The following is a 57,671-nucleotide window of genomic DNA, read 5'->3' on the forward strand; positions in this document are numbered from 1 at the left end:
GCCGCGCGCGTCGACGGCGCCACCGCCGGCGTGGCCCGACTCGATGCGCCCGATCCCCGCCAACAGGTTCCAGCTGATGCCGCACCCCGGGGCCTCGACGGCCATCTTCTGTTCGGCACTGCGGTAGGCCGTCAGCGCGATCATCGGGATGCCAAGTGCGCCGGGCGCGTTCACGATCCTCGGCGGCGGCGGTGCCGAGGCGGCTCCCGCGGCGACGTGGAAGGCGGTCGGCGCGTGGTCGATCGCGATGACGGCCGGGCCGGACAGGTCGGGCACGGCGGGGGAAACCGCAGCTACCGGGCTGATGACGGCGTGCACGGACGGGATCGGGCCTTTTCCGTGTAGCGGCGGAGCCGCCGCGCCAACCGCCCCGGCTAATACCAGCGGAGTGATCACCGCTACCCCGAATGCCGGTGTCCGCGTTACGCCGGCTGCCCGATTCGCGGCCGCCGCGGCGGCCGGGCGTGCACCCCAGCGTCCCCCTATGCGCACTCGACCGTCCTAAGTATGTGAGCTGTCGGATGAGTATGTGAGCTGCCGGAAACCTCTTCTTAGCCTCGTGAACTTGTCACCCTACATAACTCCCGTTACGGGAGTGGCGCAATGGTTGATTTGCGATTCATCTTGATTTCTTGGCGGCCCGCTCCAGGTCGTCGCGCGCCTGCGCGGTCTGTTCGTCCGGGGTTTCCCGCTGCAGATCGGTCAGCAAAGCGCGGAGATCCTCGAGCTCGTGACGCAAGTACTCGCGGGTCACCACCTCGCCGACGGCCAGGCGCAGCGCGGCCAGCTCCCGGGCCAGATACTCGGTATCGGCCTTGGTTTGCGCGGCGCGTCGGCGATCCTCTTCGAGCGCGACCCGGTCGCGGTTCTCCTGACGGTTCTGCGCAAGCAGAATCAGCGGTGCCGCGTAGGCAGCCTGCGTGGAGAAGGCCAGGTTGAGCAGGATGAACGGATACGGGTCCCAGCGCAGGGAGGCGGCGAATACGTTCAGCACGATCCACCCGATCACGATGATGGTCTGAATCAGCAGGTAGCGGCCGGTGCCGAAGAACCGCGCGATGGACTCGGTGATCTGGCCGACGGTCTCGGGGTCCAGCCGCGGCGAATACCTGCGCGACGTCCGCGGGGTATACAGCCTTCGCGGTGCCGTGGATCTGCTCACGCGGATCCTCCCAGTCGTTGTTCGATACGGCCGGCGGTGTCCAGCTGCTGCACGTCGACGCGCCAGTCGTGCGGCAGCAGGTGATCGAGCAGGTCGTCCACGGTTACCGCGCCCAACAGATGGTTCTGGTCGTCGAGCACCGGTCCGCATACCAGGTTGTAGGCGGCGAGGTAGCGGGTCACCGCGCCCAGGGGGGTCTCCGGTGTCAGGGTGAGCAGATCGCTGTCGACGATCCCCCCGACCAACTCCGCCGGCGCCTCACGGAGCAGTCGCTGCAACGAAATGCAGCCCAGGTAGCGCCCGGTCGGGGTGGCCGTCGGCGGACGCGCCACGAACACCATGGACGACAGCGCGGCGGTGAGGTCGGGGTCGCGGACCCGGGCCAGCGCCTCGGCGACCGACGTGTCCGGTGTCAGCACGACGGGGTCCGAGGTCATCAGGCCGCCCGCGGTGTCGGGGGAGTGCGTCAGCAGCCGACGCACCGGTTCGGATTCGTCGGGGTCCATCCGGGTCAGTAACATCTCGGCGTCGGTTGGATTCAGCACGCCGAGCAGGTCAGCGGCGTCGTCCGGGTCCATCTCCTCCAGCACATCGGCCGATCGGTCGGTGCCCAGCTGCGACAGCACGTCGGCCTGATCCAGTTCGGGAAGCTCCTGCAGCACGTCGGCCAGCCGGTCGTCGTCGAGTGCCCGCAGCACCTCGTAGCGCCGCTTGGGCGGCAGCCCGCGGATCGTGTCGGCGACATCGACCGGTTTTCGCCCGTCGAATTGCTCGAGCAGCTGGGCCACTCCCTGACCCGGCAACGCCAGCGCAGACGGTGTCAGTCCCTGCACGCTCTGCCAGTCCACGACGTGCACGGGGCCGCGCCGCCCCAGCCGTCGTTGGCCGCGGACGGCCACCCGGTGCACCATCCAGTCCCGGGTTCGCGTCTGCTCGATTCCCAGGTCGGTGACCACGACGTCGACGCCGGCCAGCTCCGGCAGTTCCGGGTCGTTGACCTTGACCGGGGTGTCGAGCACCTGGCCTATCACCAGGACCTCGCCCGGCCGCTGTTCGAAGTGACGCAGGGACACGTTGCCGGTGTTGAGGGTCACCGCGTTGGGCTCGATCGCGGCGACCCGCAGAATCGGAATGAAGATGCTCCGGCGGGTGGCCAGGTCGACGACCAGCCCCAGCACCCGCGGTTGCTGACGCACGATGCTGATGCTGATCACGACATCGCGCACGCGCCCGAAGTTCTCACCGAGTGGACCCAGCACCAACATTCGCGCGAGCCGCGCGGCGTACACCCGGTTGACCGATCCCATGCAACAGAGCCTAGGCAGCCGCTGGCCGCACGGCAGCCGCGGTGTCAGCGACCCGCGCCGCTAACGATGCATCGCGAAGATCGCGACGATCAAGACGACGATCAATGTGGCGACGCCGATCACTATGCCCGCGACCGCCAGGGCGTAGCCGTCTTGGTGAGTCCGCTTGATCTGGCCGAGTGCGATCGCGCCCAGCACGATGGCGAGGATCCCGCCGATGCAGCAGAACACGCCGGTGAACGACGAGATCAGGGAGGCGATCGCCAGCCCGTTCATCCCAGGCTGCATCTCCGGCGGCGGCCCATAACCCTGATAGCCCGGTGGGGGATAGCCAGGTTGGGGATAGCCCGGTGGGGGATAGCCAGGTTGGGGGTAGCCCGGCGCGGGATAGCCAGGTTGAGGGTAGCCCGGCGCGGGATAGCCCGGCGGCGGATAGTCCAGCGGCGGGTATTCCGGGGGCGGCCCGTAGGCGGGGGGCGGATACCCAGCTGGATAGCCGGGCGGGTAGCTCGGCGGTGGATAGGGCGGTGGGTAGTCCGCCGCGGGCGGCGGAGCCGGCGCATCCCAGGGAGGTTGCCAAGGCGGTTGCTCGCCGCCCGGCTCCGCCGCCGGAGGCGGACGCGCCGCGTCGTCGTGGGCGTTCTCGCCGCCGCCGGGAGCCGTCATGCCGATCAATCTAACCGCCACGCTGGTGGAGGGCGCGGCCGCAAGCCATCGATAGGGTGGGAGGGTCAGGGATGCAGCCGTTTCCAGGCCGGAGGAGAATGAGCGGCGATGACTAATCCATTCCAGCCCGGGCAGGTTCCCGGCGCGACGCCCACCGGCCCGGGCGCCGGGCGGCGCGGTGTGCCCGGATTGCCGACTCCCCCCAAGGGCTGGCCGGTCGGGTCCTATCCCACCTACGCCGAGGCGCAGCGGGCCGTCGACTACCTATCCGACCAGCAATTCCCGGTCCAGCAGGTGACCATCGTCGGCGTCGATCTCATGCAGGTCGAGCGGGTCACCGGCCGGCTTACCTGGCCCAAGGTGCTCGGCGGCGGGGTGCTCAGCGGCGCCTGGCTCGGACTGTTCATCGGGTTGGTGCTCGGCTTCTTCAGCCCGAACCCGTGGGCCGCGCTGGCCACCGGCCTAGTCGCCGGCGTGTTCTTCGGGTTGATCACCTCGGCGGTTCCGTACTCAATGGCCCGCGGCACAAGGGATTTCAGCTCAACGATGCAATTGGTGGCTGGCCGCTACGACGTGCTCTGCGATCCCCAAAACGCAGAGAAAGCGCGGGATCTGTTGGCGCGCCTGGCCATCTGACGCGCGGAGGCAGATCCAGTGAGTCGTCGCGGGCGCGCATTGGGCGCAATCCTGCTGGCGGCGTTGACGATCGCATCGATGTCGGCCTGCGGCTCGACCGGCCATCAGCTGGTGATCAGCTTCTACACGCCGGCCACAGACGGCGGGACGTTCGCCGAGGTGGCCCATCGCTGTACCGAAGAACTCGGCGGCCGGTTCGCCATCGCACAGATCAGCCTCGCCCGCGCGCCCGGCGAGCAGCGATTGCAGCTGGCCCGCCGGCTGACCAGTCGCGACCGCAGCCTCGACGTGATGGCGCTGGACGTCATCTGGACCGCGGAGTTCGCCGAGGCGGGCTGGGCGCTGCCGCTCTCCGACGACCCCGCCGGGCGGGCCGAGACCGACGCGACCGTCGATACCCTGCCCGGGCCGCTGGCGACGGCCCGGTGGAAGCACAAGCTGTATGCCGCGCCGATGGCTACCAACACCCAATTACTTTGGTACAGGCCGGATCTGGTCAATCAGCCGCCGAGCGATTGGAACGGTATGGTGGCCGAGGCGGCCCGGTTGCACGCGGCGGGGCTGCCCAGCTGGATCGCGGTGCAGGCCAACGAGGCCGAGGGGCTGGTGGTGTGGTTCAACACGCTGCTGGTGAGCGGCGGCGGTCAGGTGCTCTCCGAGGACGGCCGACAGGTCACCCTGACCGACACGCCCACCCACCGCGCCGCCACGGTCAACGCGCTGCGCATTCTCAAATCGGTGGCCACCTTGCCCGGCGCCGATCCGTCGATCACCCGCACCGACGAGGCCGCGGCGCGGTTGGCGGTCGAACAGGGTAGGGCCGCACTGGAAGTCAACTGGCCATTCGTGCTGCCGTCCATGCTGGAGAACGCGGTGAAGGGGGGCGTGGACTTCCTTCCGCTCAACCGGAATCCCGAACTGGCCGGCACGGTCAACGGCGTCGGCGCGTTCGTACCCAATGACCAGCAATTCCGCATCGCCTACGACGCCAGCAAGCAGGTGTTCGGTTTCGCGCCCTACCCCGGCATCGCGCCCGGCAGGCCGGCCCGGGTGACGATTGGCGGGCTCAACCTGGCGGTGGCCAGCACCACCCGTCACCGCGCCGAGGCGTTCGAAGCAGTCCGCTGCCTGCGCAGCCTGCAGAGCCAGAAGTACGTCGCGATCGCGGGCGGCCTGCCCGCCGTGCGGAGCTCGCTGTATTCCGATTCGCAATTCCAAGCCAAGTACCCGATGTACACCGTCATTCGCCAGCAGCTCACCGACGCCGCGGTCCGCCCCGCCACGCCGGCCTATCAGGCGGTGGCCATCCGGCTCGCGTCGACGCTGAGCCCCATCACCGAGATCGACCCGGACTTCACTGCCGACCGGCTCACCGCCCAGGTGCAGAAGGCCATCGACGGGAAGGGGCTGCTGCCGTGACCCGCGCCGGCGAGACCTCCGAACGGCGACTCGCATTCATGCTCGTCGCACCCGCGACGGTGCTCATGGTTGCGGTGACCGCCTATCCGATCGGCTACGCGATCTGGCTGAGCCTGCAGCGCAACAACCTGGCCACTCCCAACGACACCGCTTTCATCGGCCTGGGCAACTACCAAACGATCTTGAGCGATCGCTACTGGTGGACGGCGCTGGCCGTGACGCTGGCGATCACGGTGGTGTCCGTGTCTATCGAGTTCGTGCTGGGCCTGGCGCTGGCGCTGGTGATGCATCGCACGCTGGTCGGCAAGGGCGTGGTGCGCACCGCGGTGCTCATCCCGTACGGCATCGTCACGGTGGTCGCGTCGTACAGCTGGTACTACGCCTGGACGCCGAGCACCGGATATCTGGCCAACCTGCTGCCGCAGGGTAGTGCGCCGCTGACCGAGCGCATCCCGTCGCTGGGCATCGTCGTCATTGCCGAGGTCTGGAAGACCACGCCGTTCCTGGCGCTGCTGTTGCTGGCCGGTCTGGCCTTGGTGCCCGAGGATCTGCTGAAGGCTGCCCAGGTCGACGGCGCGGGCGCGTGGCGGCGACTGACCAGGATCATCCTGCCGATCATCAAGCCCGCGGTGGTGGTAGCGCTGCTCTTCCGCACGCTGGACGCATTCCGCATTTTCGACAACATCTACGTGCTGACCAACGGCGCCAACAACACGGGATCGGTGTCAATCTTGGGCTACGACAACCTGTTCAAGGGCTTCAACGTCGGCATCGGCTCGGCGATCAGCGTGCTGATCTTCATTTGCGTGGGTGTGATCGCGCTCGTCTACATCAAAGTCTTCGGCGCCGCGGCACCGGGCGGTGGCGTCGATGGATAGGCGCCGCACCGCCGTGTGGGCGGTCGTCGACACGGCCGTGGTGGTGTACGCGCTGCTTCCGGTGCTGTGGATTCTCGGCCTGTCGCTCAAACCGACGTCAACGGTCAAGGACGGCAAGCTGATTCCGTCGTCGGTGACGTTGGCCAACTATCGCGGCATCTTCCGGGGCGACATCTTCAGTTCGGCGCTGATCAACTCCATCGGGATCGGATTGATCACCACCCTGATCGCGGTCGTGCTGGGTGCGATGGCGGCCTACGCGATAGCCCGGTTGAACTTTCCCGGCAAGCGCGCGCTCGTCGGCGCCGCGCTGTTGATCACCATGTTCCCGGCGATCTCCTTGGTCACGCCGTTGTTCAACATCGAGCGGTTCCTCGGCTTGTTCGACACCTGGCCGGGCTTGATCCTGCCCTACATCACTTTCGCGTTGCCCCTTGCCATTTACACGCTATCGGCGTTCTTCCGGGAGGTGCCCTGGGATCTGGAGAAGGCGGCCAAGATGGACGGCGCGACGCCGGGGCAGGCTTTCCGCAAGGTCATCGTCCCGCTCGCGGCGCCCGGACTGGTGACCGCGGCGATCCTGGTGTTCATCTTCGCGTGGAACGACCTGCTGCTGGCGCTATCGCTGACCGCCACCAGGGCCGCGATCACCGCGCCGGTGGCGATCGTGAACTTCGGTGGCAGTTCGCAGTTCGAGGAGCCGACCGGATCGATCGCGGCAGGTGCCGTCGTGATCACGATCCCGATCATCGTCTTTGTTCTAATCTTCCAACGACGGATTGTCGCCGGGTTGACTTCTGGCGCTGTGAAGGGGTAGCGCGATGGCCGAGATTGTGCTGGAGCACGTGAACAAGACGTACGCCGACGGGGCAATAGCGGTGCAGGACCTGAATGTCACCATCGCCGACGGCGAGTTCCTGATTCTGGTCGGGCCTTCGGGCTGCGGCAAGACGACGACGCTGAATATGATTGCCGGGCTTGAGGATATCTCGTCGGGCGAGTTGCGTATCGACGGCGAGCGGGTCAACGAGAAGGCGCCCAAGGACCGCGACATCGCAATGGTGTTCCAGTCCTACGCGCTTTATCCGCACATGACCGTGCGGCAGAACATCGCCTTCCCGCTGACACTGGCGAAGATGAAGAAGCCCGACATCGCGCAGAAGGTCTCCGAGACCGCCAAAATTCTTGACCTGACCGAGCTCCTGGACCGCAAGCCGTCCCAGTTGTCGGGTGGGCAACGGCAGCGCGTCGCGATGGGCCGGGCAATTGTGCGCCATCCCAAGGCTTTCCTGATGGACGAACCGCTGTCCAACCTGGACGCCAAGCTGCGGGTTCAGATGCGCGGCGAGATCGCCCGACTGCAGCGCAAGCTGGGCACCACCACCGTCTACGTCACCCACGACCAGACCGAGGCGATGACGCTGGGAGACCGCGTGGTGGTGATGCACGGCGGTGTCGCCCAGCAGATCGGCACCCCCGACGAGCTCTACGAGCGCCCGGCCAATCTGTTCGTCGCGGGTTTCATCGGCTCGCCCGCGATGAATTTCTTCCCCGCCACCCTGACACCGACGGGACTCACCCTGCCCGTCGGGGAGGTGACGCTGACGCCGGACGTCCAGGAGACCATCGCGGCGCACCCCGAACCGGAAAACGTCATTGTCGGGGTGCGACCCGAGCATCTGGCCGATGCCGCGCTGATCGATGCCTACCAACGCATCCGGGCGCTGACCTTCGAGGTCAAGGTCGACTTGGTCGAATCGCTGGGCGCCGACAAGTACCTGTACTTCACCACCGCGGGCCCGGCCGTGCACGCGGCTCAGCTGGACGAGCTGGAGGCGCAGGGCGAAGTGCACGAAAATCAGTTCGTGGCAAGGGTTCCCGCAGAGTCGAAGGCCGCGATCGGAGGCTCGATCGAGTTGGCGTTCGACACCACCAAACTCGCTGTCTTCGATGCGGACTCCGGGGTCAACCTGACCGTGCCACTACCCGAGTGACACAGCAGCTGGATCAGGTGCGCGCGCATCTGCGCCGCTACTTCGCCGACGCCGGGATCGAGTCCGAGCCCGATTCGGCGAGCGTGACATTTCTGGGCACCGAGACCATCGAGGTGTTGCGGTTCCGGGGCGACGGATTGACGCACTATGTGTCGCTGGGCTGTTCGCGCCATCCGATGGGCGACCCGACCGAAATCGTCGTCGACCATTTGCGCGGCCCACGCGCCGAGGTCGTGCTGCGGCTGCGAGATCCCGGTCCGGTCACCGGCATCGCTCGCAGCCTTGCCATCCTGGCGGCCACGCCCGCCGTCGACGGCGTGATACTGGCCGCCGACGCGCTGATCGACCTCGGCTCGCCGTTGTGGGCGCGGCCCTCGGGGCGCGTGCCGTTCACCGCGGTGTTGTTGGGCCGCAGCGACATTCCGGATCTGCCGCTGGAGCCGCCGCGCGACCCGGTCGAGTTTTTATCGGCGACCCCCATCACCGCGACCGAAGCGGCCTGGGTGCGGCTCAAGGGCGCCGAGGCCATGCGTCAGGCGTGGCAGAACGACGGCGTGGACGTGCTGGATCCGAATCGCCCTGCGGCGCAACCCAACTGATGTGCTTCATCGAGTGTGTGCCCACGGCGACCTGGACGCACACTCGCAGCCCTGTAAGCACACTCGACGCATTGGTGCGGGGCACTTCGCGCTACAGCCAGTTGTTCCTGCGGAATTGGAAGTACAGGACCAGGCAGGAAACGATCATCAAGGCCATGATGGCTGGATAACCCCACGTCCAGTTCAGCTCGGGCATGAAATGGAAGTTCATCCCGTAGATGGCCGCGACCATGGTGGGGACCGCCAAAATACCGGCCCAGGCCGCCATCTTGCGCATGTCGTTGTTCTGTTGCATGCCGACTCGGGCCAACGCGGCCTGCACCAGCGAGTTGAGCATGTCGTCATAGCTGGCGATCTGATCCGCGGCCGCGGTTTGGTGGTCGATGACATCGCGCATGTAGCGCCGGACTTCCTTGCTGATCAGGTCCTTGCCCTCGGTCTGCATGCGCTGGAACGCGGCCGACAGCGGGTTCACGGACCGGCGCAGCTCGACGACCTCCCGTTTGAGCAGATAGATCGGCTCGACATCGAGCTTGCTGCCCGGCGCGAACGCGACGACCTCGATGCCGTCGATGTCGGTCTCCATCAGCGCGGTCACCTCGAGATAGTGATCCACGACGTGGTCGGCGATGGCGTGCATCACCGCGAACGGACCCAACTGCAAATGCTCGGGCTCGGCGTCCAACCGCTTGCGCACGTCCGACAGGCCGCCGTGCTCGCCGTGGCGGACGGTGATCACGAAGTTCTTGCCGACGAAGATCATCACCTCGCCGGTTTCGACGATCTCGTGAGCCAGCACCACGGACTCGTGCGGCACGTAGTTGACCGTCTTCAAGACGAGGAACATCGTGTCGTCGTAACGCTCCAGCTTTGGTCGCTGCTGGGCACACACCGCGTCCTCGACCGCCAACGGGTGCAGCCCGAAAACGTCCGCGATCTCCTGCATGTGGGTCTGGTCGGGCTCGTACAGCCCGATCCACACGAACGCCGACTGGCCGGTGACTTCGATTTCGCGGACCTTGTCCAGCGCGGCCGTATAGCTGTACTTGCCCGCTATCCGGTGCCCTTCGACGTAGACACCGCAGTCGACCAGCGGCTCGGCGGGCCGCGGCTCGGGGTGCGCATGCTGATGTGTGGGCTGCGGCTTCGCGATCGGTCTCAGCGCTTCCGGCAACGCGTCGAATCCCTGGAACACCTCAACCTCCAATCACTGCGCAGGCCTGGGCGAGCGGTGGTCAATGCTACGCGTCCGGGCACGACAAGGCAGGAGACAAGGCCGAAAAGTGCCTGGCAGCCGCGGGTGCATGACTGCCGCCGCGTGGGGGTGCGCTAGTTTCGACGCGGACCGAAATACCCATGAACCGACTTTCTCCATAGGAGTACCAGAAGTGAGTGCAAGTCCTCTGAAGGTCGCCGTCACCGGCGCCGCCGGCCAGATCGGCTACAGCCTGTTGTTCCGCCTGGCCAGCGGTTCGCTGCTGGGGCCCGAGCGCCCGATCGAGCTGCGGCTGCTCGAGATCGAGCCGGCGCTCAAGGCGCTCGAGGGTGTCGTGATGGAGCTCGACGACTGCGCGTTCCCACTGCTGGCGGGTGTCGAAATCGGCGCGGACCCCAACAAGATCTTCGACGGCGTGAACCTGGCGCTGCTCGTCGGCGCACGTCCGCGCGGGCCGGGCATGGAGCGCAGCGACCTGCTGGAGGCCAACGGCGCGATCTTCACCGCGCAGGGCAAGGCGCTCAACTCGGTTGCCGCCGACGACATCCGCATCGGCGTCACCGGCAACCCGGCCAACACCAACGCACTGATCGCGCTGAGCAACGCGCCGGACATCCCGAAGGAGCGCTTCTCCGCGCTGACCCGCCTCGACCACAACAGGGCGATCTCGCAGCTGGCCAAGAAGACCGGTGCGGCCGTCACGGACATCAAGAAGATGACGATCTGGGGCAACCACTCGGCCACCCAGTACCCCGACATCTTCCACGCCGAGGTCAAGGGGAAGAACGCGGCCGAGGTCGTCGGCGACCAGAGCTGGATCGAGGACGACTTCATCCCGACCGTCGCCAAGCGCGGCGCGGCGATCATCGACGCGCGCGGCGCCTCGTCGGCCGCCTCGGCCGCTTCGGCCACCACCGATGCGGCCCGGGATTGGCTGCTGGGCAGTCCGGACGGCGACTGGGTCTCGATGGCCGTCGTGTCCGACGGCTCGTACGGCGTGCCGGAGGGCCTGATCTCGTCGTTCCCGGTGACGACCAAGGACGGCAACTGGAGCATCGTCACCGGTCTGGAGATCGACGACTTCTCCCGCGGCCGCATTGACAAGTCGACCGCCGAACTGGCCGACGAGCGCAAAGCGGTCACCGAGCTTGGCCTGATCTGACCCAGGTCCCAAATTAGGCCTACTAACGGGTAGTCAGTACCCTGGGCCCGTGTCCGAATTGCTTGAATCGATACAGACTCGCTCCGAGGACGGCGTCATCACCGACGCGGACATCTTCGAGGCACATGTAGGCGGCAAGCTTTCCCTAGGCCTGACGACCCCGTTGGACACGCAGCGCGCGCTGTCGATCGCCTACACCCCGGGCGTGGCGCAAGTCAGTCGTGCGATCGCCGCCGACCACACCCTGGCGTCGCGCTACACGTGGGCGAGCCGACTGGTGGCCGTGGTCAGCGACGGCAGCGCGGTACTGGGCCTCGGTGACATCGGACCGGCCGCGTCGCTGCCGGTGATGGAAGGCAAATGCGGGCTGTTCAAAGAGTTCGCCGGGCTGGACGCGATCCCGATCGTGCTGGACACCAAGGACCCCGACGAGATCATCGACACCTTGGTGCGCCTGCGCCCGACGTTCGGTGCGGTGAACCTGGAGGACATCTCCGCGCCGCGCTGCTTCGAGATCGAACGCCGCGCCGTGGAAGCGCTGGACTGCCCCGTGATGCACGACGACCAACACGGCACGGCGATCGTCGTGCTTGCGGCACTGATGGGCGCCAGCAAGGTCCTGGGCCGTGACATGTCGAGCCTGCGCGTGGTGGTATCGGGCGCGGGCGCGGCCGGCGTGGCCTGCTCGAAACTTCTTCTCGCAACGGGCGTTTCGGATATCACCGTGCTCGACTCGCGTGGCATCCTGCACACCGGCCGCGACGACATGAACGTCGTCAAGGCCGACCTGGCGCGATGCACCAATCCCGACGGTCTCACCGGCGGCATGGTTGAAGCGCTCGCCGGGGCCGACGTGTTCCTCGGGCTGTCGGCGGGTGTGGTTCCCGAAGAATTGATCGCCACCATGGCACCCGGCGGAATCGTGTTCGCGCTGTCGAATCCCGACCCGGAAATTCACCCCGACGTCGCCGCCAGGTACGCGGCGGTGGTGGCCACCGGCCGCAGCGACTTCCCCAACCAGATCAACAACGTGCTCGCGTTCCCCGGGCTCTTCCGCGGCGCGCTGGACGCCGGCGCTCGCCGAATCACCGAGAGCATGAAGATCGCCGCGGCCGAGGCGATCTTCTCGGTCGTCAGCGACGACCTGGCGCCCGACCGGATCGTCCCGAGTCCGCTGGATCTGCGTGTCGGGGAGGCGGTTTCGGCCGCGGTGGCCACCGCCGCTGACAGTCCGGGGTGAAAACCCGCCGGCCGGTAGCGCCGCTGATCGCCGCCGCACTCGCTGTGCTTCTCTGGGCGGCCGGCTGCGCGACCCACACCCAGGACCACCGCCCGGCGCCCGAGTTGGTGGTCGGATCCGGCCGCGACTCGCAGTCGATACTGCTGGCCGCCGTCTACGCCGCCGCCCTGCATTCCTACGGCTTCGGTGCGCGAACCGAGGCGGCCGACGACCCGATGGCGCGACTGGACTCCGGCGCGGTCACCATCGTCCCCGCGTTGACCGGTGAGGTGCTGCGGACCCTGCAGCCCGGCGCGGCGGCGCTCTCCGACGCGGCCGTCTACCGCGCGATGATCGCGGCGTTGCCCGAGGGCGTCTTGGCGGGCGACTACACCACCGCCGCCGAGGACAAACCCGTGCTGCTGGTGAGTCAATCCACCGCGAAGGCCTGGGCCGGAACCGATCTCAGCGCGGACCTCAGCGCACTGCCGAAACACTGCGACGGGCTGACTCTCGGCATCGTCGCCGGCCGCCATGCGCCCGCGTCGGTCGGCACCTGCCGGCTCCCCACGCCACGCGAATTCCCGGATGGCACAACGATGTTCGCCGCCGTGCGGGCCGGACAGCTGACCGCGGGATGGACCACCACCGCCGATCCGGCCATTCCCGGCGACCTCGTCGCGCTGGCCGACGGGAAGCCGGCATTGATCCAGGCCGAAAACGTGGTGCCGCTGTATCGCCGGAATGCGCTCAAAGACCGGCAATTGCTGGCGATCAACGAAGTGGCCGGCGTGCTGGACACCGCGGCCCTGGCCGACATGCGCCGGCAGGTGGACGGCGGCGCCGACCCGCGTGCGGTGGCCGGCGGGTGGTTGGCCGAACACCCGCTGGGCCGCTGAGGGTCAGGGCTTGGGCATCAAGCGGCCCATCACCGGGCCGAACAGCTGCTGGTAATACGGGCCCGCCACCCGCACCATGACGTCCAACAGCTTGGCGTCCGTGCCGACCAGCACCCGGGCCTTCTTCTTGCGGACCGCCTCGAGGATGATCTTGGCTGCCCGCTCGGGGCTGGTCCGGGCCAGTCGCTTGTCGAACAGCTTGGCCAGGTCGTCGCGGTCGAGGCCCTCGGCGGCGGTGGCGTTGCGCGCGATCGCGGTCTTGATGCCGCCGGGGTGCACCGTCGTCACCGCCACCGGGTGGCGGGCCAGGTTCATCTCCTGTCGCAGCGCCTCGGTGAAGCCGCGGACGGCGAACTTCGCCGCGTTGTACGCCGCCTGGCCCGGCACCGAGAACAGCCCGAACACGCTCGAGATGTTGACGACGTGGCCGTCGCCGGAGGCGATCACGTACGGGAGAAATGCCTTGGTGCCGTTGACGACTCCCCAGAAGTCGACGTCCATCACCCGTTCGATGTCCTTGAACTGGCTGATTTCGATGTCACCGGTGAAGGCGATGCCGGCGTTGTTGTAGATCTGGTTCACCTTGCCGAAATGCTCGTTGACCGCCTCGGCGTAGGCCAGGAAGGCCTCGCGCTCGGTCACGTCGAGCCGGTCGGATTTGACCGGCGCGCCGATCGCCTTCAGCTGCTCCTCGGTCTGCGCCAGTCCTTCGGTGTCGACGTCGCTGATCGCCAGCTTGGCCCCCGAACGTCCCAGCTCGATGGCCAGCGCCTGCCCAATACCCGAACCCGCGCCGGTCACCACCGCGACCTTGCCGGCGAATCCCTGCATGAGCACCCTCCTCGTGTCGGCTCCCGTTGAGGTTAACCGGTACCCGGGGTATCGGCCGCACCGGGCCGAAGAGCTCAGCCGAACGCGGTGTCGATGATCTCCTGCTGCTCGACGGCATGCACCTTCGACGACCCGGACGAGGGTGCCGACATCGCCCGGCGGGAGATGCGCTTGAGGCCGGTCAGCTTGTCCGGGAGCAACTCGGGCAGTTCCAGGCCGAACCGCGGCCAGGCGCCCTGGTTGGCCGGCTCCTCCTGCACCCAGAAGAATTCGCCGGCGTTCGGATAGCGGTCGAGGGTTTCGTTCAGCCGGCGTTTCGGCAGGGGCGCGAGCTGCTCGATGCGCACGATCGCGACGTCGTCCCGGTTGTCCTTGGCCTTGCGTGCGACCAGCTCGTAGTAGATCTTTCCGCTGGTCAGCAGGATCCGCCGGACCTTGCCGCGATCGCCGATGCCGTCCTCGTAGGTGGGTTCCTCCAGCACCGAGCGGAACTTGATCTCGGTGAAGTCCTTGATGTCGCTGACCGCGGCCTTGTTGCGCAGCATCGACTTCGGCGTGAACACGATCAGCGGACGCTGGATTCCGTCGAGCGCGTGCCGGCGCAACAGGTGGAAGTAATTCGACGGCGTCGACGGCACCGCGATCGTCATCGAACCCTCCGCCCACAGTTGCAGGAAGCGTTCGATCCGGGCGGAGGTGTGGTCGGGTCCCTGCCCCTCATGGCCGTGCGGCAGCAGCAGGACCACGTTGGACAACTGGCCCCACTTGGCCTCACCGGAGCTGATGAACTCGTCGATGATCGACTGCGCGCCGTTGACGAAGTCGCCGAACTGCGCCTCCCACAGCACCACCGCGTCCGGGTTGCCCACGGTGTAGCCGTACTCGAAGCCCACGGCGGCGTACTCGGACAGGGGGGAGTCGTAGACCAGGAACTTGCCGCCGGTCGGGCTGCCGTCGAGGTTGGTCGCCAGCAGCTGCAACGGCGTGAATTCCTTGCCGGTGTAGCGATCGATGATCACCGAATGCCGCTGGGAGAAGGTGCCCCGCCGGGTGTCCTGTCCGGACAGCCGCACCAGCTTGCCCTCGGCCACCAGCGACCCCAAGGCCAGCAGCTCGCCGAAGGCCCAGTCGATCTTGCCCTCGTAGGCCATCTCCCGGCGCTTCTCGAGCACGGGCTGCACGCGCGGGTGCACGGAGAAACCCTCCGGCACCGCCAGGAACGCGTCGCCGATGCGGGCCAGCAGCGACTTGTCCACCGCGGTGGACAGCCCCGCGGGCACGATCTGGTCGGCCTCGACCGAGGCGCTCGGCTGCACGCCGTGCTTCTCTAGGTCGCGGACCTCGTTGAAGACCCGCTCCAGTTGGCCCTGGTAGTCGCGCAGCGCGTCCTCGGCCTCCTTCATCGAGATGTCGCCGCGGCCGATCAGGGCCTCGGTGTAGCTCTTGCGGGCGCCGCGCCTGGTGTCGACGACGTCGTACATGATCGGGTTGGTCATCGACGGGTCGTCGCCCTCGTTGTGGCCACGCCGCCGGTAGCACAGCATGTCGATGACGACGTCCTTCTTGAACTTCTGCCGGAAGTCCACGGCCAGCCGCGCCACCCACGCGCACGCCTCCGGGTCGTCGCCGTTGACGTGGAAGATCGGCGCCCCGATCATCTTGGCGACGTCGGTGCAGTACTCGCTGGACCTGGAGTACTCCGGCGCGGTCGTGAAGCCGATCTGGTTGTTGACGATGATGTGGATGGTGCCGCCCACGCGATAACCGGGCAGCAGGGCCATGTTCAGTGTCTCGGCGACCACACCCTGGCCGGCGAAGGCGGCGTCCCCGTGCAGCATCATCGGCACCACCGAGAAACCGTCTTCGCTGTCGCCCTTGTCCAGCAGGTCCTCCTTGGCGCGGACCAGGCCTTCCAGCACCGGGTCGACGGCCTCCAGGTGCGACGGGTTGGCGGTCAGCGATACCTGAATGTCGTTGTCGCCGAACATCTGTAGGTACACGCCGGTGGCGCCGAGGTGGTACTTGACGTCGCCGGAGCCGTGCGCCTGCGACGGGTTCAGGTTGCCTTCGAATTCGGAAAAGATCTGCGAGTACGGCTTGCCGACGATGTTGGCCAGCACGTTGAGCCGGCCGCGGTGCGGCATTCCGATGACCACTTCGTCCAGGCCGTGCTCGGCGCACTGGTCGATGGCCGCGTCCATCATCGGGATCACGCTTTCGGCGCCCTCCAGCGAGAACCGCTTCTGCCCGACGTACTTGGTCTGCAAGAAGGTTTCGAAGGCCTCGGCCGCGTTGAGCTTGCTCAGGATGTATTTCTGTTCGGCCACAGTCGGTTTGACGTGTTTGGTCTCGACCCGCTCTTCCAGCCACGCCTGCTGCTCGGGCTCGAGGATGTGGGTGTACTCCACGCCGATGTGCCGGCAGTAGGCGTCGCGCAGCAGGCCCAGGATGTCGCGCAGCTTCTTGTACTCGGCCCCGGCGAAGCCGTTGACCTTGAACACCCGGTCGAGGTCCCACAGCGTCAGGTCGTGGGTCAGCACCTCGAGGTCGGGGTGGCTGCGGAAGCGACTGCCGTCCAACCGCAGTGGGTCGATGTCGGCCATCAGATGCCCGCGGTTGCGGTAGGCCGCGATCAACTCCATGACGCGGGCGTTCTTGTCGACGATCGAGTCGGGGTTGTCGGTGCTCCACCGGATCGGCAGATACGGGATGCTCAGCTCGCGAAAGATCTCGTCCCAGAAGGCATCCGAGAGCAGCATCTCGTGAATGGTGCGCAAGAAGTCGCCGGATTCCGCGCCCTGGATGATGCGGTGGTCATACGTCGAAGTCAGCGTGATCAGCTTGCCGATACCCAGCTCGGCGATGCGTTCCTCGCTGGCGCCCTGAAACTCGGCGGGGTATTCCATCGCGCCGACGCCGATGATGGCGCCCTGCCCGGACATCAGCCGCGGCACCGAGTGCACGGTGCCGATGGTGCCGGGGTTGGTCAGCGAAATCGTCACTCCCGCAAAGTCTTCGGCGGTCAGCTTGCCGTCGCGGGCGCGCCGCACGATGTCCTCGTAGGCGGAGACGAACTCCGCGAACCGCATGTTTTCGCAGCCCTTGATGCCCGCGACCACCAACGAGCGCTTGCCGTCCTTGCCCTGCAGGTCGATCGCCAGGCCCAGGTTGGTGTGGGCGGGTGTGACCGCGGTGGGCTTGCCGTCGACCTCGGCGTAGTGGCGATTCATGTTCGGGAAACTCTTGATCGCCTGCACCAGCGCATAGCCCAGCAGGTGGGTGAAGGAGATCTTGCCGCCGCGGTTGCGCTTGAGCTGGTTGTTGATGACGATCCGGTTGTCGATCATCAGCTTGGCCGGAACGGCCCGCACGCTGGTCGCCGTTGGCACGTCCAACGAGGCGGACATGTTCTTGACGACGGCCGCGGCGGCGCCACGCAGTACCTGCAACTCGTCGCCCTCGGCCGGCGGGGGAGTAGGGGCTTTGGCCGGTGCCGCGGGCACCGCGGCGCCATTGCCCGCGGGTGGTGTGGGCTTGGCTTCTGGCACAGCCGGCTTGGCTTCTGGCGCAGCGGTCTTTGCTTCGGCCTGTCCGTCGGCCGGCGCGCTCGGGGGTGTGTCGGAGGCGGGCTCGGGGTTGTAGTCGACCAGGAACTCATGCCAGCTCGGGTCCACCGACGACGGGTCGTCGCGGAACTTGCGGTACATTTCCTCGACCAGCCATTCGTTTTGCCCGAATGGTGAACTTATGTTGCTCACGGCCGCTGTTCGCCTCAATTCCTTTGTTTTGCAAGCGCATTGCGCGGCGCCTGCGACTTGTCGCACCCCGGTTGACCCGTCACTTCACACCCGCGGCGCTCCTCGACGTTTCCGACCCATAAAGGCTATCGCTTCCCCCGCAATTCGCTAGACGGACCATTCACGCTCGGCGGCTAGCCGGCTTCGTGGACGGGCGGCAGCACGCGCAGGGGGGCCGGCCAGCGCGCCGGCGGGACACCGAATGCCTGGCGGGCGTTGCGAACGATCTTCTTGCCCACCATGCGATTGCCGGCGCCGCCGACCGCGGCGCCGATGCCGACCGGCAGCATCTTGCCGAACATCAGCGCGCCACGTCGCACGGTGTACCGCTTGACGAAGTATCCGAGCATCCGCGTGTTCAACCGCGACAACGTCGGCAGCGGCAGCGTGGCCATGCCCTCCGCCAGCCAGCCACCGTTGGTGCGCCCGGGTCCGATCAACTCGCCGATCGCGCGCCTGCTGTCGTCCCCGACCAAAACGGAAAGCACCAGGGCGCGGCGCCGTTCGCGGTGGTCGGCCGGAATGCCATACACCACGGCGTTCGCCAGCACGAACACCGCGGTGGCCTCGAGGAAGAACACCGTTTCCCCGGCGCCGGCGGTCATCGCCGTCAACGTCCCGACCCCGGGGAATGTGGCCGCGGAACCCACCGCGGCGCCGCTGGCCGTCAGCGCGGCCAGGTAGCGCTTTTCCAGCTTGGCGACGATTTCGGCCGGGCTGGCACCGGGGTGGGCCCGCCGCAGCCGGGCCACGTAGGCCGCCGCGGCCGGGCCCTGGAGCCGGGAGCTACGCTCGATGACCTGCGCCAATGCGCGCGCGGATGCCTTGGGCCGACCGCCCTCCGCGGCCGGCAGCGCATCGGGCGCAAACCCGCGTTCGGACCTTCTCTCGGATCTTTTCAAGACCAACTCCCTGACCTATTGCGTCCTTTCAGGCTAACGCGCATTTTGCTGCACACGAGCGGGGCCGGAAAGCGCGCCTTTCGCCTGGCATTCGATCCGCGGCTGCCGCTAATTGCCTCGCGCGGAATAATGCACGCTGGATACAGGGTGTAGCACCCCGCTCATGGGGCACGCCGGTCGACCAGTTCGGGGGATGCGGCGCCCGAATGGACCGGAGAGCATCGTCGGGGAGCTGAAGCGAGGTGAGGGCATGACCACGGCGTCGCCCAGGTGGGCCGGGGAAACCCGGCGCGCAGGGCCTCGTCGTGCCGAGCCCACCGGGCGCTGGAGTTTCACGCTCCCGTCAAACGCCAACCCGTGGAACGCGCTCTGGGCGATGATGATCGGCTTTTTCATGATCATGGTCGACTCGACCATCGTCGCGGTCGCCAACCCGACCATCATGGCCGACTTACACACCGGGTACGCCTCCGTGGTCTGGGTGACCAGCGCCTATCTGCTGGGCTATGCGGTGGTGTTGCTGGTCGCCGGCCGGCTCGGGGACCGGTTCGGCACCAAAAACCTCTACCTGGCCGGTCTTGCGTTGTTCACGGCGGCGTCGCTGTGGTGTGGGCTGTCCGGCAGTGTCGCCGTGCTGATCACCGCCCGCGTGGTGCAGGGCATCGGCGCCGGGGTGCTCACCCCACAGACCCTGTCGACGATCACCCGCATCTTCCCGCCGGAGCGGCGCGGTGTCGCGGTCAGCCTGTGGGGCGCCACCGCGGGCGTCGCCACCCTGGTCGGGCCGCTGGCCGGCGGAGCGCTGGTCGGCGGCCTGGGGTGGCAGTGGATTTTCTTCGTCAACGTCCCCATTGGCGTCATCGGGCTGGGGATTGCGCTGTGGCTGGTGCCCGCGTTGCCGACCGAGGCGCACCGATTCGACCTGATCGGTGTCGCGCTGTCCGGGATCGGCATGTTCCTGATCGTCTTCGGCCTGCAGGAGGGCCAGGCCGCGGAATGGCAACCGTGGATCTGGGCGACCATCGTCGCCGGTGTCGGATGCATGTCGTTGTTCGTCTACTGGCAGGCCGTCAACACGCGCGAGCCGCTGATACCGCTGGACATCTTCGCCGACCGCGACTTCAGCCTCTGCAACGCCGGGGCGGCCGTCATCGCGTTCGCGTCAACGGCCACGATGCTGCCGCTGATGTTCTACACGCAGGCGGTGTGCGGGCTCTCGCCCACGCGCTCGGCGTTGGTGATCGCGCCGGTGGCGCTCGCCAACGGCGTGCTGGCGCCATTCGCCGGCGTGATGGTCGACCGATATCACCCGCGGCCCGTGCTCGGCTTCGGCTTTTCGATGGTGGCGATCGGGCTGACGTGGCTGGTGTTCGAGATGACCCCGGACACGCCGATCTGGCGGCTGCTGTTGCCGTTCGGCGTCATCGGCATCGGCAGCGCGTTCGTGTGGTCGCCGTTGACCGCCACCGCGACGCGCAACCTGCCGGGGCATCTGGCCGGCGCGGGCTCCGCCGTATACAACTCGGTGCGCCAGCTCGGCGCCGTGCTCGGCAGCGCGGCGATGGCCGCGTTCATGACGTGGCGGATCAGTGCCCAGATGCCGGCGCGGGCAACCACCAGCGACGCTGCCGAGGGTGCTGTCACGCTGCAGCTGCCCGGCTTCCTCCGCGAGCCGTTCTCCGCCGCGATGTCACAATCGCTGCTGCTGCCCGCGTTCATCGTGCTGTTCGGGATCGTTGCCGCGCTCTTCGTGGTCGGTGTCGCGTCGTCGGCATCGGCCGATGAGGACCTCGTCGACCACGACTACGACGACGATGACGACGACTACGTCGAGTTCATCCTGCATCGCGAGCCGGACATCGCGCCCCCACCGGAGGCGCCGATAGCTGCGCCGCGAGCGCAACCTATCGGCTTCGCGCACAACGGCTCTGACATCGGGCGCAGCTTCCGCCCCGTCGCCGAGTTTGCGCCCTTCGAGTCCGCGCCGTTCGAGTCCGCCGGCGAGGCGCCGCGAGGACAGCACTACCGACCCGATCCCGACGACGAGCCCACCGGCTACGGTCGGCATTCGTCCGGTCGCTAGCCCGTCGCCGTCAGCGCCAGGAAAGCGCCCAAGTCGATCAGGCCCGCGGGCGTGCCGGGCAGGTACTCGGTCAGCTGCTCCGAGCGCACGATCACGGCCGCGTACTGCGCCCGGCTGACCGCGACGTTGAGCCGATTCCTGTTGAGCAGGAACGAGATCCCGCGCGGCACTTCGTCGACGGATGAGGCAGTCATCGAGATGAAGACCACCGGCGCCTGCCCGCCCTGGAACTTGTCAACAGTTCCGACCCGGACCGCTCCCATACCGGCCGACGCGAGCCGCCGGCGCACCAGCGCCACCTGGGCGTTGTACGGTGCGAGCACCAGCACGTCGGCGGCGGTCAGCGGCCTGGTGCCGCGCTCGTCGGTCCACGCGGCCCCGAGCAGACGCTGGATCTCGGCGACGATCGCGTCGGCTTCCTCGCGGCTTTCGATCGAGTTTCCTTGGTGGGCAACGGGAAGCACATGGACGCCGGGCTGACATCCGTCCAGCTGCCGCGCGGCGGTTTGCTTGTCATGGGAATGCAATCGGCCCTCATAGGACAGCGCCGAGACCGCGGCGCAGACCGCCGGGTGCATCCGGTACGAGCGGTCCAGGAAGTATCCGCGTTCGTCGGGCAACGTGCGGTGGCCGTCGACCAGCCAATCGAGCGCCGAAGTGTCGACCGGCTCCGGATGGGTGCCCTGACTGACCTGTGGCAGCTGCTGCGGGTCGCCGAGCAGCAGCAAGTTGGTGGCCGCCGGTGCCACGGCGATCGTGTTGGCCAAGCAGAACTGGCCCGCCTCGTCGATGACCAGCAGATCCAGGCTGCCGTGCGGGACCCGGGCGGGATTGGCGAAATCCCATGCGGTGCCGCCGATCACGCATCCCGCGGAGCTGGCGATGAAGGCCGCATAGTCGCCGCTGTCGATCTCCTGCCAGCGCGGGGCGTGGCGATCATAGCGCTTCTTGGCGACCCGGGTGGGTTCCAGCCCGGCGTCGATCACGGCGTCCAGCAGGTTCTCCACCGTGGCGTGCGATTGCGCCACCACGCCGATGCGCCAGGAATGTTGCGTCACCAGGTGGTTGATCACCTGGGCGGCGGTGTATGTCTTGCCGGTTCCCGGCGGCCCGTGCACCGCGAGGTACGACGCGTCCAGGTCCAGCACCGCCGCGGTGATGTCGGTGGCCGTGTCGGTGCCGCGTGGAAGCGGAGCGCCGCTGCGGGTTCGGGGCGCGCGGCGCAGCAGGACGTCGATCATCGCGGCGCGCGGCAGGTGCGGCAGCCCGGCGGCCACCGCGGCGGCGCTCGATTCGATCGATTCCCGCAGCGCCAGGGTGGGAACGGGTGGGCCGGGAGTCAGCGCGAAGGGCAGCTGGTGAAAGGTGTTGCCGTCATTGCCCACTCGCTCGACGATGACCACTTCGGTGGGCAACGCGGGATCGTCGGCCTCGACGACCTCGGCCCGCCCGGCCGCCCGTCGGTCGGGGTTGTCGGTCATGGCCGTCGGGGCTGGGGCGTCATAGAGGGCGAAGACGTTGGTCATCAGGTCGCCGCGTGCGAGCTCGCCACGCAGCCGGACTCGTCGTTGCTGTTTTCGCGCGCGGGGCGGCAGGTGCCAGTCGACGTCCACCGCCGCGTGGTCCGCGACGAAGACGTCGGTATTGTCCGCCCACTCTTCGACCGGGAAGTTCAAACGGTCGAAATGCGCCCACCAGAACGGTTTGTCCTCGCGCCGGTGGTAGCCGCGTGCGGCGGCGACCAGCGCCACAGCGGTCTGCTGCGCGGTGCGGTCGCCGACGGCGGCGTCGCCGGCGAATGTCGACAGCGCCACCGCCAACCGGTCGCGGTCTTCGACGGCGGTGCCGTCGGGAACCGGTTGCGCGCCAACGGGTGTGACGCCGGATTCCCAGGCGCGTACGAGTAGCCAATTGCGCAGTTCCTGTGTCGACCGGCAGTCGTAGTGGTTATAGTCCTCGATCTCCTTGAGCACGGTTGCGGCCTCGTCGACGCGGCCGGCGTCGTGTAGCTCGCAGTACCGGGCGTAGGAGGTGATCGAATCGGCGGCCGTGGTGACGTCTCCGGAGCGCAGCTGCGCACCCATGTAGAGGGGCTCCAGCGCCTTCAGGCCGAACGATTCGGCGCCCACGCGAATGCTCTTGCGCACCAACGGATACAGGTCGACCAATGTCCCGCTGCGCAGTAACTCGTCGACCTCGTCCTCGCCGACGCCGTACCGACCGGAAAGGCGCAGCAGGGCGGTCTTCTCGTATGGCGCGTAGTGGTAGATGTGCATGTTGGGGCGACGCTTGCGGCGTTTGGCCACCATCGCCAGAAAATCGGTCAGTGCCTTGCGTTCGTCGACCCGGGTGTGCGCCCACAGCGGCCGGAACGTGCCCGCGGCCCCGGCTTCCAAGACGCCGAAGAGATATTCCAGACCCCAGTCGTGGCCGTCGGTGGTCCACAGCGGATCGCCCTCGAAGTCGAAGAACAGGTCGCCGGGGTCGGGCTCGGGCAACAGCGCCAGGGGCTGGGGATCGGCGATCTCGAATCGTGGGATACCGGTGTCGCGTTGCAGGACTTGCAGTTTCGCCTGAGCGGTCAACTTGGCCAGTGTGCCGGGCGTCAGGTCGGGCACCGGCCCGCGGTACTTGGCCAGCCCGGCGACCGTGGTGATGCCGGCGTCAATGAGCTTGTCCCGCTGGCTTACTCGCATGCCGGCGACCAACAGAAGGTCGTCGGTGGCGCGCACTTGTTCCTCGCACAGCGGGCAACGAAAGCATGCCCGCACCCCGTCGTCTTCCCAGCGCACCGCGGTGCCCGCGGCGTAGTGGTCGTCGAGCAGGCGTTGCAGGAGCGCGCGCTGGGACCGGTAGACGGGGATCAGGTCGCAGACGCGATAGCGCACGACAGACCCATCGCCCAGTCGCAGTTCGGCGTCCGGCGCGACCGAGACGCCCATGCCGGCCAGCGCGTCGGCGTAGGCGGCCAGCTGCAACAGCGCGGTGACCTTGGGGGAGCGGGCCAGCTTGGTGTCGACGAGGCGGTATCGCTCGCCGTCGGCGACCAGGAAGTCGGCGAATCCCACGAAGCGGCCGTCGAACATCGCGGCCTGATACACCACCGGCGCGCGGTCGGCGATGGCGCGCCGGGTCGCCTCGGCGGCGGCGGTCAGCCCCTCGAGCGTGTAGGCCGGACGGCCGATGATCGCGACCGCATCGTCGAACTCCGCGCGCAGCCGGTCGAGCTCGCGTTGCTCATGCCGGTCGCCCAAAGCGGCCGTGCGTTCGAGCAGCTCGTCCTCGACCACGACGGCGGGGCCGCGACCCAGCTTTGCGTCGAAATCGCGCAGCAATGCGTACTCGCAGCGGGCGGCGGCCGCGAGATCCGATGCGCTGTAGACGATGCTGTCGCCGGTGACGAACACAGCAGCAACTGTAGGTGAGGCGACCGACAATCCGGCGGCGCCGGGCTAGCGATCGGCTTAGTGGCCGGGGGTGTTCCCGATGAGCTCGACGCCGTTGCCATTCCAGTGGAATCGCACGTCGGTGTTCAGGCCGTTGATGCCGCCGGGATAGGTCAACGCCACGGTGTCGCCGGTGGTCTGCGCCGGGTCGATGCCGTTGAAACCGTAGGTGTCGGGCACGCCCTGCGGGATGAACTGACCGAGGTGGAACAGCACCGCCCGGGTGGTGGGATTGATGGCGTTGGTGTTGGCCTTGATGATGACGGCCGACAGCTGGGCGCACTGGTTGTAGTTGCCGGCCAGCGGTTCCGGGCTCCAGGACTGTTGACTGCGGGGATCGCGTGGCAGCTCGGACACCACTTTCGCGATGGTGGGCGACGCCAGATTGATCGCGCACGGATCGGCCGGTGTGCCGCTGGGCGTCGCCGCCGCGCCGGACGCCTGGCCGGGTGCGGTGGCGGGTGCCGCCGGCGTGGTCGTCGTTGCCTGCGGGGTCTTGGCGACCGTGGAGTCTCCCGTGCCGCAGCCCGTCAACGCCGCGCCGAGCACCACCGCGAGGGACAGGGCGGACAGCGGCTCGGCAGGGCACGGTAGCGACCACACATCGCGCACCGTACCGTCATCGGGCTCGACGGTGTGGCAGGCGTGCCGCGCCCGCCGCGCTGCGCGCATGACCACCACGGCGCTGTCTGGTGGTGACCCGCCACGCTCAGCTCTGCTGAGCTCGCGGTCACCACTAGACTTCAGGGACGATGACCCTCCCCGACAGCTCGCCCGAGGCTGTTTCTACGACGTTTGCCGACCTGCAGATCCATCCCTCCGTCTTGCGGGCGATCGGCGACGTTGGCTACGAGACACCGACGGCCATCCAGGCGGCGACGATTCCGGCGCTGATGGCCGGTTCCGATGTGGTGGGCCTGGCGCAGACCGGCACCGGCAAGACGGCGGCGTTCGCGATCCCGATCCTGTCCAAGATCGATGTGACCAGCAACGCGACCCAGGCCCTGGTGCTGGCGCCCACCCGGGAACTGGCGCTGCAGGTGGCCGAGGCTTTCAGCCGCTACGGGGCGCAGCTGCCCAAGATCAACGTGCTGTCGATCTATGGCGGGTCGTCCTATGGCGTGCAACTTGCCGGACTGCGGCGCGGCGCGCACGTGGTGGTGGGAACGCCCGGCCGGATCATCGACCACCTCGAACGCGGCACGCTCGACTTGTCGCGGGTGGACTACCTCGTGCTCGACGAGGCCGACGAGATGCTCGCCATGGGCTTCGCCGACGACGTCGAGCGCATCCTGTCCGAAACGCCGGAATACAAACAGGTCGCGCTGTTTTCGGCGACCATGCCGGCCCAGATCCGCAAGCTCACCGCCAAGTACCTACACGATCCGTTCGAAGTAACCACCAAAGCGAAAACCGCTACAGCCGAGAACATTTCGCAGCGCTACATCCAGGTGGCCGGGCCACGCAAAATGGACGCGCTCACCCGTGTGCTCGAGGTGGAGCCGTTCGAGGCGATGATCGTCTTCGTGCGCACCAAACAGGCGACCGAGGAGGTGGCCGAAAAGCTGCGCGCCCGAGGCTTTTCCGCGGCCGCCATCAACGGCGACATCCCGCAGGGGCAGCGCGAGCGGACCATAGCCGCGCTGCGCGACGGGGGCCCCAAGGGCATCGACATCCTGGTCGCCACCGACGTGGCCGCGCGCGGGTTGGACGTGGAGCGGATATCGCATGTGCTCAACTACGACATCCCGCACGACACCGAGTCCTACGTACACCGCATCGGACGCACCGGCAGGGCCGGGCGTTCGGGAACCGCGCTGTTGTTCGTCGCGCCGCGGGAACGCCACCTGCTGAAGGCGATCGAAAAGGCAACGCGCCAAACGCTCACCGAGGCCGAGTTGCCCACCGTCGAGGACGTCAATGCGCAGCGCGTGGCGAAATTCGGCGATTCCATCACCCGCGCTCTCGGCGGTCCGGAAATCGAGCTGTTCCGCAAGCTGGTCGAGGACTACGAACGCGAACATGACATCCCGATGGCCGACATCGCCGCCGCGCTGGCCCTGCAGTCGCGCGACGGCGAGGAGTTCCTGATGGCGCCCGAACCGCCGCCAGAGCGGCGCGAGCGTCGGGAACGGCGCGAACGGCCCCATGAAAAACCAAGGCAGACACGGGATTTCGCCACCTATCGCATCTCGGTGGGCAAGCGTCACAAGATCGGCCCCGGCGCGATCGTCGGCGCCATCGCCAACGAGGGCGGACTGCACCGCAGCGACTTCGGCCACATCGCCATCGGCCCGGATTTCTCCCTGGTGGAGCTGCCGGCTAAATTGCCGAAGGCAACCGTGAAAAAGCTTGAGCGCACGCGTATCTCGGGCGTGCTGATCGATCTGCGGCCGGATCGTGGCTCCGGCAAGACCAAACCACGCAAGAAACGCGCCGGATGACGCTGTCCGAGGAGAGAGACGCCCAGGGCGGACTCGAGCAGGTCGCCCACGTGGACCGAGTCGCGTCGCTGACCGGCATCCGCGCGGTCGCCGCCCTCCTGGTCGTGGGCACCCACGCCGCCTACACCACCGGCAAGTACACCCACGGGTACTGGGGTCTGGTCGGCTCCCGGATGGAGATCGGCGTTCCGATCTTCTTCGTGCTGTCCGGCTTCCTGCTGTTCCGCCCGTGGGTCAAATCGGCCGCGACCGACGGCCCGCCGCCGTCGCTGAATCGCTATGCGTGGCACCGGGTTCGGCGCATCATGCCCGCCTACGTCATCACGGTGCTCGTTGCGTACGTGCTGTACCACTACCGGGAGGCGGGACCGAATCCCGGGCATTCGTGGACGGGCCTGGTGCGCAATCTGACCCTGACGCAGATCTACACCGACGGCTATCTCGGCAAGTACCTGCATCAGGGCCTGACCCAGATGTGGAGCCTGGCGGTGGAGGCGGCCTTCTACGTGGTGCTGCCCTTGCTGGCCTACGTGCTGCTGGTGCTCGTCTCGCGGCGACGCTGGCAGCCGAGGCTGGTAGTCGGCGCCCTGGCGGCGCTGGCGTTGCTCAGCCCGGCATGGCTGGTCCTGGTGCATACCGATCACTGGTTTCCCGACGGCGCCCGGCTGTGGCTACCGACCTACCTGGCCTGGTTCCTGGGCGGCATGCTGCTGACGGTGCTGCAGCGGATGGGCGTGCGGTGCTATGCGTTCGTGGCGATACCGCTGGCGATCATCTGCTATTTCATCGTCTCGACCCCGATCGCGGGCGCGCCCACCACGTCACCGGCAACGCTGGGGGAGGCGCTGTACAAGACGTGCTTCTACGCCGCGATCGCGGTGCTGGCGGTGGCACCGTTGGCCCTGGGCAACCAGGGGTGGTATTCGCGGCTACTGGCCAGCCGGCCCATGGTGTGGCTGGGCGAGATCTCCTACGAGATCTTCCTCATCCACCTGGTGACCATGGAGTTCGCGATGGACTATGTGGTCCGGGCCCACGTCTACACCGGTTCGATGCTGTATCTCTACGTCGCGACGCTGGCCCTGACCATCCCCTTGGCCTGGCTGCTGCACCGGTTCACCCGCGTGCGCGACTGACCAGGTTTACGTACTGACGAGTTGCGGGAGGCTCTCCTGCAGCGGCGTGAGCGGAGCCATGCTGGCCCAGGCCGACGACGCACCGGCGTGGTAGTGGGCCATCGCGGTCACGTCCTGCGCCCACATCTCGTCGTAATGCGATTCGGTTGCCGCGATCGCCGGGGTGTTCAGCCCCAAGAAGTTCGTGTTTACCAGCGTCACCAATAGAGCCCGATTGGCCGCGATCGCCGGCGTGGGCACGATGGCGGCTTGTGCCGTCTCGAACGAGGCCGCCACCGCCGCAGCCTGGCCGGCCGCCCGTTCGGTATGCCCGGCCGCCGCGCTCAGCCATGCGGCATAGGGTGCGGCTGCGGCCGCCATCGCCACGGCCGCGGGCCCCTGCCACGTCTCGCCCGAGAGGTTCGACGTCACGGACGCAAACGAGTCCGCCGCCGACCGCAATTCGCCGGCGAGCCCACTCCAGGCCGACGAGGCCGCGCGCATGGGGCCGGGCCCCGCACCGGTTTGCATGCGTGCCGAATTGATTTCGGGCGGCAAACAGGGGTAAGTCACGTCGGTCCTTCCTGAGTGGCGCCGATGGTTATCGGTAGCAGCGCGTCGTCGCGTGCGCACACGGACACCCGCACTTCGACTCCTGGTCTGCTCCCCACCGATCGCTCTGCGACAACTCGATGGGCCATAACATAGCGCTGCGCAGCCGCCCAAGACAGCGGTTTGGACGAAAAAAGCCCTAGTAGACACGGGTATAGTTGCGCGGCGGCGACGTCGTTGCGCGGCCGGACGACGGCTAGCGACGCGCGCCGACCGGCGTGACGATCGGCACGACGAACTCCTCGATCATCGCCCGCTCGTCGGCCTCGTCCCGGCCCGGATACATCAGCAGCGACGTGATCACCCGAACCACCCAGCGGGCCCGGCGTTCGACGACGGCGGGCTCCTCGGGACCGAGCGAGCTCACGAACGCGGCGGCCAACGCGGTGATCACCTCCGACTTTTCAGCCAGCTCGCCGCCGATCGGTGGGCGGGTGACGGCGAACCACGCCGCCAAGGCCGCGCTGTCGCGAACCATCCGCAACGTCGCGGTGATGCTCGCAATCAGGCGTTCGCGCGGATCCTCGATGCCGTCGATCTCGTCGGCGATCGCGCGGCTGAGCCGGCGCGTCTCGCGGTGCACGTAGGCGGTCCGCAGCGCCTCGCGGTTCTCGAAGTACCGGTATAGCGTCGCGCGGGAACAGCCTGCGGCCCGGGCAATTTCGTTCATGCCGATCGATGCCTGGTCGCGCACCGTGTAAAGCTCCTCGGCGGCGTCGAGAATCCGGTCGGCCGCCGCCTCGCTGCGGTGGGAGGCCAGCCAGTCGGGCATCAGGAGTTCACCGTGATCGGCACGGTCAGCGGGCGCCTGACGTAACTGCCGCCAGACCAGACGATTGCGGACTCGTCCACCTCGAAATCCGGCCAGCGGGCCAGCAGTTCGGTCAGCGCGACCCGCGATTGCATCCGCGCCGCCGCCGCGCCCAGGCAGTGGTGCGCCCCGTGGCTGAAAGTCAGGATGTTGCGTGGGCGGCGGGTCACGTCGAGTTCGCCTGCGTCCGAGCCGTATTGGCGTTCGTCGTGGTTGGCGGACGCGTAGAGCAGCAACACTTTGCGGCCGTCCGGGACGGTCGTGTCGCCGATCTCCGCGTCCCGCGTGGCCGTGCGCGCCAGCCCCTGCACCGGCGAGGTCAGCCGCAGTAGTTCTTCCACCGCGTCGGGGATCAGGCCCGGGTCGTCGACCAAAAGCCGCCGTTGGTCCGGGCGCCGGTGCAGCAAGGGCATCGACCCGCCCAGCATCCCCGTCACGGTGTCGTTGCCCCCGGTGACCATCGTGAACGTGAAGGCCAGAATCGACAGCGTGCCGGAGATGTCGCCGTCGGCGCCGACGCCGGCGGCGACCAGGTGGGAGATGGTGTCGTCCTCGGGTTCGGTCCGCCGCCGCTCGATCAGGTGGGTGAAGTAGGCCATCATCGACCCGACGGCATCGCCGGCGCTTTCCAGCGCGCCGCTCACGCCGCCTTCGGTGGTGTTCGCGGCGACGATGGCCTGGGTCCAGCCGTCGAATTGGGCCCGATCGTCCTCGGGCACGCCGAGATAGTGCGCGACCACCATCGACGGCAGCGGCTTGAACAGCTCGGTGACGATATCGCCGCCACCGTCGGCGCGGAGCCTCTCGATGCGCTCGACGACGAACTCGCGCACCTTGGGCTCGACGGCCTCGACCTGCCGTGGCGTGAAACCGCGCGACACCAGTTTGCGAAACTCGGTGTGCACCGGCGGATCCTGCATGACGAACGGTGGATTGTCCTGCAGCCCAATCATTTCCAGATCGTCATAGTTGACCGTCAGGCCCTGCGCCGACGAGAACGTCTCGTGGTCGCGGGCCGCCGCCCAGACGTCGGCGTGCCGGGACAGCACGTAGTAGTCGCGATCCGGCTTGCCTTCGGGCACGACGTGATGCACCGGGTCGTGATCGCGCAGCGCGCGGTACATCGGCCAGGGGTTGGGCCAGGTGTCGGCGGTGGCGAGCCGGAACGCGACGGGTGCGTTATGAGACAGATCCACCGGCATGTCTTATGTGTAAGGCATTCCAGCCGCTATGTCAACGTGACGATGCAGCGGTAGATCACGTACAGTACGTTCAGTGTGTACTGAACGAACTTAGGAGTCCGATGTCACCGGAAGAGGCCGAATTCGTCGACCGCATGGGGCTGTTCTTCGAGCTCCTCGGCGCCACCCGCACCATGGGGCGGATATACGGGTGGCTCCTGATCTGCGATCCACCGCAGCAGTCGTTGGGCGAGCTGGCCGATGCGTTGTCGGTGAGCAAGGCGTCGATCAGTACCGTCGCCCGGCAGCTGCTCGAAGGCGGCATGGTGGAGCGATTGCCCAGCCCCAACCGTCAACACCTCTACCGGCTCACGCCGGGCGGGTTCACCAGCGTGATGGAAACGCAGCTGTCGCTGATGCGCCTGGGCATCGAGCCCGCCGAGTTCGCGCTGTCGGTGCTGGGGGAGGACCGCGCCGAGCAGCGGGAGCGCGTCGAGGACTTCCGCGATTTCTGCGAGTTCTGCACCCGGGACTATCGCGACCAGCTGATGCGGATGTGGACCGAATATCGGGAGGAAAAGAGAAAGTCATGACAATGACGGACAAGGTCGACTTCAGCGGCGTGCGGTGGGGGTCGGTGGAATGGACGAATCTGTGCACGCTGTATCTGCGGGCGTACGAAAGCCGTTCGCCGGCACCGATTCTGGGTGACACGGCGGCCGCGGAGGCGGTAGACCGCATCGAATACGACTGGGCCCGCATGCGCCGCGCCATGCATCCCGGATCGAATCAGTACCTGGTCACCATGCGCGCCAGACAGTTCGACGACTGGAGCGCCGACTTCCTGCGCCGGCATCCCGACGCGGTCGTGCTGCACCTCGGGTGCGGCATGGACACCCGGGCGTTCCGGCTGCACCCACCGGAAACCGTGCGGTGGTTCGACGTCGACCAGCCGGGCGTAATCGCGTTGCGGCGCAAGCTGTATGACGACCGCGACGGCTACCGGATGATCGGCTCGTCGGTGACCGACGACTGGCTCGACGACATACCGACCGATCGCCCGGTGCTGATGATCGCCGAGGGCCTCGTCATGTACCTCACCGAGCCCCAGGTGCGCACGCTGCTACAGAGCCTCACGGATCGGTTCGGTAGCGGCGAGCTCCTCTTCGACACGACCTCGCCGCTGGGGCCGCGGCTGTCCAAGGTGCTCACCAAGGGCATCACCAAATGGGGCATCCGGGATGCCCGCGAACTCGAGCGCTGGAACCCGCGGCTGCGTTTCCTCGAGCGGTCCGCCGTGGGGGCGCTCTACGAGCGCATACCGTCGGCGCCGCTGCGCCTGTTCTGGCGGCTGGTCAACGCCACGCCACTGGGCAATTACGACGTGCTGAACCGCTTCGCGTTCTAAGCCACACGCCCCAACCGCCGAGCGTGAATTTCACGACGCGACACGCCGCGAACGCGTCGCCAGATTCACAGTCGGCGCAAGAGCTAGATCGCCGCACCGGGATTCAGGATGCCCAGCGGATCCAACGCCTTCTTGATGCGCCGGTTGAGCTCCATCGCCTCAGGTCCGAGGTAGCCGTCCAGCCATGGCCGCTTCAACCTGCCGACGCCGTGCTCACCCGTGATGGTGCCGCCGAGACCGACGGCGAGATCCATGATCTCGCCGAATGCCAGGTGTGCGCGCTCGGTCATGGCGGCATCGGCCGGGTCGTACACGATCAGCGGATGGGTGTTGCCGTCGCCGGCATGGGCGATCACCGAGATCATCAACTCGCGTTCGGCGGCGATGCGCTCGATCCCGGTGACCAGCTTGCCCAGGGCCGGCAGCGGCACGCCGACGTCTTCGAGCAGCAGCGAGCCCTTGGCCTCCACCGCCGGAATGCAGAACCGGCGAGCGGCGACGAAGGCCTCGCCCTCGTCCGGGTCGTCGGTCGAAAACACCTCCGTCGCACCGTTTTCCGCGAACACGGCGGCGATCACCTCGGCGTCGTCGGACGCCGCGCGCCCCCGTTCATCGGAGCCGGCCACCAGCATGGCGGCCGCCCCGCGGTCCAGGTCCATGCGCAGGGTGTCCTCGACGGCGTTGATCGCCACCGAATCCATGAACTCCAGCATCGACGGGCGCAGTCGCGCGGCGACCCCGAGCACCGCGTCCACCGCCGACTCCACCGTCGCGAAGGTGGCTACTACCACACTCGAGGTGTTCTGCGCGGGCAGCAGCCGCAGCGTCACTTCGGTGATGACGCCAAGCGTGCCTTCGCTGCCCACGAACAGCTTGGAGAGCGAGAGACCCGCCACGTCCTTCAAACGCGGGCCACCCAGGCGCACCGCGGTGCCGTCGGCGAGCACCACCTGCATGCCCAGCACGTAATCGGTGGTGACGCCGTACTTCACGCAGCACAGCCCGCCCGCATTGGTCGCGATGTTGCCTCCGATGCTGCAGATCTCGAACGACGACGGATCCGGCGGATACCACAGGCCGTGCTCGGCGGCGGCCTTCTTCACCTCGGCGTTGAACAGCCCGGGCTGGCATACCGCGGTGCGGGTGACCGGATCGACGGTGATGTCGCGCATCTTCTCCGTCGACAGCACGATCCCGTTGTCCAGCGCCGTCGCTCCGCCCGACAGTCCGCTGCCGGCTCCCCGCGGCACCACCGGCACCCGGTTGGTCGTGGCCCAGCGCAACACCGTCTGGACCTCTTCGGTGGTCCGGGGCCGGACGACGGCCAGCGGCTTGCCCGCCGACGGGTCGAAGGCGCGGTCTTGGCGGTAGCCCTCGGTAATGGCGGGGTCGGTGACGACGGTCCCGTCGGGCAGGCCGGCGATCAGGCCGGCCAGCGCATCCGAGTTCACGGGCCCGATCCTAGGCCGTTTCAAGCTCGGGGTTCGACAGCGAACTCGGCGCGCGGTCCAGTTCGCGCAGCGACGGCAGCCCGCAGGCGACGAGCCCGATCAACAGGATGGGCACGGCCAGCGTCAGGAACGTGGCCTTCAGTCCGGCGGCGTCCGCCAGGGGACCGGCCACCAGCAGGCCCAACGGGCCAGCGGCGTAGGTCAGCCCGGTCATCACGCCGACCACTCGACCGCGCAGATGATGCGGGGCCCGCGTCTGCATCACGTAGTTGTAGATCGGCTGGATCGGCCCGTAGACCACGCCGGTCACCGCGCACAGCGCCAGGATCACCGGCAGCGGCGGCAGGAACGCAATGCCGACCGTTGCCGCACCGAAGGTGAGGGTCGCGGTCAGCACGGCCACGCGTCGCCGCATGTATCTCGACAGCACCGCATAGCCGAGCGCGCCCGCCACGCCACCAATCGCCAGCGCCATCAACGCCCAACCCAGCTGCGCGGGTTGGTGGTGGTCGGCGAAATACTTTGGAAACAGCACGCTTTCCATCGGCAAGTACAGCGCGGTGACGAACAAGTCGATCACCCCGAGCGTCCGTAGCACCCGCAGATTCCAGACGAATCGCAGCCCCTCGGTGATGCCGGATACCAGCCCGGTCGGCCGGGTTGCGTGGTGTGGCTTGCCGGCACCCTCGAGGCGCAGCGCCCCGATCGCGAGGATCGACAACCCGAACAACCCGGCGGTGAGCCACATGGTGTTGACGCCGCCGACCGTGGCGATCATCAAACCGCCGATGCCCGGACCGACGATGAAGCCGAGGTTCTGAATCGCCTCGTAAATGCTATTGGTCCGGTCCAGCGACCACCGCGCCCGGCCGGCGGCCTCGGGCAGCATCGAGTCCCGCGCCGTCGTCCCGGCCGGGTCGAAAGCGGCCGCGAAGAAGGCCAGCACCGCCAGGTCGACGACGTTGATCGCTCTCGGACCGAAGAACCAGGCAATCAGCGGCACCGCCGCTACCGCGGTGCCGGACAGCGAATCGGAGACCAGCGACACCCGGCGGCGGCCGAAGGAGTCGACCGCCGTGCCCGCGACCAGCGTGGACAGCACCAGCGGCAGCGTCATCGCTACCGCCACGACGGACGCTGCCCGCGCGCTCCCGTTGTGCTGCAAGGCCAGCCAGGGGAACGCGACGATCGAGATGCCGGTGCCCGCCGCCGCCATCAGCGTGGCGAACAGGATCAGAACCGCGGGGCCGGTGCTTTTCATGGGATATCGCGGCTGAATTTATGCCAAAGTCGCACTTAGGGCGACCGAATTTTTCGGTCGCACCGCGTGAATGCAGGATGTTCATGTGCTCGTCCATCCGAATACCGGCCAGGCGTTCGGCTCTCCCGTCGCGCCCGGTAGCGGTTGGCCGGGCGACCCGGCCACTCCGCAGACCCCGGTGGCCGCTGACGCCGCGCAGGTTTCGGCGCTGGCGGCCCGGGCCGCTTCGATACCGGAGCTCGATGCGGTGGTCAGCGTGTGCCGTGCCTGCCCGCGGCTGGTCAGTTGGCGGGAAGACGTCGCCGTCATCAAGCGCCGAGCCTTCGCCGACCAGCCCTATTGGGGGCGGCCGGTGCCGGGGTGGGGATCCGAGCGCCCGCGGGTGTTGATCGTCGGGTTGGCGCCCGCCGCGCACGGCGCCAACCGGACCGGCCGCATGTTCACCGGCGACAGGTCCGGGGACCAGCTTTACGCGGCGCTGTACCGCGCTGGGCTGGTGAACTCACCGATCAGCGTCGATGCCGCAGACGGCCTGCAGGCCAACGCAATTCGAATCGCCGCACCGGTCCGATGCGCGCCTCCGGCCAACGCGCCCACCACCGCGGAACGGGACGCCTGCTGGCCGTGGCTGGATGCCGAATGGCGATTGGTGTCCGACCATGTGCGCGTCGTCGTCGCCCTGGGCGGGTTCGCCTGGCAGATCGCGCTGCGGCTGCCCGGTGTCGCCGGAATGCGCAAACCGCGGTTCGGGCATGGCGCCGTCGCGACGCTGCCGTCTGGCGTGCGTCTGCTCGGTTGCTACCACCCCAGCCAGCAAAACATGTTCACCGGTAGGTTGACTCCGGTAATGCTCGACGACGTCTTCGCCCACGCGAAGAGGCTGGCAGGAATCAAGTGACCGATATTCTGGTGTCCGGCGCCAGCGTGGCCGGTACGACCGCGGCGTATTGGCTGACGCACCATGGCTATTCGGTCACCGTCGCGGAACGCCACCCCGGGCTGCGGCCGGGCGGGCAGGCCATCGACGTGCGGGGCCCGGCGCTCAGCGTGCTCGAACGCATGGCGCTACGGGCCGCCGCCGATCACCGCCGCACCCGCATCAGGGGCGCATCCGTGGTCGACCGCGACGGCAACGAGCTATCCCAGGACACCGAATCGACGCCGACCGGCGGGCTCATCGCCAACCCCGACATCGAACTGCTGCGCGACGATCTTGTCGAATTGCTTTACGAGGCAACACAACTGAACACCGAGTATGTGTTCGACGACAGCATCGTCGCGTTGGAGGACGACGGCGCCTCGGTCGCGGTGACGTTCGACCGGGCCGCCGCGCGCAGCTTCGACCTGGTGATCGGCGCCGACGGTTTGCACTCCAACGTGCGCCGATTGGCCTTCGGCCCGGAGGAGCAATTCATCGAGCGGCTGGGCACCCACGCGGCGATCTTCACCGTGCCCAACTTCTTGGACCTCGACTACTGGCAGCGGTGGCATTACGGGGAGTCCACCATGGTCGGCGTCTACAGCGCGCGCGACAACTCCGAGGCGCGGGCCATGGTCGGCTTCATGGAGCCCGACCTGCGGATCGACTACCGCGACACCGAGGCCCAGCTAGCCGAGTTGGAACGACGGATGGCCGACGACGGCTGGGTGCGGCCGCAGCTGCTGGAGTACATGCGGAGCGCGCCGGACTTCTACTTCGACGAGATGGCGCAGATCAAGATGGACCGCTGGTCGAAGGGCAGGGTGGCCCTCGTCGGCGACGCCGGGTATTGCTGTTCGCCGTTGTCGGGCCAGGGCACCAGCGTCGCGCTGCTGGGCGCCTACGTCCTGGCCGGTGAGCTCGCCGCGGCGGGTGAGGACTACGAGCTCGGCTTCTCCAACTACCACAAGGAGTTTCACGACTACGTCAAGCGCAACCAGTGGCTGGTGATCGACAACATCCCCGGCGGTGCGCCGATCCCGCAGGATGTCTTCGACAACATCGTGAACTCGCTCACCCTCAAAAACTACTGAGCGTGCGACGCCAACGATCTCCGCGTTGAGTGTGCGCTGAAGGCGTTGAGTGTGCGCCGGGAACGTTCGCCGGCCCGCATGCGTTGACGCGATCGTGCGGCTTTCCGTCCTTGACCTCGTCCCGGTGCGCACCGACCAGACGACCTCCGATGCGCTGGCGGCCACCGTGGCATTGGCGCAGGCAGCCGATCGTCTGGGTTTCACCCGCTACTGGGTCGCCGAACACCACAACATGCCGTCGGTGGGCGCCACCAGCCCGCCGGTCTTGATCGCCTACCTGGCGGCGCAGACCTCGCAGGTCCGGCTCGGGTCGGGTGGTGTGATGCTGCCCAACCACGCGCCGCTGGCGGTGGCCGAGCAGTTCGCGCTGCTCGAAGCGGCCGCTCCGGGTCGGATCGACTTGGGCATCGGCAGGGCGCCGGGGTCCGACCCCGTGACGTCGTATGCCCTGCGCGGCGGCCGTGGCGAGGAAGATATCGAGCGCTTCCCCGAATACCTCGACGACGTGGCGGCACTGATGAGCGCGCGCGGTGTGCGGGTGCCACTCCGTTCCGGGGACTACACCTTGAAGGCCACCCCGGCCGCCGCGACCGAACCCCGATTGTGGCTGCTGGGATCGTCGATGTATTCGGCGCATCTGGCCGCCGCCAAGGGACTGCCGTACGTTTTCGCCCATCACTTCTCGGGCAAGGGAACCGAAGAGGCGCTCGAGCTCTACCGCTCCCGCTTCAGGCCCAGCGACGTCGCGGCGGAACCGGTGACATTTCTGACGGTCAATGCCGCGGTGGCCGAAACACGCGACGAGGCAACGGCGTTGATGCTGCCCAACCTGCAGATGATGGCGAAGCTACGGACCGGGCAACCGCTTGGGCCGGTGCCCTTGGTCGAGGAAGCTCAAGTCGCGGAGCTGACACCGCAGCAGCAGCGCATCGTGGAAAGCGGCCTGCAACGCGCCGTTCTCGGTGCGCCCGCGGAGGCTGCAGAACAGGTGCGGGCGCTTGCCGAACGGTTCGGCGTCGACGAAGTGATGGTCAACCCGGTCGCCTCGGCCCGCCGCGGCACCGAGCCCGCCACCGCGCCGGCGCGCGTGGCGACCCTGGAATTGCTGGCGAAGGAGCTCTTCTAGCCGATCAGTCGCTCACTCCCGCTTCGGATTTCGAACCCGAACCGGGTGCGTGGCTGGCAATCCAACGCTGCAATTCGGGTGCGGGCAATGGCGGGCTGTGGACGAAGCCCTGCGTGATCGTGCAGCCGTATCGTCGCAGCGCGCTCAGCGTGATCTCGTCTTCGACTCCCTCGGCGACCAGATCGGCTCCGAGGCTGCGAGCCAGCGCCACCGTGGAGCGCACGATGGCGACCGATCGCGGGTCTTGGGCCAGCCGCGCCACGAATATCCGGTCGAGTTTCAGCTCGTCGACCGAGACGTCCTGCAGGCGTGCCAGCGACGACCACCCGGTGCCGTAGTCGTCGATCGAGATGCGGACGCCCAGGCGTTGCAACTCGGCGACGGTGTTTCGGGATCGCACGGAATCGACGAGGGCACTCTCGGTGATCTCGATGATGAGGGCGTCGGGAGGCAGGCCGTAGGTCTGCAGCAGCCGTTCGATGGTGCCGACCAGGTCGAGGTCGAGCAGATTCGTCGTCGAGAGATTGACGGCGACCGCCAGCGTGAGGCCCTGAACGCGCCAGCAGTGGATCTGTTCGAGGGCGCGGTTGAGCGTGCGGTTGGCCACCTTTCGCATCAGCCCGGCGCGGTCCGCAGCGGGCAGGAATTCCTCGGGTAACAGCAATCCGCGGGTGGGATGGTTCCAACGCAGCAGCGCCTCGACGCTGTGCACGCTGCCGTCGCGCGCGTTGATCTTCGGCTGGTAATACAGCGTCAGTTCGTCGCCCTCGAACAGCGCCGCGCGTAGTTCGTCGATCAGGTTGGGGTCGTTGTCGCGATACAGCTCGAACGCCGGCTCGTACACCGCGATCTTGCTGTGGGCGGTTTTGGCCTGCGGGATGGCCGCTTCGGCGCGGTTCAGCAGCTCCTGTGGGTGGTCGCAGTGGTCCGGGTAGAGCGCAATCGCGATGCAGGCGTCGACTTGCACGGTCATCGGGTCCAGCGCGAACGGCTCGATCAACGCCTCGAGCAAGCGACCCGCCTGTGCGCGAACGGCAATGACGTCGGGCCCGTCGCCCAGCAGGATCGCGAACTCGTCTTCACCGGTGCGCGCAACCACATCCTCACGGCGGACGCTGTTCGCAATTCGATTCGCTATGCGGCACAACAGTTCATCGCCGAAGTGGCGGCCGATCGAGTCGGTGATTTTGTGCAACTCACAGAGCTTCACTATCAGAAGCGCTTGACGAGAGGAGGTCCGCACACCGTGCGAGAGTGCCGGCGAGACTTCCGGCGAAGGACCCGCGCGCACGGAGTCGGCCAGCGCGGTGAGTGCCGTCGCCAGGGAACGCCGGTTGGGCAGCGCGGTCAATTCGTCGGTCATGGCGAGCTTGTGGCTTTCGGCCTGCATGCTGACATCCCGGAAGGTCACCGAGAATCGCGCGGTGACCGCGATCAGGCTCAGTGCGGCGAGGGTCGTGGCCAGCCGTGAGTGCTGACTCAAGACGACGACTCCCAGCGCCGCGACCGTGCACGCGACCGGCATGGCGTAGTAGCCAAGTCCGCGCCTCGGTAGCGGCACGACTGACGACCTGGGTGTCCAACTCGCCGTCGCCACCAGTAGCGACGCGGCGGGCCAGAGGGCGTCGAGCGCGCTGCCGACTCGGTAGGTGCCCTCGGAGGTCTGGAACAGGTATGCGGTGTCGGCAACAGCGAAACCGACGAAGCCCAAAACGAGTAGGCCCCAACGCAATCCGTTGCGCCACCCGAGTATCGGCAGCATCCCGGCGACCAGGGCCAGCAGCACCAGATCGCCGCACGGATAGATCAGCCCCATCAGCACGGTCGCCGGGGCCCGGGTCGCGGCCGCGTGGATGGGTCCCGTCCACAGCGCCACGGCCACCGCGGCCGTGGCCAGCCCGCACACCAGCGCGTCGAGCCGGATCGGGATCGGCACCCGCGTCAGGCGCGCCCGCATGACTACCACGAGGCCGGCATAAACCAACGGGTAAAACAGCACGTACTCCGGATCGGCCACCGAGGGTGACTGACCGTCCGGCACGCGTAAGTCGTAGACGACGTCACCCAGCGCCGAAACCGCCATGCCGGCCGCGATCAGGGCCCAACCCAAACGGTCGGCCGGCACGCGATACGCGCGAGAGGCAATCACCGCCGCCGCCAACAGGTTCAACGCCGCGTAGGCAGATTTGGAGAAAACGTTGTGACCGGCATTCGGGTCGAGGATGCTCGTCGCAGCGAAAGCGACCACACCAATCAGCAACAGCACCAAGGCAATTCGTACCGGCGTCGGGGGCCACCGAATGCCGTCGACCGTGCCGTGCGATTGGTCCGGTGCCGCCGCCCTGACTTCGGCGATCGGCTCGGCCGCGGGCTCCCTCTCATGGTGCACGGCCGTGGCTAGCCGATCTTCGCTAGCCCGATCTTGGCTGGCCGCCATCAGTGGGTCACCGAACTGCTGGAACCCATGGGACAAGGGCAGATCGGGCACGAAGCTTCGGATACGTTGGCCGCCTTCGCGTTTGGCGGCATACATCGCCAAGTCGGCGTGCCGGATGAGCTGGTCCACCGTGCAATTGGAGTCGGCGGTGGCCATCGTGAAGCCGATGCTCGGCCGGACCGCCACCGGCACACCTTCGATCACGATCGGTGCGGTGAAGGCCTGCAGAACCCGGTGCGCCGCCTCCTGCAATTCTTCGACGGAACCCTCGATGAGCACGGCGAATTCGTCACCACCCAGGCGCGCGACGGTGCCCTTTTCCCCGAGCGCGGCGGTAAGCCGATCGGCGACACGTATCAGCAGTTCGTCGCCGGCCGGGTGGCCCAGGGCGTCGTTGACCAACTTGAAGTTGTCGAGATCGAGACACAGCACCGCGATGGGTGTCGCGTCCGGAAGTCGTTGGGCGACGGCTTGTTCCAATCGGCGCAGGAATTGAGTCCGATTGGCCAAACCGGTCAGGCTGTCACGAAACGCTTCCCGCGCGACTTCGGACAACAATCTCTGGTTTTCGAGGAGCACCACGAATTGCCGGACCAACACGCCGGCGACGAGGATTCCGAGGGCGGCGAGCAGCGGCCCGTGCGCCATCTGGCCCAGCGCGTGGCCCAGCCCCACCGCGGCTGCCAGCAGCAGCGGCAGGTAGGGCAACCAGAGCAAGGCGCGCAACGGTGTCTGATTAGGCGGCGACACCACGGGTGACTCGTGGACGCTGGCCAGGCCGGCCAGCGCGATCATGCCGAAGCCGGCCACCCGCCCCAGATCGGACAGATCGCCCAAGTGATAGCTGCCCACCCCGGTCTGGAAAACCATCGCGATGTCGGCGATGGCGATCGTCCCGATCCCGCCGCCCAGCAGGCTCCGGCTCGGGGGTTCGCCGGGACGGGCCCGTGACAGCATCAGGATCGCCGTCGACAGGATGACGACGTCGGCGAAGACCTCCACCAGCGTGGCCAGCCGTGAGCCGGTGTCCTCGCGCAGCTGTTTGTCGAGGACGAATACCCACGAGATGACGAACAGCGAGGTCGCCACGATCAGACCGTCCAGCACGAGGCGGCGCGGACTGTGGCGAGACAGTTTGGACAACAGGACCAATGACGCCAGTGCCCCGATGGGATACACGGTGAACACGGCCTCGGCCGCGGCGGGGTGAGTCGCGTGCTCGATCACCGGGCGCACCTCATACACCGACCAGAGGACCTCACCGATCGCCCAGCCCACCAGGGCCGTCACCAGTGCCAGCCAGCCGAATCGGCGGCGCCGCTCCGTCGAGCAACGAGCCGCATAGCCGGCGCATGCCGCCGCCGCCACCAGACACAGCGCGAACACGGCTTCGTCGACCGGCCGGGTCGCATACGCGCCCCGCCATTCCCAGATCGACGAGGCCACGACCAGAAGCCCTGCGACGCCGTAGCCCCCGGCGACGAGCCAACCGATGTGCGCGGGCAGGCCGATGCGCCGCCAGGGATTTCCCGTCCAGCGTGTCATCGCCGCTCCAGCCGATCCGCGCTCTGCGGTGAACGCATCCCGGCTTCACCGCGCTAGGGCAGAATAAACCGCCCGACGGGGTTTGCTGATGCTTTTCCGCAGCTCGTGCAGTTTTTACGCGGGCGTCAACGCGATGACCGGGATCGGCCGCGACGTCCGGCTCTGGTAGCCGCTGTACCGGTTGGCGTTGTTCTTGTTGACGAGCTCCCACACCCTCGGATAGTCGGCGTCGTCAGGGGCGATCGTGCGCGAGGTGACCGGGAATCGCCTGGACCCGACGTTGATTTCGGCATTCGGCTGCTTCCGCAGGTTGTGGTACCAGCCGGGGTACTTGTCGTTGCCGCCGGCGGACGCGACGACCAGATACGAGTCGCCGTCCTTGGCGTAGGTCAGCGTGCTGCTCCGCGGCTGACGGGTCTTCGCGCCCACGGTGTGCAACAGCAGGCTGGGCGGCATTCCCGGTATCCGGTGTCCGATGCGGCCGTCGGTCTTCCGGTAGACGGTGTCGTGGATGCGCAGGAACGGGACGAGTACCAGGCGCTCCATCAGTGTCAGATTGTCCATCGGCTCAGTCTGACTGACTCGCGTCGATCCGGGCGAGGGCCTCCCGCAGAATCCGGCCGGTGCCTTCCCGGTCCGGGTCGCGGCGCAGCAGCATCCCCTTGGCGACCGAAAGCTTGTCGCCGTTGCGCCGGGGCAGCACGTGCAGATGAATGTGGCGCACAGTCTGAAAAGCGGCGGGGCCGTCGTTGATCCCGATGTTCGTCGCGTCGGCCAACTCGGTCGCGCGGGCCGCGCGTGCGATTCGTTGGCCGATGGTGATCATCTCGGCCAGCGTCTGAGGCGGGGTGTCGGTGACATCGACGGTGTGGCGCTTGGGAAGCACCAGGGTGTGTCCGCGGGTGAAGGGGCGGATGTCGAGGATCGCCAGATACTCCTCGTCTTCGTAGATCCGGATGGCCGGTGCGTCCCCGGCGACGACGGCACAGAACACGCAGGACATGTCGCCTACGGTACTGGCTGGCTCATTCGGGGCGATACGCTGCCGCAGTGGACGCTCGCGAGGTGGCCTTTGCCGGCGCGGCCGAACAGGCCCGGATGCTGGCCGACGGTGAACTGACCGCCCCGGAGCTGCTCGAGCTTTACCTGGAACGGATTGCGCGGCTGGACAGCGAGCTGCGCTGCTACCGCGTGGTGCTCTCGGACACTGCGCGTCACGAGGCGGCCATGGTGCAGGACCGCCTCGACACGGGCGAGCGGTTGCCGTTGCTCGGGGTGCCGATCGCGATCAAGGACGACGTCGACGTCGCCGGCGAGGTGACCACCTTCGGCAGCGGGGGACACCGTCCCGCGGTGACGTCCGACGGGGAGGTGGTGCGCAGGCTACGCGCCGCCGGTGCGGTGGTCATCGGCAAGACCAATGTGCCCGAGCTGATGATGTTTCCCTACACGGAGTCGTTGACGTTCGGCGCGACCCGCAACCCGTGGAACCTGACGCGCACGCCTGGTGGCAGCAGCGGCGGCAGTGCGGCGGCGGTGGCCGCCGGGCTGGCGCCGCTCGCGCTGGGATCCGACGGCGGTGGCTCCATCCGGATCCCGGCGACCTGGTGTGGGCTGTTCGGGCTGAAGCCGCAACGCGATCGGATCTCGCTGGAGCCGCATGACGACGCCTGGTACGGCCTGAGCGTCAACGGCCCGATCGCCCGGTCGGTCATGGACGCCGCCTTGTTCCTCGACGCGACGACGACGGTGCCCGGTCCCGAAGGGGAGTTCGTGGCCGCGGCCGCTCGTCATCCCGGCAAACTGCGAATCGCGTTGAGCACCAAGGTTCCAACGCCGTTTCCTGCCAGGGTGGGCAAGCAACAGCTCGCGGCGGTGGACGAGGCCGGTGCGCTGCTTCGCGACCTGGGCCACGAGGTCATCACGCGCGACCCCGAATATCCACCCACGCTCTACACGAACTATCTGCCCCGCTATCTCCGCGGCATTTGCGACGACGCGGACGCGCTGGCCCACCCGGAACGCCTCGAAGCGCGCACCCGAAATCTGGCGCGGGCGGGATCGTTCTTCTCCGATCGGCGGATGGCTGCGCTGCGCGCAGCGGAGGCGTCGCTGAGCAACCGCGTCCAGTCGATCTTCGATGATGTCGACGTCGTCGTCACGCCGGGCAACGCGACGGGCCCGTCGCGGATCGGCGCTTATCAACGCCGCGGCGCCACCTGGACGCTGCTGGCGGCGGGGCAGCGCGTTCCTTATCAACAGGTCTGGAACCTGACCGGCCAGCCGGCCGCGGCGGTCCCGTGGGACCTCGACGGCGAGGGGCTGCCGTTGGCGATACAACTGGTCGGCCGGCCCTACGACGAAGCGACGCTGTTGTCGCTGTCCGCTCAGATAGAGGCGGCGAGACCGTGGGCCCATCGGCGCCCGCCGCTGTCGTGACAGTGCTGGCTCTCACGCCGAAATCACCCGCCAGGCCGCGAGCTTGTCGCCGGGGCGCACGGCATGAGCCGGGCTGGTCGACGGCAGCCGTTCGTAGTGGATCCCTTCGACCGGAGGGACCAGCCTGCGATACAGGTCGGCCGACTTGGCTCCGTTGAAGTAAACCCGCGCGATGGCCGGGTAGTTGGCGAAGAGCTCGGCAAAGTTGTTGGCCACCAAGCTTTTAGGATCGATCGCCGAGTCCGCGCTGCCGACCCGACGGCACTGGTGCAGCACATCCCAGAGCGCGACACCGTGTGATCGCAGCGCGACCAGCCGCGAGTCATACGGCGCGGCCGCGTCGACCCCGAAAAGCTCACTGATGATTGGCCAGAACGCATTTCGCGGGTTCGCGTAATACTGGCCCGCGGCCAGCGATTGGACACTCGGAAACGACCCCAGGACCAGCACTGAGGCGCGCTCGTCGACAACCGGCGGGAACCCCTGGAGTAGTGGTGCGCTCATCACCGCACATCATCACTCACGTCATCACTCACCTCGTCGCGCGTCGGCGTTGTACTTTGGCCACGTGGACGACCACGTGGACGAGGATCTGCTCGAGGGGCTCGAGGGCACCGCGCGCGCCGAGCGCGCGGAGCTCGTGGAATGGCTGCTCGAACAGGGCATCACCGCCGAAGAAATTCGGACGGCCCACCCGCCGCTGCTGCTGGCCAGCCGCCGCCTGATCGGCGACGACGGCACGTACGTGTCCACCCGGGAGATCAGCGAGACCTACGGCATCGACCTGGATCTGCTCCAGCGAGTGCAGCGTGCCATCGGTCTGGCCCGGGTCGACGACCCCGATGCGGCCGTGCACATGCGCGCCGACGGCGAAGCCGCCGCGTTGACCCAGCGATTCCTCGAACTCGGCCTGGATCCCGACAAACTCGTGCTCGTGGTCCGGGTGCTCGCCGAAGGCCTGTCGCGCACCGCCGAGGTCATGCGCTTCACCGCACTCTCGGCGATCATGCGGCCAGGAGCCACCGAGCTGGAAATCGCCAAGGCCTCCAAGGCGTTGGTCGGCCGGATCGCGCCCCTGCTCGGACCGCTCGTCGAGAACATGCTGTTCATGCAGCTGCGCCACACGATGGAAACCGAGGCGGTCAACGCCGCGGAGCGGGCCGCCGGCAAGCCGCTGCCCGGCGCGCGCCAGGTCACCGTCGCATTCGCCGACCTCGTCGGGTTCACCCGGCTCGGCGAGGCGATTCCGGCCGAAGACCTGGGCCAGCTCGCCAGCCGGCTGGGCTACCTCGCCCGCGACGTGACCACACCGCCGGTGCGGTTCATCAAGTCGATCGGCGACGCGGTGATGTTCGTCTGCCCCGAACCGGCGCCATTGCTCGATGTCGTGGTGAAGCTGGTCGAAACCGTCGACACCGACAACGACTTTCCCCGGTTGCGGGCCGGAGTGGCCTCCGGGATGGCGGTCAGCCGGGCCGGGGACTGGTTCGGCAGTCCGGTCAACGTGGCCAGCCGCGTCACGGGTGTGGCGCGACCGGGCACGGTGCTGGTCGCCGATTCGGTCTGGGAGGCCATCGCCGATGCCGGTGATTTCCAGGGGTCGTTCGCGGGGGCGCGCCGCCTCAAGGGCATCAAGAACGAAGTCAAACTCTTCCGGATTCGCCGGGGCGGACAAGTCTCCGACACGTAGGGGCAGGCCCGGGCGACTCTTGGGGGGCGTCTGACTTTACGTCCTACGCGGCCGGTTTCTTTCCCCTACTTCCGGCACTTCGAGATGGTCGCTTCCGGGCCTGCTTCGCTCCCAAAAATACGCCCCCCGCCGCTGCATATCAACGGTTTTCCCGCGCCGGGACGCGATCGTTCGCGCGGCGGACAGCGCGTTGCGTCGGTGCTACTCGCCGCCTTCGCCGGCGTGCGCGACCTCGGCCCCGGTTCGCTCCGGGTGAACACGGTTCCCTTACTGGTGTAAGCATGTAATTATGTAATTATGAAATCACATCACACCGGCGGGCGGCGCTACGGCCGCCCCGGGGGCTGGCACCAAGCCCAGCAACCGGATGCCAGCGGCGCCGCGGAATGGTTCGCCGGACGCATACCCGAAAGCTGGTTCGACGGCGATCCCACCGTCATCGTCGACCGCGAAGAGATCACCGTCATCGGCAAGCTGGCCGAACCCGAGGGCGATGAGAGTGAGGCCCGCGCCGAAGGCCGGGTGTCGCGGTTCCGGGAGGAGACGCGCTCCGAGCGGATGAACATCGCCGACGAAGCGCAGGATCGCTACGGGCGCAAGGTTTCCTGGGGCGTCGAGGTCGGCTCCAAGACCGGCACGGAGCGAATTCTGTTCACGCACATCGCTGTTCCCGTGATGACGCGTTTGAAGCAGCCAGAACGCCAGGTGCTCGACACCTTGGTCGACGCCGGCGTCGCCCGGTCCCGTGCCGACGCATTGGCCTGGGCGGTCAAGCTGGTCGGTGAGCACACCGAGGAGTGGCTCGCCAAGTTGCGCGACGCGATGTCGGCGGTCGATGATCTGCGCGCGGAGGGGCCGGACCTGTAATCGACCAAGCCGTATGACTTTTCGTTAAGACTACTCGGTCTCGATTTTGCCGACGATCTTGTCGGTGATCTGGCCGCCCTGATCGGTGATGTGATAGCCGCACGCGTTGACGTCGACGATCACATTGTTCGCCTGGCTCATCGCGCGCTCGCACTCCCAGCCGTCGGCGCCTTCTTGGGTATCCAGCACCGTCATTTTCGGTGGGCTGCCGTTGATTTGGGCGAACGTCCACCGATACGTCTTGCCCTTGTTCGTCACGGTCACCGTCTTGCCGGCGCAGCCTTTCCACTTGCCGGCGGCGGTCTGCATGAACGACTTGGCTTTATCGGCCGACGGAAAGCGAATTACGGCCTGGTTGACCCAATGGTCGTAGTTATCCCCCGGCTCCGACGACACCAGTCCGCTCACCCCGGTATAGCCGCTGCCCGCGTACACCGGATCCTGGCTGGTGTAGAGCGCGCCCTGGCAGTCCGGCGACGACAGCGTCACCGACGAGGTATCCATGGACTGAATGGGTTTGCCGGGCTCCATGGTCGACGAGCCCATGATGGAGTTGATGTCCGACGGGCCCAACAGGAGCGCGCTGAGGCGGTCGGCCGGTATCGGGTCCGGCGGCGGTGGCGCCGGTTTGGGCCGGATCATCAGCCAGATACCCACGCCGGCGACGGCGACGACGAGCACAACCGCGACCGCGGCGATGATGGGCCAGGGGTTGCGTTTGGGTTTGGGTGGTTGGTTCCAGGGTTGTTGGGGCGGGGGTGTGCCCCAGTTGGGGCCGGCGGCTTGGTAAAACGACGCGGCGGCCGGCTGGGCGGCCGCGGGCACCGGCCCACTTGGGGGTCCCCAGGCCTGCCCGGGTTGCGCGGCGCCCGTCGGACCCGAAGGGGGCCCGCCCGCGCCGGCGTATCGCGGGGGCGCGTCTTGCGCCGGCGGGCTCGGGGATGCCGCGGCTGGTGACGGTGCGCCGGGCAGGGTGGCTTCTTGGCTGCGGCGCAGGATGTTGTCGGCGTGGTCTTGGTCGGGGTCGGAGAGGGCTTCGTGGGCGGCCAGGGCCAGATCGCCGGCGCTGGCGAAGCGGTCCTCGGGTTTTTTGGCCATGCCGCGTGCGATCACGCCGTCGAGGGCCTTGGGGATGCCCGAGCGTGCCGTGCTGGGCTGGGGGATGGGCTGCATCAGATGCGCGGTGACCAACGTGGAGGCACTGTCGGCCCGATACGGCGGGGAACCGGTCAAGCACTCATAGAGCACACACGCCAGCGCATAGATGTCGGCGCGATAGGTGACCTCATCGTTGGAAAACCGTTCCGGCGCCATGTATTTCCACGTGCCCACCGCCGTGCCCAACTGGGTCAGCTTCTCATCGGTGGTGGCACTGGCGATACCGAAATCGACCAGATAAGCGAAATCATCGCGGGTGACCAAAATGTTGGGCGGCTTGACGTCTCGATGCATCACCCCGGCCGCATGAGCGGCATCGAGCGCCGAGGCGATCTGGGCGATAATGGCCACCGCCCGCGGCGGGGTCAACGGACCAAACCGCTTGAGCACACTATCGAGATCGGTGCCCTCGATCAGGCGCATCTCCATGAACATCTGTCCATCGATCTCGCCGTAATCATGAATGGGCACCACATGGGGTTCCTGCAAACGCCCGGCAATACGGGCCTCGCGCTTCATCCGCTCACGAAACACCGGATCGCGGCTAAAGGTGTCCGACATCAACTTCACGGCCACCGTCCACTCCTTGACGGTGTGCTCGGCCTCATACACCTCACCCATGCCACCACGGCCCAACAGCCGCTTGAGGTGATAAGGACCAAACATCGACCCCACCCGCGAGGCCTGACCGTCACTCATCCCAGATCCTCCAAACCAACCCCAGACCCGCCGACCATACCGCCCCGTAGCCGAGTGCCGGTATCCGTTGCCGCGCAGATGTATCGACGCCGCGGCTTCATCCGCGGCGTGGGGTCAGCCGTACTTCTCCCACCACCCGTGCAGGTCCTCGATTGTCGGGGGATCCCCGAAGACGTCACAGAGCATCAGTTTGGCGTCGTTGGTCCACACCACGTTCGGGTGGTCCTTGTAGGTGGCGCATGCGACCATACCGGCGGTCACCGTCGGGCTCTTGTCGTAGTGCCAGCTGTCCGGTGACGGCCCGCCGCCGGGGCAATTCATCAGCTGTCCGGCGGCGATGTCGTCGTTGAACGCCTTCTTGAGGACATCGGCGTTGGCGAACAGTCCGTACACCGCGCGAGACGGGCCGCCCGGGTTGGTGTTCTGCCCGCAATCGACCATGGCCACCGCGTTCACCCAGACGCTGTTCGGCTTCGGGGTGGTCGGGGTGCAGGTGCCGCTCGCATAGCCGGCGGGCAGCTGACTGAGCAGCTTGCCTTGTGAATCGCCGCCCGGGGTCGTGGTGGTGGTGGACCGCGAGGTCTTCGTGGTGGTGGGCGCCGTCGTCGTGGTGCTGTGCGCCTGCGGGTTGTTGTCGTCGTTGCCGCCCATGACGATTGCGATGCCGATGGCTGCGCCGACGAGGACGACCACCAGCGCCGCGGCGCCGGCGACGAGGGGCCAGGGGTTGCGTTTGGGTTTGGGTGGTTGGTTCCAGGGTTGTTGGGGCGGGGGTGTGCCCCAGTTGGGGCCGGCGGCTTGGTAAAACGACGCGGCGGCCGGCTGGGCGGCCGCGGGCACCGGCCCACTTGGGGGTCCCCAGGCCTGCCCGGGTTGCGCGGCGGCCGTCGGGCCGGAAGGGGGCCCGGCGGCGCCGGCGTATCGCGGGGGCGCGTCTTGCGCCGGCGGGCTCGGGGATGCCGCGGCTGGTGACGGTGCGCCGGGCAGGGTGGCTTCTTGGCTGCGGCGCAGGATGTTGTCGGCGTGGTCTTGGTCGGGGTCGGAGAGGGCTTCGTGGGCGGCCAGGGCCAGATCGCCGGCGCTGGCGAAGCGGTCCTCGGGTTTTTTGGCCATGCCGCGTGCGATCACGCCGTCGAGGGCCTTGGGGATGCCCGAGCGTGCCGTGCTGGGCTGGGGGATGGGCTGCATCAGATGCGCGGTGACCAACGTGGAGGCACTGTCGGCCCGATACGGCGGGGAACCGGTCAAGCACTCATAGAGCACACACGCCAGCGCATAGATGTCGGCGCGATAGGTGACCTCATCGTTGGAAAACCGTTCCGGCGCCATGTATTTCCACGTGCCCACCGCCGTGCCCAACTGGGTCAGCTTCTCATCGGTGGTGGCACTGGCGATACCGAAATCGACCAGATAAGCGAAATCATCGCGGGTGACCAAAATGTTGGGCGGCTTGACGTCTCGATGCATCACCCCGGCCGCATGAGCGGCATCGAGCGCCGAGGCGATCTGGGCGATAATGGCCACCGCCCGCGGCGGGGTCAACGGACCAAACCGCTTGAGCACACTATCGAGATCGGTGCCCTCGATCAGGCGCATCTCCATGAACATCTGTCCATCGATCTCGCCGTAATCATGAATGGGCACCACATGGGGTTCCTGCAAACGCCCGGCAATACGGGCCTCGCGCTTCATCCGCTCACGAAACACCGGATCGCGGCTAAAGGTGTCCGACATCAACTTCACGGCCACCGTCCACTCCTTGACGGTGTGCTCGGCCTCATACACCTCACCCATGCCACCACGGCCCAACAGCCGCTTGAGGTGATAAGGACCAAACATCGACCCCACCCGCGAGGCCTGACCGTCACTCATCCCAGATCCTCCAAACCAACCCCAGACCCGCCGACCATACCAACAAGTTTGCCCACATTCGCCCAGATCACCTATAACAACCGGCCTACCGCCCAGCGACCATACGGCCGCATGCCGGCGAAAGCGTCACACGCCGAAAAGCCCTGTGGTGGTTGTCATGCGGCTTGGCCGCGAAGCGGTACAGCACTGCGGTAATGCTAGGTCGCGAAATAAAAGCCGTGCACGGCAACCGTATTCGGCCTCGCGGCTAGACCTGGGTGGTATGGCCGGTTTTGTCCGCCACGGCGATCCGAAACGTGAACTCGTGGTCGCAGATGCGGATGTGGTCCCCGTCGTTGAGGGTGGCGGCCGAGCGGATCCGCTGGTGCCCCACGTGCACGCCGTTCGACGAACGGAGGTCGTTGAGGATGTAGCTGGTGCCCGTGTCGACGATGACTGCGTGGTGCCGGCTGACGTTCGCGCCATCGAGAACTATGTCGTTATCGCTTTGCCGCCCAATCCGGGTCGCCGCGGCCAGCAGCGGGTAGCAGCGCCCCGAGGCTCCGTCGAGATATGCGACGGTTTTTTGGCCCGGGACCTGGGTGCGCTGGTCGAGCGCGGTGATCGTGCCGACGGCGGTGGTCTTGGCCGATTTCTTGGCGTCCAACGGATCCTGGCGCAGGATGAGCTCGTTGAGATCGCGCAGGGTTTGACCGGGGTCGATGCCGAGGTCATCGGCGAGCGTCGTTTTCACGCGGCGATAGGCGGCCAACGCGTCGGATTGGCGGTCGGTGAGGTAGTAGGCGGTGATCAGCTGGGCCCACAACTGTTCGCGGTAGGGGTGCTCGGCGGTCAGCGCCTCGAGCTCGGCGATGATGTTGGCCGCCCGTCCGCAAGCGAGTTCGGCTTCCGCCTTCGCGGTGTGGGCGAGCATCTTTTCCTCGGATAGCGAGGTGGCGTAGGTGTCGACGAACTGGAAGTCGCGCAAGTCGTCGAGTACCGGCCCGCGCCATTGAGCCAGCGCGTCCGTCAGGTGCCGGCTGGCATGTTCGAAGCGGCCGGCGGCGGCCGCGTGCACGCCCGCGGTCTTCTCGGTGATGAACCGTCCGAGATCGCAAGCGTCCTCGGGGATGCTGAGTCGGTAGCCCGGCGGCGCCGCGGCCAACACCGTTCGTGGATCAATCTCGGCGCCGCTGAGCAGCTTGCGCAGATTGGACACGTACGAGTGAATGCTGGCCCGGGCGCCCGACGGGGGCCGCTCCTCCCACACGGCGGTGATGAGCCGCTCGACGCCCACCGGACTGTTGCGATTGATCAGCAGCATGGCTAGTACCGCTCGCTGCTTGGGCGTGCCCAACGGCACCAACGTGCCGTCAACGCTCATCTCTAACGGCCCGAGCAGGCCGAATTCGAGACGTTTGTCCGCCATCGCGCCGTCCTTCCGTCATTCCGATGCGTAGTTGGTGGATTCGGAAAACGCCTGGGCCATCGCGTAGTAGGCGCCCCGGCGGGTCAGCAGCTCGGCGTGATTGCCTTGTTCGACGATCCGGCCGGATTCCACCACCAGAATGCGATCGGCGTCGCGGATGGTCGAAAGACGATGCGCGATAATGAAACTCGTGCGATCCTGGCGAAGCTCACACATGGCGCGCTGAATGAGCGCCTCGGTTCGGGTGTCGACCGAGCTGGTCGCTTCGTCGAGTATCAACAGCTGCGGGCGGACAAGAAACGCGCGCGCGATCGTGATGAGTTGCTTCTCGCCGGCGCTGAGGTTGCCGCCGTCCCAGCCGACCCGGGTCTGGTAGCCGGCGGGCAGGGTGTGCACGAACCGGTCGACGTAGGCAGACTTGGCGGCTTCCGCCACCTCGTCCTCGCTGGCCTCGGGCCGCCCGTAGGCGATGTTCTCCGCGATCGTCCCGTCGAAGAGCCAGGTGTCCTGCAGCACCATGCCGATGCGCGAGCGCAGCGTTTGCCTGCTCATCGTGGTGATGTCGACACCGTCGACGAGGATCCGGCCGGAATCGACGTCGTAGAACCGCATGAGCAGGTTCACCAGGGTGGTTTTGCCGGCGCCGGTCGGTCCGACGATCGCCACCGTGCTGCCGGGCTCGGCCACCAGCGACAGCTCCTCGATGACCGGGGTGCCCGGACGGTAGGCAAAGCTGACGCGCTCGAACTCGACCCGTCCGCTCGGACCGGATCGACCGGCCGGTCCGGCCGGCTCGTGACCTGGCTCGGGTGCCCGCGCCTCCTCCGGCTCGTCGAGCAGCTCGAACACCCGCTCAGCGCTGGCGACTCCGGATTGCAGGGTGTTGTACATCCCGGCGACCTGGCTCAGCGGGGTATTGAACTGCCGCACATATTGAATGAATGCCTGAATGCTGCCGAGGGTGATTTGTCCGGTGGCCACCTGCAGCCCGCCCATCACGGCCACCGCAACGTATCCCAGGTTGCCGACGAAGGTCGTCGCCGGCGCGACCAGGCCGGAGAAGAATTGGGAGCCGAAGCTGGCGTGGTAGACGTCGTCGTTCAAACCGCGGAACTGCTCGCGCGCCGCCGCCTGGTGGCCGAACGTCTTGACGATCGTGAACCCGCTGTAGGTCTCCTCGATGTGCGCGTTGAGCCGTCCGATGCTCTTCCACTGGGCCGCGAACAGCCGTTGCGAACGGCGCGCGATCGCGCGCGTGGCCAGCAGCGAGACCGGCACGGTGAGCAATGTGATGAGCGCCAACAGCGGCGAGATCGACACCATCATCGCCAGCACCGCCACGATGGTCAGGATCGACGTCAGCAGCTGACTGAGCGTCATCGACAGCGACGATTGCAGGTTGTCGATGTCGTTGGTGACCCGGCTGAGCAGCTCACCGCGCTGTCGTCCGTCGAAGTAGGCCAGTGGCAGTCGGTGCACCTTGTCCTCGACCTGGGAACGCAGCGCCACCATGGTGCGCTGCAGCGTGAGGTTCAGCAGCCGCGCTTGTACCCAAATCAGCAGCGACGCAACCAGATACAGTGCCAACGCCACCGCCAGCGTTCTGGCCACCGCGTCGAAGTCCACTCCTTTGCCCGGCACCACGTTCATCCCCGACAGCAGATCGGCGAAGCCCGTGTCGCCCCGGCTGCGGGCCGCCGCGACCGCCTGTGCTTTGGTGATGCCGGCCGGAAGGCCGCGGCCGATCACGCCGTTGAACAGCAGATCGGTGGCATGGCCGAGGATTCGCGGAACGACGACGCCGATCGCCGTGCCGGTGATGCCGAGGAGGATCACCGCGGTGGCCAGCCGTCGTTGCGGCGCAAGCTGTTTCACCAGCCGCGTCGCCGAACCCCAGAAATCTCGGGACCGCGCGGCCGGCGCCGGCGCGACGCCCCGGGTCGGCCTACTGGTGACCGCCGTCATTGTGCGTCTCCAACTCCGGCGCCGACGGACTGTGAGTCGGCGAATTCGGCGTAGGTGGGGCAGTCGCTCAACAGCGATTCATGGGTGCCCGACCCGACCATGATGCCATTGTCGACGACGATCACCTGGTCGGCCTGCGCGGCGGTCGAAATTCGTTGCGTGACAGCGATGATGGTGGCGCCCGCGGATATCGCTCGCAGCGAGTCGCGAACTCGCGCGTCGGTGTGCACGTCGAGCGCGGAGAAGGCGTCGTCGACAAGATAGATGGCCGGGCGGCGGATGACCGCGCGGGCGATGGCAAGCCGCTGGCGTTGCCCGCCGGAGAAGTTGATCCCGCCCTGGGCGACGCGCATGCGCAGTCCGTCGTCGTGTGCCCGGACGAATCTGTCGGCGGCCGCCATTCGCAGCGCTTCCCACATCTCCTCGTCCGACGCGTCAGCCTTGCCGTAACGCAGGTTTTCCTCGACGGTGCCGGAGAAGAGGTATCCGCGCTGGGGAACCAGCCCGATCGCGGACCAGAGTCGCTCGGTGTGGTAGTCGCGGACGTCGACGTCGTCGACGAGGACGGCGCCGGCCGTCACGTCGTAGAGCCGGGCGATCAGCGATATCAGCGTCGACTTTCCCGAGCCTGTGCTGCCGACGATAACCGTGGTGGTGCCGGGGGCCGCTGTGAACGAGATGTCCTGCAGCACTGGGCGATCCGCACCGGGATAGGTGAAGGTGGCGTCCTGCACGCGCACAACGCCGGTGATCCCGCCGCGCGGGAATTTGGGGCTCGGCGGATCGCCGATCGCCGGGCGGGTGGACAGCACCTCGGTGATCCGTTCGGCGCACACGGACGCCCGGGGCAAGATGACCAGCGTCATCGTCGCCATCAGCACCGCCATCAGGATCTGGGTGAAGTAGGCCAGAAACGCGGTCAGCGAGCCGACCTGCATCTGGCCGCGATCGATGCGCAGCCCGCCGAACCAGATCAGCGCGACGCTGGACACGTTGATGGTCAGCGTGGTGATCGGGAGCATCAACGCCTGCCAATTACCGGCGTCCAGCGAGGCGTTCGACAGCGCCGCATTGGCTCGGGCAAACCGGTCGCGCTCGAAGCGTTCGCGGGTGAACGCGCGCACTACGCGGACGCCGGCAAGTTGGTCGCGCATCACCCGATTGATGCCGTCGATCAGGCTCTGCATCCTGCGGAACAGCGGCAGCATGTGCGACATGATCCAGTAGTTGGCCACGGCCAGGATCGGAACGCTGACCAGCAGCAGCCACGTCAACGCGGCCTCCTGATGGATCGCCATGAAGATGCCGCCGACACACATGATCGGCGCGGTGACCAGAACCGTGGCCCCCATCTGGACCAGGTATTGGATCTGCCGGACGTCGTTGGTGCTGCGGGTCAGCAGCGTCGGTGCGCCGAACTGTGCGGTGTCGCGCTCGGAGAAGGTAGTGACGTGTTCGAACATCGCCCAGCGCAGGTCGCGGCCGAAGCCCATCCCCGTCCGCGAGCCGACGTAGAGCGCCCCAACCGAACACAACAGCTGCACACCCGTGACCGCGAGCATCAGCATGCCGAGGCTGAGGATGGCGGCGGTATCGCCCTTGGCGACGCCGTCGTCGATGATCGCCGCGTTGACCGTCGGCAGGTACAGCGTCGCCAGGGTGCTGACTATTTGGAGCACCGTCAGCACCACAACCAGCCGACGGTACGGCCGGATGTACTGGCGCAGCAGTGCCAGGAGCATTTGGTAACTGTCGCATATGGCAGGGGTCCCGGTCCCGAGCACCGCCGGAGGGTTGCGCGCTCGCGCCGCACCCGGCAGAGGCGTTGAATTGCCAGCTCAGCGGCCGCGTCAGTGGTTGACCCGCGGGGCTGCCGCTACAGTGCATCGTGTGGGGCATCGTGTGGACCGGCAGCAGGCTGAGAAGAAGCAGAGTACCGGTGCGGCGTAACTTGACAGCGCTCGCCATCGCGGCGTCGGCCACGATCCTGATCTCTGCGGGGTGCTCGAGTTCCGGCGACAACAAACCAGGCGCGACTTCATCGACCGAACCTGGGAGCGGGGACGGTCACCACGGGCCGATGTTCCCGCAATGCGGCGGCGTCGGCGATCAGACGGTGGCGGAACTGACCAAGGTAAACGGACTGATCAATACCGCCCGGAACTCCGTTGGATGCCAGTGGCTCGCGGGCGGCGGCATTCTCGGCCCGCACTTCTCCTTCTCCTGGTACCGCGGCAGCCCGATCGGTCGCGAACGCAAGACCGAGGAGCTGTCGCGGGCGAGCGTCGACGACATCAACATCAACGGCCACGGCGGTTTCATCGCCGTCGGCAACGAACCGAACCTGGGTGACTCGCTGTGCGAGGTCGGCATCCAATTCCAGGACGACTTCATCGAATGGTCGATCAGCTTTAGCCAGAAGCCGTTCCCGCCGCCGTGTGACATAGCCAAAGAACTGGCCCGGCAGTCGATTGCGAACGCGAAATGAGCAGAAGAGGCCTGCGTGGCGGTGTAGCCGTGTTGATCATCGCGCTGATGGTGGCTGGGGTGGTGGCGACCGGTTGTTCACGGTCGGTCGGCGGTAAAGCCATCAAGGCGGGCGGGCCGTCCCCCAATAACAACTCCCAACAGCAGTACCCGAACCTGCTGAAGGAATGCGAGGTCCTGACCTCCGACATTCTGGCAAAGACCGTGGGTGCCGATCCGCTTGACATCCAGAGCACCTTCGTCGGCGCGATCTGCCGGTGGCAGGCGGCCAACCCCGCCGGACTGATCGACATCACCCGGTTTTGGTTCGAACAGGGCAGCCTCGGCAACGAGCGCAAGGTTGCTGACTTCCTGAGGTACAAGGTCGAGAGCCGTCAGATCGCGGGCATCAACTCGATTGTGATGCGCCCCGACGATCCGAACGGCGCGTGTGGAGTGGCGAGCGACGCGGCGGGGGTGGTCGGCTGGTGGGTAAATCCCCAGGCGCCCGGTATCGACGCCTGTGCGCAGGCGATCAAGCTCATGGAGCTGACGCTGGCCACCAATTCGTAGGTCAGCGCGGGATCTCGAAGGCGACCAGCGCGGCGCGGTTCAGTTCCAGGCGTTTCCAGTCGCCGGCCACGGTCAGCACCGCGATCGCCGACGTCGGGAATTTCTCCGAAATGCGTTGCACCGCTGCCGTATCGGTGCCGTCGGCGCCCGCTAGGCCGATCGCCACGTTGGACGTCGTCGGTTCGTGCCCGACGACGAGCAGGGTGTTGACGCTGTCGGTGACCCCGTTGATTTCGTCGATCATCGTGCCCGGGGTGGCGCCGTAGAGTCGCTCGCTGTATCGCACCATGGCGTCGATGCCCGTCTTGTCCAACGTCTGCCGGGCGCGAGTGGCCGTCGAACACAGCACGGCGTCGATCGGCGGCACGTTGGCGCGCAACCAGTCGCCGGCTAGCCCGGCCTCGCGGATGCCTCGCGGTGCCAACGGCCGGTCGTGGTCGGCGACGCCATCCGGGTACGACGACTTCGCATGCCGCATCAGGAGCAGGGTGCGTTGCCCGTTCACCCGGCCCACGTTAGTGCTCGAAGCGCTGCGCAGCGTCGTCGTCATCATGCGCGTCGTCGTCTTCCCTGACGAACTAGCCACGGCCGACCGTTGGAAACGGTGCGACGATCCAGCACACTTGCAGAAGAACAAGGGGGTGGCCGGTGGATTCGAAAGATTCGGACAGACCCTGGATCGGCTGGGGCGCCCTGGCTGTGGGAATCGGTGCTGCGGCGACATCGTTTGCGACCAGTTCGACACGGGTCGGGGAAGGCTTCGCGTTCGGCTTTGGCGCATTCATCGCCTTTTTTGGACTGCTGGCCGTGCTCGCCCGCAACCGGACCCCCGACCACTGGGGGCTCGTCGTCGTCGGCTTGGCCATGTTCATCGTCCCCTTCCTCGGCAACGGCTACAACGCCGACCTCGGGGC

47 protein-coding genes and 1 pseudogene (1 of these 48 running past the window's edge) are annotated in these 57,671 nt (G+C 67.3%); 23 read left to right on the top strand and 25 right to left on the bottom strand.

What is annotated here, in order from left to right; genetic code table 11:
* The 4 genes and pseudogenes from A5745_RS18830 to A5745_RS18845 all read right to left on the bottom strand — a co-directional run.
* A pseudogene (locus A5745_RS18830) lies at positions 1–492 on the bottom strand (hypothetical protein); the annotation flags it as partial.
* A 127-nt stretch (positions 493–619) separates the two neighbouring features.
* Positions 620–1,162: a DUF1003 domain-containing protein gene (locus A5745_RS18835; protein ID WP_076118032.1), complete on the bottom strand. Its 543-nt coding sequence runs from the start codon at positions 1,160–1,162 to the stop codon at positions 620–622.
* Positions 1,159–2,469, bottom strand: coding sequence for a magnesium transporter MgtE N-terminal domain-containing protein (locus A5745_RS18840; RefSeq protein WP_076064019.1), 1,311 nt, complete (start codon positions 2,467–2,469; stop codon positions 1,159–1,161). The genes A5745_RS18835 and A5745_RS18840 overlap by 4 nt, the downstream gene beginning before the upstream one ends.
* A 60-nt stretch (positions 2,470–2,529) precedes the next feature.
* Positions 2,530–3,135 (bottom strand): DUF4190 domain-containing protein, encoded by a 606-nt coding sequence (locus A5745_RS18845; RefSeq protein ID WP_076118034.1) that lies wholly within the window; start codon positions 3,133–3,135, stop codon positions 2,530–2,532.
* Between the two features lie 108 nt (positions 3,136–3,243).
* Between A5745_RS18845 and A5745_RS18850 the strand changes: the two genes are divergently transcribed.
* From A5745_RS18850 to A5745_RS18875, 6 genes are all read left to right on the top strand, one after another.
* Positions 3,244–3,771, top strand: coding sequence for a general stress protein (locus tag A5745_RS18850; RefSeq protein WP_076064014.1), 528 nt, complete (start codon positions 3,244–3,246; stop codon positions 3,769–3,771).
* Positions 3,772–3,849: 78 nt separating this feature from the next.
* Entirely contained in the window at positions 3,850–5,190 is a 1,341-nt protein-coding gene (locus tag A5745_RS18855) for an extracellular solute-binding protein (RefSeq protein WP_083662992.1), read from the top strand.
* 38 nt (positions 5,191–5,228) lie between these two features.
* Positions 5,229–6,068, top strand: a complete 840-nt coding sequence (locus A5745_RS18860; protein WP_076118309.1) for a carbohydrate ABC transporter permease — start codon at positions 5,229–5,231, stop codon at positions 6,066–6,068.
* On the top strand, positions 6,061–6,885 hold the full coding sequence (locus tag A5745_RS18865) for a carbohydrate ABC transporter permease (protein WP_076118307.1): 825 nt from the start codon (positions 6,061–6,063) through the stop codon (positions 6,883–6,885). The genes A5745_RS18860 and A5745_RS18865 overlap by 8 nt, the downstream gene beginning before the upstream one ends.
* A gap of 4 nt (positions 6,886–6,889) precedes the next feature.
* Complete coding sequence (locus A5745_RS18870; RefSeq protein WP_076118039.1) at positions 6,890–8,062, top strand: ABC transporter ATP-binding protein; 1,173 nt, start codon at positions 6,890–6,892, stop codon at positions 8,060–8,062.
* Complete coding sequence (locus tag A5745_RS18875; protein ID WP_076118041.1) at positions 8,059–8,661, top strand: suppressor of fused domain protein; 603 nt, start codon at positions 8,059–8,061, stop codon at positions 8,659–8,661. The genes A5745_RS18870 and A5745_RS18875 overlap by 4 nt, the downstream gene beginning before the upstream one ends.
* A gap of 91 nt (positions 8,662–8,752) precedes the next feature.
* Here A5745_RS18875 and corA read toward each other — a convergent pair whose 3' ends face one another.
* The gene (corA, locus tag A5745_RS18880) at positions 8,753–9,856 is read right to left on the bottom strand and encodes a magnesium/cobalt transporter CorA (protein WP_076118311.1); all 1,104 of its coding nucleotides are present in this window, start codon (positions 9,854–9,856) and stop codon (positions 8,753–8,755) included.
* Between the two features lie 193 nt (positions 9,857–10,049).
* On the opposite strand from corA, the gene A5745_RS18885 reads away from it, so the two are divergent.
* From A5745_RS18885 to A5745_RS18895, 3 genes are read left to right on the top strand one after another with little or no spacing between them, the layout of a single operon-like run.
* Positions 10,050–11,039 carry a malate dehydrogenase gene (locus tag A5745_RS18885; protein ID WP_076064006.1) on the top strand — a complete coding sequence of 330 codons (990 nt, stop codon included), beginning with the start codon at positions 10,050–10,052 and terminating at the stop codon, positions 11,037–11,039.
* 49 nt (positions 11,040–11,088) lie between these two features.
* The gene (locus A5745_RS18890; RefSeq protein ID WP_076064004.1) at positions 11,089–12,279 is read left to right on the top strand and encodes an NADP-dependent malic enzyme; all 1,191 of its coding nucleotides are present in this window, start codon (positions 11,089–11,091) and stop codon (positions 12,277–12,279) included.
* Positions 12,276–13,157, top strand: a complete 882-nt coding sequence (locus tag A5745_RS18895) for a glycine betaine ABC transporter substrate-binding protein (protein ID WP_076118042.1) — start codon at positions 12,276–12,278, stop codon at positions 13,155–13,157. The genes A5745_RS18890 and A5745_RS18895 overlap by 4 nt, the downstream gene beginning before the upstream one ends.
* A gap of 3 nt (positions 13,158–13,160) precedes the next feature.
* Here the strand turns inward: A5745_RS18895 and A5745_RS18900 are convergent, their stop codons facing one another.
* From A5745_RS18900 to A5745_RS18910, 3 genes are all read right to left on the bottom strand, one after another.
* A complete protein-coding gene (locus A5745_RS18900; protein ID WP_076063998.1) occupies positions 13,161–13,988 on the bottom strand; it encodes an SDR family oxidoreductase in 828 nt (275 codons plus the stop codon).
* A gap of 74 nt (positions 13,989–14,062) precedes the next feature.
* Positions 14,063–17,746, bottom strand: a complete 3,684-nt coding sequence (locus A5745_RS18905; protein WP_076063996.1) for a multifunctional oxoglutarate decarboxylase/oxoglutarate dehydrogenase thiamine pyrophosphate-binding subunit/dihydrolipoyllysine-residue succinyltransferase subunit — start codon at positions 17,744–17,746, stop codon at positions 14,063–14,065.
* Between the two features lie 173 nt (positions 17,747–17,919).
* Positions 17,920–18,687, bottom strand: a complete 768-nt coding sequence (locus A5745_RS18910) for a hypothetical protein (protein ID WP_371337047.1) — start codon at positions 18,685–18,687, stop codon at positions 17,920–17,922.
* A gap of 250 nt (positions 18,688–18,937) precedes the next feature.
* Between A5745_RS18910 and A5745_RS18915 the strand changes: the two genes are divergently transcribed.
* Positions 18,938–20,770 (top strand): DHA2 family efflux MFS transporter permease subunit, encoded by a 1,833-nt coding sequence (locus A5745_RS18915; RefSeq protein WP_076118044.1) that lies wholly within the window; start codon positions 18,938–18,940, stop codon positions 20,768–20,770.
* On the opposite strand, the gene A5745_RS18920 is transcribed toward A5745_RS18915, so the two are convergent.
* Together A5745_RS18920 and A5745_RS18925 are read right to left on the bottom strand one after the other, a co-directional pair.
* Positions 20,767–24,177 (bottom strand): TM0106 family RecB-like putative nuclease, encoded by a 3,411-nt coding sequence (locus tag A5745_RS18920; RefSeq protein ID WP_076118046.1) that lies wholly within the window; start codon positions 24,175–24,177, stop codon positions 20,767–20,769. The genes A5745_RS18915 and A5745_RS18920 overlap by 4 nt on opposite strands.
* Before the next feature lie 57 nt (positions 24,178–24,234).
* Complete coding sequence (locus tag A5745_RS18925; protein WP_139329700.1) at positions 24,235–24,819, bottom strand: LppP/LprE family lipoprotein; 585 nt, start codon at positions 24,817–24,819, stop codon at positions 24,235–24,237.
* A 149-nt stretch (positions 24,820–24,968) separates the two neighbouring features.
* On the opposite strand from A5745_RS18925, the gene A5745_RS18930 reads away from it, so the two are divergent.
* Together A5745_RS18930 and A5745_RS18935 are read left to right on the top strand one after the other, a co-directional pair.
* A complete protein-coding gene (locus A5745_RS18930) occupies positions 24,969–26,660 on the top strand; it encodes a DEAD/DEAH box helicase (RefSeq protein WP_076118048.1) in 1,692 nt (563 codons plus the stop codon).
* Positions 26,657–27,796: an acyltransferase gene (locus tag A5745_RS18935; protein ID WP_076118050.1), complete on the top strand. Its 1,140-nt coding sequence runs from the start codon at positions 26,657–26,659 to the stop codon at positions 27,794–27,796. Before A5745_RS18930 ends, A5745_RS18935 begins: the two co-directional genes overlap by 4 nt.
* Positions 27,797–27,802: 6 nt before the next feature.
* Here A5745_RS18935 and A5745_RS18940 read toward each other — a convergent pair whose 3' ends face one another.
* The 3 genes from A5745_RS18940 to A5745_RS18950 form a co-directional block, all read right to left on the bottom strand.
* Entirely contained in the window at positions 27,803–28,348 is a 546-nt protein-coding gene (locus A5745_RS18940; RefSeq protein ID WP_076118053.1) for a PPE family protein, read from the bottom strand.
* A gap of 235 nt (positions 28,349–28,583) precedes the next feature.
* Positions 28,584–29,159 carry a TetR/AcrR family transcriptional regulator gene (locus A5745_RS18945; protein WP_076063986.1) on the bottom strand — a complete coding sequence of 192 codons (576 nt, stop codon included), beginning with the start codon at positions 29,157–29,159 and terminating at the stop codon, positions 28,584–28,586.
* Positions 29,159–30,400: a cytochrome P450 gene (locus tag A5745_RS18950; RefSeq protein ID WP_076118055.1), complete on the bottom strand. Its 1,242-nt coding sequence runs from the start codon at positions 30,398–30,400 to the stop codon at positions 29,159–29,161. The genes A5745_RS18945 and A5745_RS18950 overlap by 1 nt, the downstream gene beginning before the upstream one ends.
* A gap of 101 nt (positions 30,401–30,501) precedes the next feature.
* Between A5745_RS18950 and A5745_RS18955 the strand changes: the two genes are divergently transcribed.
* Together A5745_RS18955 and A5745_RS18960 are read left to right on the top strand one after the other, a co-directional pair.
* Positions 30,502–30,972 (top strand): GbsR/MarR family transcriptional regulator, encoded by a 471-nt coding sequence (locus A5745_RS18955; protein WP_076063982.1) that lies wholly within the window; start codon positions 30,502–30,504, stop codon positions 30,970–30,972.
* Positions 30,973–30,974: 2 nt separating this feature from the next.
* Positions 30,975–31,787 carry a class I SAM-dependent methyltransferase gene (locus tag A5745_RS18960; RefSeq protein WP_175879857.1) on the top strand — a complete coding sequence of 271 codons (813 nt, stop codon included), beginning with the start codon at positions 30,975–30,977 and terminating at the stop codon, positions 31,785–31,787.
* 83 nt (positions 31,788–31,870) lie between these two features.
* Here the strand turns inward: A5745_RS18960 and A5745_RS18965 are convergent, their stop codons facing one another.
* The gene (locus tag A5745_RS18965; RefSeq protein WP_076118059.1) at positions 31,871–33,238 is read right to left on the bottom strand and encodes an FAD-binding oxidoreductase; all 1,368 of its coding nucleotides are present in this window, start codon (positions 33,236–33,238) and stop codon (positions 31,871–31,873) included.
* 10 nt (positions 33,239–33,248) lie between these two features.
* Entirely contained in the window at positions 33,249–34,499 is a 1,251-nt protein-coding gene (locus A5745_RS18970) for an MFS transporter (RefSeq protein ID WP_076118061.1), read from the bottom strand.
* 70 nt (positions 34,500–34,569) lie between these two features.
* Here A5745_RS18970 and A5745_RS18975 point away from each other — a divergent pair, with 70 nt between their 5' ends.
* The 3 genes from A5745_RS18975 (at position 34,570) to A5745_RS18985 (ending at position 37,638) form a co-directional block, all read left to right on the top strand.
* Entirely contained in the window at positions 34,570–35,397 is an 828-nt protein-coding gene (locus A5745_RS18975) for a uracil-DNA glycosylase (protein WP_076063974.1), read from the top strand.
* Complete coding sequence (locus A5745_RS18980) at positions 35,394–36,512, top strand: FAD-binding protein (RefSeq protein WP_076118063.1); 1,119 nt, start codon at positions 35,394–35,396, stop codon at positions 36,510–36,512. Before A5745_RS18975 ends, A5745_RS18980 begins: the two co-directional genes overlap by 4 nt.
* Before the next feature lie 94 nt (positions 36,513–36,606).
* Positions 36,607–37,638, top strand: a complete 1,032-nt coding sequence (locus A5745_RS18985) for an LLM class flavin-dependent oxidoreductase (protein ID WP_076118315.1) — start codon at positions 36,607–36,609, stop codon at positions 37,636–37,638.
* 4 nt (positions 37,639–37,642) lie between these two features.
* Here the strand turns inward: A5745_RS18985 and A5745_RS18990 are convergent, their stop codons facing one another.
* The 3 genes from A5745_RS18990 to A5745_RS19000 all read right to left on the bottom strand — a co-directional run bounded on the left by A5745_RS18990 (position 37,643) and on the right by A5745_RS19000 (position 42,623).
* On the bottom strand, positions 37,643–41,620 hold the full coding sequence (locus tag A5745_RS18990; RefSeq protein ID WP_083662989.1) for a diguanylate cyclase domain-containing protein: 3,978 nt from the start codon (positions 41,618–41,620) through the stop codon (positions 37,643–37,645).
* 114 nt (positions 41,621–41,734) lie between these two features.
* Positions 41,735–42,184, bottom strand: a complete 450-nt coding sequence (locus A5745_RS18995; protein ID WP_076118065.1) for a nitroreductase family deazaflavin-dependent oxidoreductase — start codon at positions 42,182–42,184, stop codon at positions 41,735–41,737.
* 4 nt (positions 42,185–42,188) lie between these two features.
* Positions 42,189–42,623: an HIT family protein gene (locus A5745_RS19000; RefSeq protein ID WP_076063966.1), complete on the bottom strand. Its 435-nt coding sequence runs from the start codon at positions 42,621–42,623 to the stop codon at positions 42,189–42,191.
* Between the two features lie 47 nt (positions 42,624–42,670).
* Between A5745_RS19000 and A5745_RS19005 the strand changes: the two genes are divergently transcribed.
* On the top strand, positions 42,671–44,059 hold the full coding sequence (locus A5745_RS19005) for an amidase (RefSeq protein WP_076118067.1): 1,389 nt from the start codon (positions 42,671–42,673) through the stop codon (positions 44,057–44,059).
* A 12-nt stretch (positions 44,060–44,071) separates the two neighbouring features.
* Here A5745_RS19005 and A5745_RS19010 read toward each other — a convergent pair whose 3' ends face one another.
* Positions 44,072–44,563: a DNA-deoxyinosine glycosylase gene (locus A5745_RS19010; protein WP_076118068.1), complete on the bottom strand. Its 492-nt coding sequence runs from the start codon at positions 44,561–44,563 to the stop codon at positions 44,072–44,074.
* Between the two features lie 49 nt (positions 44,564–44,612).
* Between A5745_RS19010 and A5745_RS19015 the strand changes: the two genes are divergently transcribed.
* Together A5745_RS19015 and A5745_RS19020 are read left to right on the top strand one after the other, a co-directional pair.
* The gene (locus A5745_RS19015; RefSeq protein ID WP_076118069.1) at positions 44,613–45,749 is read left to right on the top strand and encodes an adenylate/guanylate cyclase domain-containing protein; all 1,137 of its coding nucleotides are present in this window, start codon (positions 44,613–44,615) and stop codon (positions 45,747–45,749) included.
* Positions 45,750–46,046: 297 nt separating this feature from the next.
* Positions 46,047–46,616, top strand: a complete 570-nt coding sequence (locus A5745_RS19020) for a hypothetical protein (RefSeq protein ID WP_076118071.1) — start codon at positions 46,047–46,049, stop codon at positions 46,614–46,616.
* A gap of 30 nt (positions 46,617–46,646) precedes the next feature.
* On the opposite strand, the gene A5745_RS19025 is transcribed toward A5745_RS19020, so the two are convergent.
* The 5 genes from A5745_RS19025 to A5745_RS19045 form a co-directional block, all read right to left on the bottom strand.
* Entirely contained in the window at positions 46,647–48,473 is a 1,827-nt protein-coding gene (locus A5745_RS19025; RefSeq protein ID WP_076118073.1) for a serine/threonine-protein kinase PknH/PknJ, read from the bottom strand.
* A gap of 114 nt (positions 48,474–48,587) precedes the next feature.
* Positions 48,588–50,345 (bottom strand): serine/threonine-protein kinase, encoded by a 1,758-nt coding sequence (locus tag A5745_RS19030; protein ID WP_076118076.1) that lies wholly within the window; start codon positions 50,343–50,345, stop codon positions 48,588–48,590.
* 247 nt (positions 50,346–50,592) lie between these two features.
* A complete protein-coding gene (gene embR / locus A5745_RS19035) occupies positions 50,593–51,753 on the bottom strand; it encodes an ATPase/transcriptional regulator EmbR (RefSeq protein WP_076118079.1) in 1,161 nt (386 codons plus the stop codon).
* A 15-nt stretch (positions 51,754–51,768) separates the two neighbouring features.
* On the bottom strand, positions 51,769–53,718 hold the full coding sequence (locus tag A5745_RS19040) for an ABC transporter ATP-binding protein (RefSeq protein ID WP_076118081.1): 1,950 nt from the start codon (positions 53,716–53,718) through the stop codon (positions 51,769–51,771).
* Positions 53,715–55,460: an ABC transporter ATP-binding protein gene (locus tag A5745_RS19045; RefSeq protein ID WP_076118084.1), complete on the bottom strand. Its 1,746-nt coding sequence runs from the start codon at positions 55,458–55,460 to the stop codon at positions 53,715–53,717. Before A5745_RS19045 ends, A5745_RS19040 begins: the two co-directional genes overlap by 4 nt.
* Positions 55,461–55,657: 197 nt before the next feature.
* Here A5745_RS19045 and A5745_RS19050 point away from each other — a divergent pair, with 197 nt between their 5' ends.
* Both A5745_RS19050 and A5745_RS19055 read left to right on the top strand, forming a co-directional pair.
* Positions 55,658–56,206: a DUF3558 domain-containing protein gene (locus A5745_RS19050; RefSeq protein WP_076059710.1), complete on the top strand. Its 549-nt coding sequence runs from the start codon at positions 55,658–55,660 to the stop codon at positions 56,204–56,206.
* Positions 56,203–56,757, top strand: a complete 555-nt coding sequence (locus tag A5745_RS19055; RefSeq protein ID WP_076059708.1) for a DUF3558 domain-containing protein — start codon at positions 56,203–56,205, stop codon at positions 56,755–56,757. The genes A5745_RS19050 and A5745_RS19055 overlap by 4 nt, the downstream gene beginning before the upstream one ends.
* Position 56,758: 1 nt before the next feature.
* On the opposite strand, the gene A5745_RS19060 is transcribed toward A5745_RS19055, so the two are convergent.
* Positions 56,759–57,262 (bottom strand): histidine phosphatase family protein, encoded by a 504-nt coding sequence (locus tag A5745_RS19060; RefSeq protein ID WP_175879858.1) that lies wholly within the window; start codon positions 57,260–57,262, stop codon positions 56,759–56,761.
* A 143-nt stretch (positions 57,263–57,405) separates the two neighbouring features.
* Between A5745_RS19060 and A5745_RS24095 the strand changes: the two genes are divergently transcribed.
* Positions 57,406–57,671 carry the 5' portion of an SPW repeat protein gene (locus tag A5745_RS24095; RefSeq protein WP_254848620.1) on the top strand. It continues 505 nt past the right edge of the window, so 266 of the gene's 771 nt are visible here — the first part of the coding sequence; the start codon lies at positions 57,406–57,408; its stop codon lies beyond the right edge, outside the window.

It is taken from the genome of Mycobacterium sp. IS-2888, assembly GCF_001954215.1.
GTDB lineage: Bacteria > Actinomycetota > Actinomycetes > Mycobacteriales > Mycobacteriaceae > Mycobacterium.

Coding starts and splice junctions, on each gene's coding strand:
- A5745_RS18840 (WP_076064019.1), bottom strand. CDS start 2,469: ATGGGATCGGTCAACCGGGTGTACGCCGCGCGGCTCGCGCGAATGTTG.
- A5745_RS18845 (WP_076118034.1), bottom strand. CDS start 3,135: ATGACGGCTCCCGGCGGCGGCGAGAACGCCCACGACGACGCGGCGCGT.
- A5745_RS18850 (WP_076064014.1), top strand. CDS start 3,244: ATGACTAATCCATTCCAGCCCGGGCAGGTTCCCGGCGCGACGCCCACC.
- A5745_RS18855 (WP_083662992.1), top strand. CDS start 3,850: ATGTCGGCCTGCGGCTCGACCGGCCATCAGCTGGTGATCAGCTTCTAC.
- A5745_RS18860 (WP_076118309.1), top strand. CDS start 5,229: ATGCTCGTCGCACCCGCGACGGTGCTCATGGTTGCGGTGACCGCCTAT.
- A5745_RS18865 (WP_076118307.1), top strand. CDS start 6,061: ATGGATAGGCGCCGCACCGCCGTGTGGGCGGTCGTCGACACGGCCGTG.
- A5745_RS18870 (WP_076118039.1), top strand. CDS start 6,890: ATGGCCGAGATTGTGCTGGAGCACGTGAACAAGACGTACGCCGACGGG.
- A5745_RS18900 (WP_076063998.1), bottom strand. CDS start 13,988: ATGCAGGGATTCGCCGGCAAGGTCGCGGTGGTGACCGGCGCGGGTTCG.
- A5745_RS18915 (WP_076118044.1), top strand. CDS start 18,938: ATGACCACGGCGTCGCCCAGGTGGGCCGGGGAAACCCGGCGCGCAGGG.
- A5745_RS18930 (WP_076118048.1), top strand. CDS start 24,969: ATGACCCTCCCCGACAGCTCGCCCGAGGCTGTTTCTACGACGTTTGCC.
- A5745_RS18935 (WP_076118050.1), top strand. CDS start 26,657: ATGACGCTGTCCGAGGAGAGAGACGCCCAGGGCGGACTCGAGCAGGTC.
- A5745_RS18945 (WP_076063986.1), bottom strand. CDS start 29,159: ATGCCCGACTGGCTGGCCTCCCACCGCAGCGAGGCGGCGGCCGACCGG.
- A5745_RS18950 (WP_076118055.1), bottom strand. CDS start 30,400: ATGCCGGTGGATCTGTCTCATAACGCACCCGTCGCGTTCCGGCTCGCC.
- A5745_RS18955 (WP_076063982.1), top strand. CDS start 30,502: ATGTCACCGGAAGAGGCCGAATTCGTCGACCGCATGGGGCTGTTCTTC.
- A5745_RS18960 (WP_175879857.1), top strand. CDS start 30,975: ATGACGGACAAGGTCGACTTCAGCGGCGTGCGGTGGGGGTCGGTGGAA.
- A5745_RS18970 (WP_076118061.1), bottom strand. CDS start 34,499: ATGAAAAGCACCGGCCCCGCGGTTCTGATCCTGTTCGCCACGCTGATG.
- A5745_RS18975 (WP_076063974.1), top strand. CDS start 34,570: ATGCAGGATGTTCATGTGCTCGTCCATCCGAATACCGGCCAGGCGTTC.
- A5745_RS18990 (WP_083662989.1), bottom strand. CDS start 41,620: ATGACACGCTGGACGGGAAATCCCTGGCGGCGCATCGGCCTGCCCGCG.
- A5745_RS18995 (WP_076118065.1), bottom strand. CDS start 42,184: ATGGACAATCTGACACTGATGGAGCGCCTGGTACTCGTCCCGTTCCTG.
- A5745_RS19000 (WP_076063966.1), bottom strand. CDS start 42,623: ATGTCCTGCGTGTTCTGTGCCGTCGTCGCCGGGGACGCACCGGCCATC.
- A5745_RS19010 (WP_076118068.1), bottom strand. CDS start 44,563: ATGAGCGCACCACTACTCCAGGGGTTCCCGCCGGTTGTCGACGAGCGC.
- A5745_RS19020 (WP_076118071.1), top strand. CDS start 46,047: ATGAAATCACATCACACCGGCGGGCGGCGCTACGGCCGCCCCGGGGGC.
- A5745_RS19025 (WP_076118073.1), bottom strand. CDS start 48,473: ATGAGTGACGGTCAGGCCTCGCGGGTGGGGTCGATGTTTGGTCCTTAT.
- A5745_RS19030 (WP_076118076.1), bottom strand. CDS start 50,345: ATGAGTGACGGTCAGGCCTCGCGGGTGGGGTCGATGTTTGGTCCTTAT.
- embR (WP_076118079.1), bottom strand. CDS start 51,753: ATGGCGGACAAACGTCTCGAATTCGGCCTGCTCGGGCCGTTAGAGATG.
- A5745_RS19040 (WP_076118081.1), bottom strand. CDS start 53,718: ATGACGGCGGTCACCAGTAGGCCGACCCGGGGCGTCGCGCCGGCGCCG.
- A5745_RS19045 (WP_076118084.1), bottom strand. CDS start 55,460: ATGCTCCTGGCACTGCTGCGCCAGTACATCCGGCCGTACCGTCGGCTG.
- A5745_RS19055 (WP_076059708.1), top strand. CDS start 56,203: ATGAGCAGAAGAGGCCTGCGTGGCGGTGTAGCCGTGTTGATCATCGCG.